A 56,397-nucleotide genomic window follows, 5' to 3' on the forward strand; every position below is an offset into this window, starting at 1 on the left:
CCCGTAGGCGCCGTAGCCGGTCGTGCCGAGCCCCGCCACGGCTGCGGCACCCCCCGCCCCCTCGCGCCGCCTCTTCGTCGCGCGGGCTGTCGGGGGTGCCGCAGCCGTGGCGGGGCTCGGCACGACCGGCTACGGCGCCTACGGGGTGCTCCGCGGCCCGCGCGTCAAGCGGGTCGCGGTCCCGCTGGCCCGGCTGCCCCGGTCCGCCCACGGCTTCCGGATCGCCGTCGTGAGCGACATCCACCTGGGCCCCATCCTGGGCCGCGCGCACACCCGGCGGATCGTGGACGCGGTCAACCGGACCCAGCCCGACCTGATCGCGGTCGTCGGGGACCTGGTCGACGGATCGGTCGAGAATCTGGGCCCGGCCGCCGAACCGCTCGCCGGGCTCCGCGCCCGGCGCGGCGCGTTCTTCGTGACCGGTAATCACGAGTACTACTCGGGCGCCGCCGAATGGGTGGACCACGTAAGGGAATTGGGCCTTCATCCGCTGGAGAACGCCCGGGTCGAGATCGACGGCTTCGATCTCGCCGGGGTCAATGACATCGCGGGCGAGAGCGAAGGACAGGGCCCGGATTTCGGCCGGGCGCTCGGCGACCGGGACCGTACCCGCGCCGCCGTTCTCATGGCCCATCAGCCCGTCGTCATCGACGAGGCCGTGGAGCACGGCGTGGACCTCCAGCTCTCCGGGCACACCCACGGCGGCCAGCTCTGGCCGGGCAACTACATCGCGGAGCTGTCCAATCCCACGGTCGCGGGGCTCGAACGCTACGGCGACACCCAGCTGTACGTCACGCGCGGCGCCGGCGCCTGGGGTCCGCCCGTGCGGGTCGGCGCCCCCTCCGACATCACCGTCGTCGAGCTCGCGTCCCGTCAGGCGTAATCACCGTCCGACGGCCCGGAATAGGCGATCGGGTGACCGGTCGTGAACCCTCTGTATTCGACGTATCGGCCCAAGGTTTCAACTAACGAACAAAAGCCTATGAGGCTCTGATTTCCTCTTCCAGATGTGAAAATCGTGTGATTGGCTGAGCGCGAACGTGCGGTGATCTGCGTATCTGAGCGCGACGCCGAGGTGGGGCTGGTAAGGGAGAGCACGGCAATGCGGTCGATCCGGCTACGGATTCTCGCGATTTTCGCGGTTTTGGTCATCGCAGGCGTGGTCGCCTGGCAGTTGCTTCCCTCGGACGAGGGGAACACTGATCCGATCACGGTCGGCACGACCGACGAGGTGACCTCACTGGACCCGGCGGGCGCGTACGACGCGGGTTCGTGGGCGATGTACAGCAACGTCTACCAGTCGCTCATGACGTTCAAGTCCGGGGCGATCGTCCCCGAGCCGGATGCCGCGGAGAGCTGCGGGTTCATCGGCGGGAAGCTGCAGACGTACCAGTGCAAGCTCCGTGACGACCTGACCTTCTCCGACGGCAAGGAGATCACCGCGGAGGACGTCAAGTACTCCTTCGACCGGATGATGGGGATCGCGACGGACGTCGGTCCGTCGGTCCTCTTCCCCAGCCTGAAGAACGTGGTGACCGAGGGCCGGACCATCACCTTCAACCTCTCCTCGCGTGACGCGACCTTCCCGCAGAAGCTCGCCACCGGAGCGGGTTCCATCGTCGAGAAGGACGCCTACGCCGAGCACAAGCTCCGCAACGACGGGCGGGTGACCGGTTCGGGGCCGTACGTACTGAAGTCGTACGAGGAGGGCGTCAGCGCCGAGCTCGTGCCGAACACGAAGTACAAGGGCGCGCTGAAGAACACCGGTGACCCGATCACCGTGCGCTACTACAAGCAGTCGGACGACCTGCTGGCGGCCTGGAAGTCCGGCCAGGTCGATGTCACGCACCGTCAGCTCCCGTCGTCCACGCTCGCCGAGCTGGACCCGGGCGCCGTCGACCAGCACGTGACGGAGGCCGACAGCGCCGAGATCCGTAACCTGGTCTTCAACGTCCGCGACGGCTCGCCGCTCGCCGACAGGAAGATCCGCCAGGCCATCGCGGCGCTCATCGACCGCGCGCCGCTGGTGACCGACATCTACAAGGGCACCGTCGAACCGCTCTACTCGCTGATCCCGCAGGGCTACATCGGGCACAGCACCCCCTTCTTCGACGCCTACCCGTCGCCGAGTGCCAAGCGGGCCAAGCAGCTGATGCAGGAGGCCGGCGTACAGCTGCCGCTGCCCGTCACCTTCGCCTACCGCGACGACGACGAGTACAAGAAGGAGACGGCGGAGATCAGCCGCCAGCTGGAGGCGGACGGGCTGTTCAAGGTCACGGTGAAGGCCGTCGAGTGGCAGACCTTCCAGAAGGAGTACGCGGCCGGTAAGTACGACATGTACACCGTCGGCTGGCTCCCCGACTACCCGGACCCCGACACCTTCAGCCAGCCGCTCGTCGGCCGCGAGAACAGCCTTCACAACGGCTACACCAGCAAGAAGATGGACCGGCTGATCAGCTCCACGCTGGAGTACAGCGACCGCAGCCGCACCTCGGCCGACTTCAAGGAACTGCAGAAGCTGGTCGGCGAGGACGTTCCGCTGGTGCCGCTGTGGCAGAAGAAGGACTACGTCCTCGCCAAGCCCGACATCTCCGGATCGCAGTACCTCTCCGACGGCACCGGCATCTGGCGGCTGTGGGAACTGGGCTGGATCTGATCCGGCGTCACAGCGCGGGTGTCACCGCGCGACAACGACAACGAGCGGCCGCCCCGGGAAGGATCCCGGGACGGCCGCTCGGCCGTTCCCGCGCTACTTGGCCGGCGTCCGGCCCGTCGCTCCCGGCAGGAACTCCTCCAGCACCTCGTAGACCTGGCGCACCAGCGGCCGCAGCACCCGGAACCGGGACAGGGCGATGGCCCGGGCGATGATCGGGGAGATGCGCTCGACGAGGCGGCGGCTGCGCTCGGCGTCGTCCGTGCGGTCGTACACCCAGTACAGCACCAGCCCCATCTGGTTCAGCCACATCAACTGAGGCAGCAGGTCGGCGAGTTCGGGGTCGACCTTGGTGCCGGAGCCCGCCAGGCAGCGCTCGTGGATGGAGATCGCCGCCTCCCGCGCGGAGACCGAGTCAGGCGAGAAGGGGCTGAGCGGGCTCTCGGGGTCGGCGGCGTTCTTGAAGAACTGGGCGGCGAAGCGGTGGTAGGGCTCCGCCACGTCCAGCCAGCAGAGCAGGACCCCGCGGATACGTTCCGCGAGGTCCTTGTCGCCGGCCAGCACCGGCTGCACCGCCGCCTCGTGCTCGGCGGCGATCCGGTCGTAGAAGCCCTGGACCAGGTGTTCCTTGGACGAGAAGTAGTAGTACGCGTTCCCTACGGAGACGCCGGCCTCCTGGGCGATGGCCCGCATCGTCGTCTTGTCGTATCCGCGTTCCTGGAAGAGCCGGAGCGCGGTCTCGAGGATGAGTGTGCGGGTCTGCTCGCTCTTGGGAGCCTTGACTTCCTTCACGTCCTTCTCTTCCTTCACCACGGTCCCGAGGGTATCCGGACCGGCTACGTCGCCGGGCCGGGCCCCTGGACCCGGCATGCGGCTGCGGTCGCTGTACTCCAGCGTGGAGCTGATCAGCCGGTCCATCTTCTTGCTGGTGTAGCCGTTGTGAAGGCTGTTCTCGCGGCCGACGAGCGGCTGGCTGAAGGTGTCGGGGTCCGGGTAGTCGGGGAGCCAGCCGACGGTGTACATGTCGTACTTACCGGCCGCGTACTCCTTCTGGAAGGTCTGCCACTCGACGGCCTTCACCGTGACCTTGAACAGCCCGTCCGCCTCCAGCTGGCGGCTGATCTCCGCTCGGTGACCGGGGACAGGTCTACCGCTCCACCTCCGCGTGGATCGTCTGTCTCTGGGCGCTGGCCGAGCACCGGCCGAAGGCCCACTGGCTGACCACCCCGTCCGCCCGGCACGGCTCGGCCGTCAGCGAGCGGTACTTCGCGGCGGCGAGGACGGTCGCCCGGGCGAACGGCCGGCCGGCCGGGGTGGTCAGCCAGTGGGCCTTCGGCCGGTGCTCGGCCAGCGCCCAGAGACAGACGATCCACGCGGAGGTGGAGCGGTAGACCTGTCCCCGGTCACCGATCACCGTGATCTCCTCCAGGGTTCCGGCGTGGTCGAGACCGGGGAAGCGGCGGTGTGCCTCGGCCGAGTCCGCCGGGACGAGGTCGAGCGGGACCAGCTGGCGCTGGTTCATCAGCCAGTGGCGCAGATGGACGCAGAGCGAGCACTGCGCGTCGTAGAGCACGGTGAGCCGTTCGACGGACCACCGCCCGCCATCCGTGCGCTGCCTCATGACCGGTCCTCACGCCCTGGGGGCGGGCGCGGCCCACGGGCCCGGTCCCGTCCAGCCCTGCGGCGCGACGGGCGGGGTCTGCTCGCGCTCCATCAGGCCCCGGCGACGGATCTTGTTGAGTACGTAGACGTTGCCGAGGTGCATGACCCCGAGGACGAGCAGGACGACGCCGACCTTGACCGACAGCGCCTCGAAGAGCTCCCGGGCGTCGGCGACACCGTCGGAGTTCTTCAGATAGAGCGTCACGAACCCGAGGTTGACCAGGTAGAAGCCCACGACCAGCAGGTGGTTGACCGCGTCGGCGAGCTTCTCGTTCCCGTGCAGCACATCGGCGAGGAACACCTTGCCGTTGCGGCTCAGCGTGCGGGCGACCCAGACGGTGAGCGCCACGCTGATGAGCAGGTAGATGACGTACGCGACAACAGTGAGGTCCATGCCCCACCCTCCCTTGAACGCGTTCAAATGCTGTTGTCATGGACTGTAGACCCCTCTTTGAACATGTTCAAGCCGGGGTTCCGGTGGTCCGCGTCACCGCCTCGGCGGGCGTGGCGGGCGTCTTGAAGCGCCGTACGCCCGGCACGGCCGCCGTGGCCAGACAGGCCGTGCCGACCAGCAATCCGGCGACGGCGAGCGGGACTTCGGGCCCCCACGCGGAAGCGGCGAGCGGGGCCAGTGCGTACCCGAGCGGCATCGCGCCGAGTGAGAGCAGCCAGTCGTACGAGGTCACCCGGGCGAGCACGTGCGCGGGAACGGCGGACTGGACGGCGGTCTCCCAGACCGGGTTGAGGAAGCCCAGCCCGGCCATGGCGGTCCCGTACGCGACGACGGCCACGCCGACGGGCGCGTGTGCGGCCAGCAGGCAGAGCGGGAGGGTGTACAGCGCGCCTCCCAGGTTGGCGGTCAGGACCGGGCGGCGGGGCAGGGCGCGGCCGGCCACCAGTGAGCCGATCAGCAGCCCCACGGCGCCGGTCTGGAGGAAGGCGAGCCAGACGCCCTGGCCGCCCAGGTGGCGGAGGAAGAGCGCCGGCCCCAGCGTCATCAGGACGGCGGCCGCCCCGTTCCAGGCGGCGTGGGCGATCAGGCTGGTCCAGTACCAGTCGCGGCTCCGGACCTCGCCCCAGCCCTCCCGGAGGTCGCCGATCAGGGAACGCCGCGGGATGGGGACGTGCCGTACCTCGATCGCGGCGAGCAGTGCTGCGCTCACCGCGAAGGTCGCGCCGTCCAGGACGAAGGCCCAGCCGGGCCCGGCGGTGAACACCAGCACTCCGGCGACGGCGGGGCCGCCGATCCGGGCCGCGCTGCTGACGACGGCCATCAGGGCGTTGGCGCGCAGCAGTCCGGACTCGGCCACGGTGCCGCGGATCAGCGGCGAGACGGTCGGCATGGAGAAGGCGCCGGCGGCTCCGCCGATCGCCTCGGCCGCCGCGATCTGCCACAACGCCGGTGTGCCGGAGAGCAGTTCGGCGCCGACGAACAGCTGGGTGACGCACCGTACGAGATCGGTGGTCAGCGCCACCGTGCGGGCGTTGAAGCGGTCGCCGACCACGCCGCCGAGGGGCAGCAGGAGCAGCTTGGGCACCATCGCGCAGGCGAGCACCAGGGCGAGGGCGCCGGTCGAGTCGGTCGCCAGGTACACGGCGAGGGTGAGCGCGGCGGGGATCGCGGCGTCACCGAGCAGGGAGAGGCTGCGTCCGACGAAGAGCAGGCGGAAGGAACGGGTGCGTAAGGGGTGAGGCATGGGCGGGAATCTATTTCGTCACCGAACTATTCGTCAACGAAATATATGCTTCCGAAGTATGTAGGTGCCCGGCGTAGGCTGTGGCCCATGCAGCAACGCGACTGGACCGACGGCCACGTGGAGCGGTGGAAGCCGGTACTTCCCGAACTCGACCCCGATGTCGAGGGCGCGGTGACCCGGATGAAGAAGCTCGGGGTCCACCTGCGCCGGGTACGGGAGCAGTCCCTGGTCGACTTCGACCTGGACCGGCAGGAGTTCGACACCCTGCACAAACTGGCCGGCCGCGGCGGCAAGGCGGCCCCCTCGGAGCTCGCCGCCGACCTCGACCTCGCGCCCGCCTCGGTCACCGGTCGGCTGGACGCGCTGGAGCGCCGCGGGTTCGTCCGCCGCAGGACCTCCACCACCGACCGGCGGCGCGTCGACGTGGAGCTGACCGAGGAGGGCCGCTCGACCTGGACCGGCGCGATGGAGTTCCTCGGTCACGAGGAGGAACGCCTGCTGGGCGTCCTGGCCAAGGACGAGCGCGCCCTGCTCAACGACATGCTGCGACGCATCATGGTGGTCGCGGAGCACAAGGGCGGCGCGGGCTGGGACTGAACCGCCCCGGGTACGGCAAGAGGCCCCGCCTCCCGCGGTGTTCCCGCGGGGGACGGGGCCTCTGGCGCGTTCGGGAGATCCCGGGGTCAGAAGCGACGCGTGATCAGCGCGCGCTTGACCTCCTGGATCGCCTTCGTGACCTCGATGCCACGCGGGCAGGCGTCCGTGCAGTTGAACGTGGTGCGGCAACGCCACACACCGTCACGGTCGTTGAGGATCTCCAGGCGCTGCTCGCCGCCCTCGTCGCGCGAGTCGAAGATGAAGCGGTGCGCGTTGACGATCGCCGCCGGGCCGAAGTACTGGCCGTCGTTCCAGAACACCGGGCACGAGGACGTGCACGCGGCGCACAGGATGCACTTGGTGGTGTCGTCGAAGCGCTCGCGGTCCTCGGGGGACTGCAGACGCTCGCGGGTCGGCTCGTTCCCCTTGGTGATGAGGAAGGGCATGACGTCGCGGTAGGCCTGGAAGAACGGGTCCATGTCGACCACGAGGTCCTTGAGGACCGTGAGGCCCTTGATGGCCTCGATCGTGATCGGCTTCTCCGGGCTCAGGTCCTTGATCAGCGTCTTGCAGGCGAGCCGGTTCTTGCCGTTGATCCGCATCGCGTCGGAACCGCAGATGCCGTGCGCGCACGAGCGGCGGAACGTCAGCGTGCCGTCGGTCTCCCACTTGATCTTGTGAAGGGCGTCGAGGACACGCTCCTTCGGGTCGATCTCGATCTGGAAGTCCTGCCACTGGGCCTCGTCGGAGACCTCGGGGTTGAACCGGCGGATCCGGAAGGTCGCCGTGATGTACGGCGAGTCGGCGAAACCGGCCTCGGGCTCGGGAGCCTTGTCGGCCTTTTCCAAGGTGGGGGTAGCCATCAGTACTTACGCTCCATCGGCTGGTAGCGGGTCTGGACGACCGGCTTGTAGTCCAGCCGGATCGACTCGGTGCCGTCGTCGGCGACCTCGCGGTACGCCATGGTGTGGCGCATGAAGTTGACGTCGTCGCGGGTCGGGTAGTCCTCGCGGTAGTGACCGCCGCGGGACTCCTTGCGCGCCAGCGCCGAAGTCGCCATGACCTCGGCGAGGTCGAGCAGGTTGCCCAGCTCGATGGCCTCCAGCAGGTCCGTGTTGAACCGCTTGCCCTTGTCCTGGATCGACACGTCGAGGTAGCGCTTGCGCAGCTCGGCGATCTTGTCGACCGCGGTCTTGATCGTCTGCTCGGTGCGGAACACCATCACGTTGGCGTCCATGCACTCCTGCAGCTCCAGGCGGATCGCCGAGACGCGCTCGGTGCCCGCGGAGTTGCGCAGCCGCTCGACCTGGTCGATGACCATCTGCGCCGGGTTCTCGGGAAGCTCGACGAGGTCGTTCTTCGCGGCGTACTCGGCGGCTGCGATGCCCGACCGGCGTCCGAAGACGTTGATGTCGAGCAGCGAGTTCGTACCGAGGCGGTTGGCGCCGTGCACGGAGACACACGCGACCTCGCCGGCGGCGTACAGGCCCGGGACGACGGTGGTGTTGTCGGCCAGCACCTCGCCCTCGACGTTGGTCGGGATGCCGCCCATGGCGTAGTGCGCGGTCGGCTGGATCGGGATCGGGTCCGTGTAGGGCTCGATGCCGAGGTACGTACGCGCGAACTCCGTGATGTCCGGGAGCTTGGCGTCCAGCTGCTCCGGCGGCAGGTGCGTGAGGTCGAGGTAGACGTGGTCGCCGGCCGGACCGCAGCCGCGGCCCTCGCGGATCTCCGTGTAGATGGAGCGCGAGACGACGTCGCGCGAGGCGAGGTCCTTCATGACGGGCGCGTACTTCTCCATGAAGCGCTCGCCGTCCTTGTTGCGGAGGATGCCGCCCTCACCGCGGGCGCCCTCCGTCAGCAGGATGCCCATGCGCCAGATGCCGGTCGGGTGGAACTGGAAGAACTCCATGTCCTCCAGCGGCAGACCCCGGCGGTAGCAGGCGGCCTGGCCGTCACCGGTCAGGGTGTGCGCGTTCGACGTGACCTTGAAGAACTTGCCGGTGCCGCCCGAGGCGTAGATGACCGACTTCGCCCGGAAGACGTGGATCTCGCCGGTGGCCAGCTCGTAGGCGACGACGCCGGCGGACTTCTTGACGCCGTCCTCCTCGACGACCAGCTGGTCGAGAACGTAGAACTCGTTGAAGAACTCCACGCCCTCCTTGACGCAGTTCTGGTACAGCGTCTGGAGGATCATGTGGCCGGTGCGGTCGCCCGAGTAGCAGGCGCGACGGACCGGGGCCTCACCGTGGTTGCGGGAGTGACCGCCGAAGCGGCGCTGGTCGATCTTGCCCTCGGGGGTACGGCCGAACGGCAGGCCCATCTTCTCGAGGTCGAGAACGGCGTCGATGGCCTCCTTCGCCAGGATCTCGGCGGCGTCCTGGTCGACCAGGTAGTCGCCGCCCTTGATCGTGTCGAAGGTGTGCCACTCCCAGTTGTCCTCCTCCACGTTGGCGAGCGCGGCGGCCATGCCGCCCTGCGCGGCGCCCGTGTGGGAGCGGGTGGGGTAGAGCTTGGTCAGCACGGCGGTGCGGCTGCGCTTGGTCGACTCGATGGCCGCGCGCATGCCGGCGCCGCCGGCGCCGACGATGACGGTGTCGTACGTGTGGATCTGCATGGTTTACCTCTGGTCCTTCGGGCCCGGCGCCTAGCGGATGTTCGGGTCGAAGGTGAAGATCACCAGCGTGCCCAGCAGGACGGTGAACACCGTGGCGGTGTACAGCAGCATCTTCAGCCAGAAGCGGGTGTTGTCCCGTTCGGCGTAGTCGTTGATGACCGTACGGAGTCCGTTGGCGCCGTGCAGCATGGCGAGCCACAGCATGGCCAGGTCCCACACCTGCCAGAACGGCGAGGCCCAGCGGCCCGCCACGAAGGCGAAGCCGATCTTGGAGACGCCGCCGTCCAGTACCAGCTGGATCAGCAGGTGGCCCAGGACCAGGACGACCAGCACGATGCCCGACAGGCGCATGAAGAGCCAGGCGTACATCTCGAAGTTGGTGCGCGAACCCTTGGGGGTCTTGCCGGTCCGCTTGCGCGGCGGCTCGATCACGGGCGCGGGGTTGTCGACGTCGTAGAGGGCCGCGCCCTCGACGTCGCCGATCGCGGAAGTCTCGGTGGACATTGGCCTCAGCTCCCGAATACTTCGCGTACGGCGTGGCCGAGGACGGGGTACAGGGCCCCGACCATCAGCACGATCCAGATACCCAGCACGGCCCAGAGCATCTGCTTCTGAACGCGCGGGCCCTTGGCCCAGAAGTCCACGGCGACGATGCGCAGACCGTTCAGCGCGTGGAAGAGAATCGCGGCCACCAGGCCGTATTCGAGGAGCGCGACGATCGGCGTCTTGTACGTGGACACGACGTCGTCGTATGCCTCGGGGGAGACGCGGACGAGGGCGGTGTCCAGGACATGTACGAACAGGAAGAAGAAAATGAGGACACCGGTGACTCGATGAGCCACCCAGGACCACATGCCTTCCCGGCCGCGGTACAGCGTTCCAGCCGGCACGGAAGAACCCTCCGGGAGCGGGGATTGGGGTCGGCCGGCTTGACTGTCGGTCTGACCCGGCCGGGTACGGTCCACCGGCCCCGGCCATCGTAGCGACGGTTTGTCGGTTCGATCGCGCGGGGGCCTCTGGTGTGATCAAAGTGGCAACGAATCAGGCACGGACGGCCTAGGTCGCGCCACAGGTGGGCCTGTTTGCCCGCCTGTGAGAGGGAATCCGCCCCTCTCGGCCCGCCGTCAACCCGTTACTGACTCGATACCAGCTCGATGATGCGGCCCCGGGCGAGTCGCCGCATCTCGTCCGCCGCGACCACTCGCTCCTGCTCGGGGTCGTGCCCCAGCCGGGCCCGGATGCCGGCCAGCACCTGATCGGGGTGCTCGGCGGGTCCGAAGTCGTCCAGGCAGATCACGAACACATGGCCGAACCTGCATTCGTACGCGGCGTGCGCGGCGGCCAGCGCGAGATGGGCGGTGCGCGGCGCGTCCGGGTGCAGTCCGGGGGCGACCTCGGCGGCCAGCGCCTCGGCGCGGTCGGTGGGGGAGAGGTCGTAGCAGGCCTCGTCGGCGGCGGCGAGCAGCGCGTCCAGATCCGGGTAGGGGCGGTGGTCCGCCAGCCGCTTGGCCCAGCGGCGGCTGCCGAAACACTCCAGCAGCGCGGCCTCGGCCGCGGCGGCTGACGCGGCGTTGAACCCCGCCAGGCCGCAGGGCCCGGACGGGACCCGGCCGGGCGCGGATCCGCAGCTCTGCACGGGTACGGCGGTCCGCCGGGCGGACGGGGGCGGCTGCGCGGGGAGGCCGGCGTGGGACTCGCTGGACCTGGACAGCGTGGACTCCTGGAATCAACGGCATCTGTGAACCTGGAGTGGGGAGGGACCGGAGAGACCAGGTGGATGCAGGGTGAAGGGAGAGACGAATGTGCCTCAAAGCTAGCGACGCGGGGCAACGGCCGTCCGACGGATGCGCGAATTTCACCCGGACGGGAGAGTTTCACGATGCCTGAGGGACGAATGAGCGAGGAGAATGCCCGGCTATCTCACCCATCTGCCACCTTTTCTCTCCCTTCTGCTCTCTTTCCCCCCGAAACCGGAGGTTTCTGAACGATGGCACCCTCACGCGGCGCCCTCATGGCCGTGACGGCGGTGGCGGCCGCGAGCATCACCGTCGCCGCCTGCGACAGCTCCGGCACCGAACAGCAGAACGGCTCCGCCACGTCCCCCTCCTCGTCGTCGCCGTCCGCGTCCTCCCCCACACCCTCCCCGACCCGGAGCTACCCGCTCTCGAAGACGCCCCGCACGATCCCCGCCGTACGGGAGCACACCCCGGCCCGCGGTCCCGGCTGGCGGCCGGGCAAGAGCAGCGGCGTGGTGATCGACCAGGGCGACAAGGGGCTGGCCGACGAAGGAAGGCTGCTCGCCGGTGAGCTGAGGATCCGCTACCGGGGCGAGGTCCCGGCCCGTGCGGGCGATGTGGAACTGGCCCTGGACCCGAAGGCCGGCGACGGGCCCGAGTCGTACACCCTGCGGACCCACGACGGACGCGTCACGATCAGCGGTCCCGCGCAGGCGGGGGTCTTCTACGGGACCCGCACCCTCAAGCAGTCCGTGCGCGCCGACGGCACCATGCCCGAGGGCGAGGTGCGCGACCGCCCCGACCGCCCGCAGCGCGGCCTCAACCTGGACATCGCGCGCAAGCACTACAGCGCCGGCTGGATCGAGGACCGGCTGCGCGACATGGCCGACCTCAAGCTCAACCAGCTCGGCCTGCACTTCTCCGACGACCAGGCCTTCCGCATCGAGTCCGACACCCACCCCGAGGTGGTGTCGCCCGAGCACCTGACCAAGGCCGAGGTGCGGCGCATCGTCGCCCTCGCCCGCGGTCTGCACATCGAGGTCGTCCCCGAGATCGACTCCCCGGGCCACCTCGGCGCGGTCCTGGCCGCCCACCCCGGCCTCCAGCTGCTCAACGTCTCGGGCGTGCCGTCGAAGGGATCGCTCGACATCTCGAAGCCGGGCGCGGCGAAGCTCGTCGACGAGCTCCTCGGCGAGTACACCGAACTGTTCGGCGGCGCCTATTGGCACCTGGGCGCCGACGAGTACCAGGCGCTCACGGTCAGCAGTCCCGCCGCCTCGTACCCGCAGCTCCAGCGCGCGGCCGTGAAGAAGTACGGGGCGCAGGCCGGCATCGAGGACCTCGCCACCGGCTGGCTCAACGACCGCGCTGCGGTGGTCCGGCCGCACGGCATGAAGCCCAAGGCGTGGAACGACGGCCTCTTCCGCGACAGCACCGTCAGGGCCGACAAGGACATCGAGATCGAGTACTGGACGGGCAAGGAGTACGGCGCCCGGCCGCCGGAGCAGTACCTCCGTGAGGGGTACAAGATGCTGAACCTCAACGACGAGTACCTCTATTACGTGCTCGGCCAGCCCAACGCCTTCGTCTACCCCACGGGCAAGCGCATCTACGAACAGTGGACGCCGCTCGTGCTGCGCGGCACGAGCCCCGTCCCGGCGACGTACTCGGACCAGATCCTCGGGGGCCGGTTCGCGGTCTGGGGCGACTTCCCGAACGCCCAGACCGCGGCGCAGGTGGCCGAGGGCATCCGGATGCCGCTGCGGGCCACCTCCCAGAAGCTCTGGGATCCGGGCAAACCGGAACTGAGCTGGGACGGGTTCAAGGCGCTGGCGAAGGAGATCGACCAGGGCTGAGGGCCTGACCTGCCAAAACCGTGGACAGTGAGGCAAGCGGGGGGCTACGTTCCGCTGGCCGCGTGGTCCGGGGAGGGACGCGCGCTCCATGCGTAGACGTCCGAATCCTGGGGGGTTCCCTTTCCATGCTCTGCTCACTCTGCGGTACGAGACCTGCCCACACGGCCGACGGGCGGTGCACGGTGTGCGCCGCCTTCCGCCGTTCCCGGGCGGGCGGACTGATGCCGACGCCGGAGGGGCCGGCAACCGGGAGGTCACTGCGGTCGCCGGTCGGGCTCGGCAAGGCGGTGTGCGTGCTGCTCGGGGCGGTGGCCGTGGCCGACCTGCTGGCGCTCGGCGCCGGCGCTTACGCGCGTCAGGTGTACGGCGACGGGATGGCCGACGACTTCCTGAGATTCGACGAGGCGCTCGCGGACCGCGCCGACACGCTGTACCAGGCCTCCGGATCACTGCAGGTGCTGACCTTCCTGGCCACCGCGGTCGTCTTCCTCGTCTGGTTCCGCAGGGTGCGGCTCAACGCGGAGGTGTTCGACGCGTACGCCCACTCGATGCGGCCCGGCTGGGCGATCGGCGGCTGGTTCGTCCCCGTCGGCAACCTCTGGCTGCCCCACCGCGTCGCGAGCGGCGTGTGGACCGCGAGCTCCCCGGGCGGCAGCAACCGCGCCCCGGCCCCGCGCGGGCTGCTGCACGCGTGGTGGGCGGTGCTGGTCTGTTCGGAACTCGTCTCCCGGTTCACCGGGTCCGCCGCGGACGCCGAGGAGGCGGACGAGGTCCTGCACGCCTTCGACCTGGGCATGGCCACCGACGCACTCGACATCGTCTCCGCCGTGCTCGCGATCCTGTTCGTGCGCCGGCTGACCGCGATGCAGGGCGAACGGGCGGCGGAGCGGGCCGCCACGGTCCCGCCGCTCACCCCGGAGCGCGCGGACCGGGGCCGGTCGCACTGAGGCGTCGGGTGCGGAGCGGCGGTATTCAGACGACATGAGTGACGCTTTTCGGCCATTCGGCGCTGTACGCGATAAGACGACGCGCTACGTCCCCGTGCGTCCGATCCGGGTACGGGGAGGCCGACGGGAGACGCCGATGAGCCTGCTCGAACTGATCGCCGCCGCTGACGCCCGAGGGCTCGCCGCGAGCGGGACCGCCTGCCTCGACCGGTGCCTGCCGCAGCCCGCCGGGGCGGCCGACCCGGATCCGCTGCGGCCGCTCTGGGCGGGCTGCGCCGACCCGCACGACTGGCCGGACCGGCTGGCCGAGGCGCGCACGGCGCTGGACGCCCTGCCCGATCCGCCGGAGAGCGTCCGGCGCATCGCGAAGCTCCTCGGCGAGGCCCCCGCGGACCGGACGGGCGAGGCGCTGCGCACCTGGGCGGACGCCTGCTCGGTGCTGGCCCTGGACCTCCACCGCGGGCACGACGCCGCCCGCGCCGACGCCACGGAGCTGGTGGCGCGCTGCCGGGCCGGCGACCCGGCCGGAGCGGGACCGCTGCTGTCGGGGGAGGCCGCCCGGCAGGCCCGGATCCTGGAGATGCTCGCGGAGATCGGCGACGGCGCCCCCACGGGAGCCGGGCTGCGCCAGGTGATGGACGTCTCGACGGAGGGCCAGCGGGTCCTGAGGGCGGCGGCCTCACGACGGGCCCGGGTGCGGGGCTGACCCGGCGCGATCCCGGGCCCCGAGCTCCGACCGCCGCCGCACGGACACACGGCTGGGCGCACGGCGGCGACAACCCCGCCGAGCCGTAACGACGGCCGGCGGAGAGCTGAGAAGAGGTTCGAGCGCCCCCGCATCGGGCGGCGCGCCGCCCTGATCCGAGCCGGATCAGGTGGACGGGGGGACGCGTGGGCCACGCGGTGGCCGCGTAACGGGCCCGCGAGCCGCGTTTTCCCGGGCCGGAGCGGGGCGATGGAACGACGACCGGGGCCGCCACCCCCCACAGGAGAGGCCCCGGTCGTCTTCCGCGGGGTCGCAGGACGACCCCGTACTCATCTCTGCGCCGCGACTGCGTTTTCTGTCACACCGCGCGGTGTCCGAAGAATGTTGCGGGTTGTACAAGTCATGGACGCGACGCCCGGAGAGGACGTAGCGTGCTGAGTCGCGCAGGGTGGCGCGGCAGTGGTGACCAGCTGCGATTCGGGACAGCAGGGCAGGTTGAGGGAGTGCTGGGGGACGACGCGGGGCTTACTGCCGCGGTGCTCGCGGCGCAGGACGGGGACGAGGACGCCTTCCGTACTGTGTACCGCGCTGTGCAGCCGCGGCTGCTGGGCTACATACGGACGCTCGTGGGGGACGCGGACGCCGAGGACGTGGCGTCCGAGGCGTGGCTGCAGATAGCCAGGGACCTCGACCGATTCAGCGGTGACGCCGACCGCTTCCGGGGCTGGGCGGCGCGGATAGCGCGCAACCGGGCCCTGGACCATCTGCGGATGCGGGGCAGGCGGCCCGCCATCGGCGGCGACGAGACGGAGCTGTCGGGGAAGCCGGCCGGGTCCGACACGGCCGACGAGGCGATCGAGGCGCTGGCCACCGGCCGCACCATGTCGCTCATCGCCCAGCTGCCGCAGGACCAGGCCGAGGCCGTGGTGCTGCGGGTGGTGGTCGGTCTCGACGCCAAGAGCGCGGCGCAGACGCTGGGCAAGCGGCCCGGCGCGGTCCGCACCGCCGCGCACCGCGGGCTGAAGCGGCTCGCCGAACTGCTGCGGGCGGACGACGCGGACCGCGCGGGCGGAGCGGGGCCTTCCAGCGGTGGGGCGGTCGGCGCGCCGGCCGCGTCACCGCCGGCGGAAGCGCACCCGGGCGGCGAAGGCCGTTCGCCTGCGGCCGGTCCTGCGGAGGGAAGCCGTCCGCGTGGCGACGGGGCGGCCGGCACGGTCGGCGCGCCCAGGGGGCCGGGCGGTGGCACGAACCCCGCGCAGTCCTCGCAGAACAACGGGGCGGGCCGGACGGTGGAACTCGGCGCCGTCCCCGCGCAGCGCCCCTCCCGCACCGGCCTGGTGGCGCCCGCCGGTGTGACGCATTCGCGTCTGTGGACGCAGAAGGACATGTGATGGCCGACGAGCAGCACGAATGGCTTGACAAGGAAGCGGCGGAGAAGATGCTCCGCCGCGCACCGGTCGACCCTTCCGACGGCCCGCCCCGGAACGAGGCCGAGAGGCTCGCGGCCGTCCTGGACGCCGTGGCCCGCACCGCCCGCCCCGCCACCGGTGAGCTGCCCGGCGAGGCCGCGGCCCTGACCGCCTTCCGCGCCGTCCGCCGTACCGCCGCCCGTACCTCGGGCGTCACCGCACCGGCGGATCCGGCCCGGACCGCGGGCGCGGACGACTCCGCCGAGTCCGGCATGCTCGCCCCCGTACACATACGCCCGGCCGGTTCCGGTACGGCGTCGGGGGCCGCGGGAATCCGTGGCCCCCGCCCCATGCGCTGGAGCCGGCCCATCCGGTTCGGTCTGGTCGCCTCCCTCGCGTGCTGCGCGATCGGCGGGGTGGCCGTGGCCGCCGGAACCGGGATGCTGCCCGGTCCCTTCGGCCGGCACGCGCCGACACCGGCCACCTCGGTGTCGGCCGCGGCGTCCCCCGAGGAACTGGGCTCCGACCTCACCACCGACGACGAGACATCGGCACCGCCGCCCGGATCGCCGGGCGAGGAAGCCGCGTCACCGGACGCGTCCACGACCGGCGGGCCCGAGAGCGGCCGCCCCGACGGTGGCGACCGCACCGCCGGCCCGGGCCGGGAGACCGACGGCGGCGACGGCGGCGGTGAAAGCCGGTCCGGCGGAGCCGGGAACAAGCCGTCGGGCGGCAGCGGCCCGACGCCGAGCCCCGGCGGCAAGGACGGTGACGGGGCCTCCGGCGACAGCGGCGACGAGGCGTCCTGGTACGCGAAGACGGTGAAGGCCTGCCGCGACTACCGCGGCGGCAAGCTCGAGGAGGAGCAGCGAAAGCGCCTCGAAGCGCTGGCCAAGGGGGCCCGTAATCTCGACCGGTTCTGCGACCGGATGCTCGACCAGACCGACGGCAAGAACGACGACGGTGCGGGTCAGGGCGACAACGGCGACGACGAACCGGCCGGGAGCGACGGCTCGTCCGGCGGCTCGGGCACCCTGCCGTCGATCGGCTTCTCCACCGCGTCCCCGGACCCCTCGACCACCGCCGAGTCCTCCGGCTCCGCGCGCTCCTCGTCGCCCTCGCCCGCGGCGCGCTGAGTCCACTCCGCCCGCCCCGGCACCACCGGGTGTGACGTTTTCCGGCCGATGGGCGCAGTAACAAGTGAGCCGACTGGTCATCGGCAGCGCCCGCAGCCGGGGTTCCCCCCGTACCTACGGCTCGGCGCAATGGCGCGGGCGGGACCGGGGGAACGTGTCTCCCCCGTCCCGCTCCGCCTCACTTGTAGACGACGACCTTGTCGCCGTTGCGGACCTGGGCGAACAGCGAGGCGATCTTCCCCTCGTCCCGGACGTTGACGCAGCCGTGCGAGGCGCCGTTGTAGCCGCGGGCCGCGAAGTCCGAGGAGTAGTGGACCGCCTGGCCGCCGCTGAAGAACATCGCGTACGGCATGGCCGTGTGGTAGATCGACGACACGTGGTGCCGGGACTTCCAGTAGACGGAGAAGGTGCCTTCGCGGGTCGGCGTGTACTGCGAGCCGAACCGCACGTCCATCGACGAGACGATCCTGCCGTCGATCATCCAGGAGAGCGACCGGCTGTTCTTGCTGATGCAGATGACCCGGCCCGTCAGACAGCGCTTGTCCGGTTTCGCGGCCGGCCGGGTGGTCGGCGGGGTCAGCTCCGCGGCCGTCGGCGCGTGCGTCATGCCGAGCAGCTTCCGCCAGGTGACGGTGTCCGTCCTCCCCGTGCGGGACAGTCCGCGCTTGCCCTGGAACGACTGCACGGCGGTGACCGTGACGGAGCCGTAGTAGCCCGTGGGGCTGCGGTCGAAGTGGCCGATCTGACGCAGCCGGGCCTGGAGCTCACGGACCTGCTTGCCCTGCGAGCCGGTCGCCATCAGCACCTCGGCCTGCGGATCGGCCGACGGCGTGGCTTCGGGGGTGGACTTCGGCGTGGCCTTGGGCTTCGCGCTCGGCTTCGCGCTCGTGGACGGCGTCGTCGACTCCGTCCCGTCCGTGCCGGGCTTGGCGTCCTCGGTGGGTGAGCTGCTCGCCGGCGGCGCCGACGGAGTGGCCGGCGCGCTGCCGGCGGGCTCGGCCTTGCACCCGGAGGTCACGGCGACCAGCGCCAGTACGGCGACGGCGGACGCCGCGCCCGCCCCCCGGCGTCCTTTGTGCGCGTGGCCGCGCCCGGTCCTGCTGCTGCGTATCATCCCGACCCCCTGAATCTGCGGTATCTCATGGGACGGATTCCCGCTCTGCCCGGTTGCCGAATCCTGCGCATGATGGGGAAAGCGGCATCGAGGACCGGAGGATGTCAGGCATCGGGGCTGTGAGCAAGGTCCCGGCCCGGCCCCCTCCACCGCTTCAGGACCCGCCGCTACAGTCCGTCCCGAAAGCCATGGGTACCAGTGAGCAGCATCAGCGGGAGGCACAGCAGATGACGCGCGAGTCGGAATCGGGACTGCCGATCGAGCCGGTCTACGGGCCGGACACGCTCGACGGATGGGACCCCGCCGCGAAGCTCGGCGAGCCGGGCGCCTACCCCTTCACCCGCGGCGTGTACCCGTCGATGTACACGGGACGCCCGTGGACGATGCGCCAGTACGCCGGCTTCGGCACGGCCACCGAGTCCAACGCCCGCTACAAGCAGCTCATCGCCAACGGCACGACGGGCCTCTCCGTCGCCTTCGACCTGCCCACCCAGATGGGCCACGACTCCGACGCGGACATCGCGTCCGGCGAGGTCGGCAAGGTCGGGGTGGCGATCGACTCGATCGACGACATGCGCGTGCTGTTCGGCGGCATTCCGCTGGGCGACGTCTCCACGTCCATGACGATCAACGCCCCGGCCGCGCTGTTGCTGCTGATGTACCAGCTCGTCGCCGAGGAGCAGGGCGTCCCGGCGCGGCAGCTCACGGGCACCATCCAGAACGACGTGCTCAAGGAGTACATCGCCCGGGGCACGTACATCTTCCCGCCGGGACCCTCCCTCCGGCTGACCGCCGACATCTTCAGGTACTGCCGGGCCGAGATCCCGAAGTGGAACACCATCTCGATCTCCGGCTACCACATGGCGGAGGCCGGGGCCTCGCCCGCGCAGGAGATCGCCTTCACGCTCGCGGACGGCATCGAGTACGTCCGCACCGCCGTCGCGGCCGGCATGGACGTCGACGACTTCGCCCCGCGGCTCTCCTTCTTCTTCGTCGCGCGTACGACGCTCCTGGAGGAGGTCGCCAAGTTCCGGGCCGCCCGGCGGATCTGGGCGAAGGTGATGAAGGAGGAGTTCGGCGCCAGGAACCCCAAGTCGATGATGCTCCGCTTCCACACCCAGACCGCCGGTGTGCAGCTCACCGCCCAGCAGCCCGAGGTCAATCTGGTACGCGTCGCGGTGCAGGGCCTGGCCGCGGTCCTGGGCGGCACCCAGTCCCTGCACACCAACTCCTTCGACGAGGCCATCGCGCTGCCCACCGACAAGTCCGCCCGCCTCGCCCTGCGCACGCAGCAGGTCCTCGCGTACGAGACGGACGTGACGGCCACCGTCGACCCGTTCGCGGGCAGTTACGTCGTCGAGAGCATGACCGACGACGTCGAGGCCGCGGCCGTGGAACTGATGCTCAGGATCGAGGACATGGGCGGCGCCGTCAGCGCGATCGAGCAGGGTTTCCAGAAGAACGAGATCGAGCGCAGCGCCTACCGCGTCGCCCTGGAGACGGACAGCGCCGAGCGGGTCGTCGTCGGCGTCAACCGCTTCCAGCTCGACGAGGAGGAGCCGTACGAGCCGCTCCGCGTCGACCCGGCGATCGAGGCCCAGCAGGCGGCCAGGCTGGCGCGGCTCCGCGCCGAACGCGACCAGGGCGCGGTGGACACGGCCCTGGTGGCTCTGCGCAGGGCGGCCGAGGGCACGGACAACGTGCTGTACCCGATGAAGGACGCGCTGCGGGCCCGCGCCACGGTGGGCGAGGTGTGCGGCGCGCTGCGGGAGGTGTGGGGGACGTACGTGCCGTCGGACGCGTTCTGAGACGCGTGGCGAGGTGGGGGCGGAGGGCAGCAACGCGCCTCCCCGTACCAACAGTTGTGAGGTGAGGACGCGGATGCCTGTCACGTGTCTGTGACACGGAACGGATGGGTCCGCTGTACGGCACACCTAGATTCGTTGATGCAGCCCGCCCCACCTCACGGCCCCACACTTCGAGGAAGCGGCATGCGACTCTCCCAGCCTTCCGAGCCCGCAAGGGCCATTCCTCACGGAGTCGATCATGTCTTTCCGTCCCTCGTACCGCCGTGTCTCCCTCCGCACCGCCGTCGCCGCGGCCGCACTGGGAGGCGCCGTCCTCGTCCCGGCCACCGCGGCCTTCGCCGACACCGTCCCGGCCACGCCGGCCGGTCAGGGACAGCAGGCCACCGACGACGGCACGCCGGTCCACACCGACGAGCTCGAGGGCGGACTGACCGCCAAGGTGTACAAGCACGGTGATCAGCACGTCTATTACACGGCTGAGGTGCTCGACGGTGCGAAGGTGCTGGGGGTTCTGACCGCGGGTGGCGGTTACGCCCCGGAGGAGAGCAGGGTCTTCGGTAACGGGATCAAGGTGACGCTGGACTTCACGGGTGCGGTGACGTCCGTCGTGGACGCGGGCAGCGACGGCCAGGGCCCCGTCACCCCGGCGGGCGTGCTGGTCCACACCGACGAGCTCGAGGGCGGTCTCACCGCCAAGGTGTACAAGCACGGTGATCAGCACGTCTATTACACGGCTGAGGTGCTCGACGGTGGGAAGGTGCTGGGGGTTCTGACCGCGGGTGGCGGTTACGCCCCGGAGGAGAGCAGGGTCTTCGGTAATGGGATCAAGGTGACGCTGGACTTCACGGGTGCGGTGACGTCCGTCGTGGACGCGGGCAGCGACGGCCAGGGCCCCGTCACCCCCGTCGAGTGCGTCGCCACGGTGACGAAGAGCATCGGGGCCGGCACCCTGGCCGAGTTGAGCATCAGCCCGTCGGGCCCGTCCGTCGTCTTCCAGGGCGACGACGGCAAGGTCCTCGGCCAGCTCTCCCGGCTCCACCCCGAGCTTCCGGCGAGTGCCGGCTTCCTCGGCGAGATCATCAACCCGAGCAGCGCCGCGCCGCAGCTGCGCACCAACATGGAGGGCGGCGGCCACCCGGCGTCCGTCACGGACTTCCCGAAGCTGCCCGAGGGGTGCAGCTTCATCTACGCCACGACCTCGGGCAACAGCACCTCGGGCACCGGCACCCAGACGCAGACCACGCAGACGTCCGTCGTCCCGAAGGGCAGCGTCGCCGCCGGTGCCGAGTTCGAGCAGAACGGCAGTCCGGTACTGATCGCCGTTGGCGGTGCGGCAGCGGTGGGCGCGGCGGGCCTCGGTTTCGTCCTCCTGCGGCGCCGCGCGGCGGTGTCCGGCCGCTGACCGGCCGGGCCGCTCGTCCCGTCGTCCCACGTCAGGGGAGGGGCCGTCGCACCGTGCGGCGGCCCCTCCCGGTTCCGCCTGCCGGGAGTCCCGTATGCGCATCCCCCTCGCCCGTCGCCTGCTGGCGGGCCCGCTCGTCGCCCTCCTCTCCGCCGCCGCACTGACCGGCTGCGCCTCGGGCGACGGTGCCCCTGCCACCCCGCCCGCGCACATCGCGGCCCCGCCCGGCGCGCCGGCCACACCCGCGCCGGCCACACCCGCGCCGGCCACGTCCGCCGCCCCGCTGCCCGCCTCCGAGCCGGTCCGGGTCCGTATCCCGTCGGCGGGCATCGACACCGGCCCCGTCCTGAAGCTGGGTCTGGCGTCCGACGGCACCGTCGAGGTCCCGTCCGTGGCGCAGGCGGACCGGATCGGCTGGTACACCAAGGGCGTCACCCCCGGAGAGACCGGGCCCGCCGTCCTCATCGGGCACTTCGACACCTCCGAGGGTCCCGCCGTCCTGAAGAACGTCTCGAAGATCGTCGCCGGTGACCGCATCACCGTCACCAGGGCGGACGGGTCCGATGCGGTGTTCGCCGTGCGACGGCTCCAGCAGGTCGACAAGGGCGCCTTCCCGACCGACGAGGTCTACGGCGACACCACCGGCCCCGAGCTGCGGCTGATCACCTGCGGCGGCGAGCTGAGAGGCGGCCACCGGCCGGACAACATCATCGTCTTCGCGGAGCTGGTGAGCTGAGACCCCGGGGCCCCGCGGCAAGCGGAACCCCCGCCTCCCGAGTGTCGTACGGCCGTGCGAGACTCCGTCCCATGCTGGGTGTCACCGACCTTCCGACCTATCTCGTCGGCCTCGTGCTCATCGTTCTGCTGCCGGGGCCGAATTCGCTGTACGTCCTGTCCGTCGCCGCCCGGCGCGGGGTACGGACCGGTTACGTGGCCGCGGCCGGGGTGTGGACCGGGGACACGGTACTGATGACGCTGTCCGCGCTCGGGGCGTCGTCCCTGTTGCAGACGACGCCCGTGCTCTTCACCCTCGTGAAATTCGCCGGTGCGGGCTATCTGACCTGGCTCGCGATCGGGATGCTGCGGGCCGCGGTGTCGATGTGGCGCGAGCGGCATCGCCGGGTGGCCGAGCTCACGGGCGAGGGCGGGGAGGAGGCCGGGGCGCCGGCCACGATGGAGCGGCCGTACCGGCGGGCGCTGGTGGTCAGCCTCTTCAACCCGAAGGCGATCCTGTTCCTGATCTCCTTCTTCGTGCAGTTCGTCGACCCGGGCTACGCCTATCCGGCGCTCTCCTTCCTGGTGCTGGGCACCCTGCTCCAGATCGCCAGCTTCCTGTACCTGTCGATGCTGATATTCGGCGGCACCCGGCTGTCCGCCGCGTTCCGCCGCCGCAAGCGGCTGTCGGCGGGGGCCACCTCGGCGGCGGGCGTGCTGTTCCTCGGCTTCGCGGCGAAGCTCTCGCTCAGCAGCGTCTGACCTTCAGCCGGCCTCGAGGGCGAGGCCCAGCCGTGCGGCGTAGGCGGCGAGCCCGGCCGTGTCCTCGCCCGCCCAGCCGACGTAGCCGTCCGGCCGCACCAGGAACAGCCCCTTGCCGTACGCCTCGTAGGCGTCCATGCGGTGCACCCTGACCTGTGAGCCGGCGAACTCCGGCAGTTCCGCGTCGGTGCCGACCGCCAGCAGCGTGAAGTGCGGGCCCCGGAAGACGTCGAACAGCCGGCGCTCGCCCGTCGGCCCGTCGGGGGCACGGTCGCCCGCCTCCAGCACGCCCGCGCGGCCCACCGACAGCGGCCCCTCCCGGTAGCCGAGGCCCAGCTGCTGCGCGGCCGCGCCCCGTTCCTGCTCACCGCGGTGGATCCGGGTGGACAGGCCGAGCATCTCCGCGGCGACCGGGCGACGCTCCTCCTCGTAGCTGTCGAGCAGGGCTGCGGGCGCCCCGTGGCCCAGCACCTGGCCGAGCTTCCAGCCCAGGTTGTACGCGTCCTGCACGCTGGTGTTGAGCCCCTGGCCGCCCGGGCGGGCACCACCGCGTACTCCTACACGATGGGCTTCGTCAGCGAGGAACAGGGCGCCCGCCCGATGCCGGACCAGCAGCGCGAAGGCTTCGACATCGGTGAACGCGCGGAACGCGTGGCCCGCTACCCGCTGGCCGCCGCGGCCGGTGCGGAGATCTTCGCCCACTACGACGAACGGTTCGAGGACGGCCTGCGGCTCATCATCGCGGGCATCGAGTCGCGGTACGGGGGACGGGCGTGACGGGGCGGGTGTGAACGCGGAGGCGTGAGAGGGCAGTCGCGAAGGGGCGGAACCTCACTCCGCCCGCAGGTACGCCGACGTCGAGACCCGCCCCAGCATCCGCAGCCGCGATGAGCCGTCCGCCAGGTGCTTGTCCAGGGCCTCCTGGACGCCCGGCCACGACGCGTCGCCGTAGTCGTCCAGCACCACGACGCCGCCCGGGGCGACGATCTCCTCGACCCACTCCAGGTCGGCGGCCACCCCCTCCATGGAGTGGTCGCCGTCCACGACGATCACCCCGTACTCCCGGTCGGCGACCTCGGTGCGCACCTCCGGATCGGACGAGAAGCCCTGCCGGATGCGGGGGTGATGCGTCGAACCCGCCCCGGTCAGCGCCAGGTTGGCCCGTACGACGTCCTCGCGCACGGGCGTCCCCGTCGGGTCGGCGGGCTGGGACGTGCCCGGCTGGAGCTGCGACCCGGCCAGCGGGTCGACGATGGTCAGGTCCGGCTGGATGCCCGCCCGGTGCACCATCCGGGTCAGCGCGGCGGCGAACAGCCCGTACAGCGTGCCGATTTCGAGAATGGCGCCGTTCGGCGGAGCGAGCAGCGGCACCGTCGCCAGCTTGCCGCACACATTGGACGTGGAACCGGCCAGCCGCCCCACACCGAGAGACTCCAGCGCCACCACGGTCCGGTAGGCGGTGACGACGCTGCGCCGGGCCGCTCCCTCGTCCCCGTTCAACGCGCCGATCTGGCAGACCAGTTGGTCGATCTCCCGGGCGGGCGGGATCCGGTGCGCGCCCCTCCCCGTACCGTCGAGCAGCAGTCCCAGCGCGTACTGGCCCCGCCGCATCTCCTCGGCCTCCTGCCGTAGTGCGGCGAGCTCGCTGCGCAGCGGTTCGGCGGCACGTTCCGTCCGCAGCCGGATGCGGCGGTCGACCAGGGTGAGGGCGGGGCGCAGGGCGCGTTTCGTCAGACGGTTCTTCAGGAGGGAGGGCATGGGTGGGAACGTACGCGCGCGGAGTGGCTCCTTCCCACCACGCGCAGATGAAGTCTCGGTGTCGTCGCGGCTACCGGGGCAACCGAACGGCCCGCCCGCGCATCCGCGCCCGGGGGACCAGGACCGTCGCCAGCAGCGCCACCAGGGCTCCCGCCCCGGCGAGGCTCCCGGCCCGCAGCCCCGGCGGCCGGAACGTGCAGTCCACCGTCGTCCGGTCGCCGTTCACCGGCACGGCGACCAGGCCGAGGTATGAGCCGGCCGGACGCCCGTCGCAGCTCCAGCCCGCGATCCGCGGCGCGGCCAGGACGGCCAACCCGCGAGCCTTCCGCGGGAGTTCGGCCCGCACCCCGCTGCCGGTGACATCGACGCGCGTCGCGCCGGTCCGCTTCAGCCCGGCCACGGCGGCGTCCAGGCGCCCCCGGTCCAGGCAGCCGAGCGCCTCGTGCGGAACGGTTCCGGCCCTGGCCACCCGCAGCGGGACCGCGAGCCGGCCGCCGCCCGTTCCCAGCATCCGCATCCCGGCCCGGCGTCCCGGCAACTCACCCCGGAAGTCGGTCTGTTCGCCCGAAATCCCGAGCCGGGCCCGGCCGAACAGGTCCGGGGCCCACAGATACACCTCGCTGTTGGCGGGACAGCTCGCGGTCAGGCTGTACGCACCCGGCCGTACCCGGTAGTCGTACGCACCCTCATCCGTGGCGGGCCTGCCGTCCGCGGCGCGCAGCGTGGTCGCGGGCACCGTGTACACGGACGCGCCCAGCAGCTTCTCCTGGTTGCGGAACGGTGAACGGCCCAGCCGCGCACCGGCGTCGGCGGCCGGGCGCAGTGTCACCAGCGGGGGAGCGTCCTGCCGGGTGACGGTGACCGGGCGGCCGTCCGGGCGGTTCCAGCCCTGGTGCGGATCGCGTGGCATGCGGACCCGGGCGCCGACCGAGAACACCGCGTCGGTCACCGGGTTGTCCAGGCTGTGCAGGGCGCGGCCGTTCGACGTCCAGCCGGCGCCCAGCGCGAGGAACGTGCGGGTCAGCACATCCGGTGTGTGACTGCTGTAGTAGGCACCGCCCTGCCCGCCGACCAGCAGCGGGTCGTTGGCGGTGGACTGCTCCAGTCCCGGGTCGGTGCGGTAACGCGGCCAGCCGTCGGCGCCGGCCACCGCGGCGGCCTGGAGGCTCTGGCGCTCACCCCAGGGGGCGTAGTCGTCGAGCCGGTTCAGCCGCTGCCGGTCGGCGTACGCGGTCGTCGCGGCGGCCTGACCGGCCTGCGCCCCGATGAGCAGCAGGGCCGCGAACACGGCGAACCTGCCGCTGCGCGCCAGGGCGAGCGCCCCGGTCACGGCCAGCAGGCCCGCCGCGAACAGCGGATACGTCCAGCCGGTGATCAGGGCGCTGGACGCGGCGCCGGCCGCGATCAGCACCAGGACCGCCGCGCCGCCCAGCAGGGTCCGCCGGTCCGGCCAGGCGGTGGCGACCGCGAACCAGGCGGCGATCACGACGAGCCCGGACAGGACGAACGTCTGCCGGAACGGGCTCCCGTTCGGTGTCGCGAAGGCATGCCACAGCAGATGCGTGGGCTCCCACTGCAACGACAGCGCGACCGCGGCCACCAGCCCCGCCCACACGAAGCGTTCGGTACGCGGCACGGCACGGTGGAAGGCCAGCGCACAGGCCAGCAGCAGGGCGCCGGTCCCGAGGAACAGCGCAGGGCTGAAGAAGCTGTACGTGGCCGGCAGCAGCCTCGCGGCGACATCGGGCCAGGCGGCCGGGGCGAACGCGCGGTTCCAGCCCGGGTAGGCGTGCCGGGTGCCGAGGAACACCGGCACCAGGACCGGTGCGGCCAGTCCGATGCCGATGAGCACCGTGCGCACCGCCCGCACCAGGCCCCGGACCCGTTCCCGCGACGTCCCGTCCTCCAGCAGCAGCCGCACCACCAGCACCAGGGCGGCCCCGAGCGTGGCCATGTAAGCGGTGTAGAAGTTCGACACCCAGGCCAGCGTCACCAGCAGCGTGCCGAGCACCGGACGCCGCCCGGTCCGCGCCCACTCACCGGCCAGGCACAGCAGCGGGAACGCGATCAGCCCGTCCAGCCACATCGGGTTGTAGGCGGCCTCCACGACCGACCAGCCGCACAGGGCGTACGAGGCGCCGAGCACGGCCGCCGCCCACTCCCGGCCGCGGCCCCGGCGCAACGCGGTGAGCAGCCAGGTCATGGCCGCCGCCGCCACGCCCGTCTTCACCAGCGTGACCGCGTACACCGCCAGGTCGATCCGGTCCCGAGGGAAGACCCCGACAAGCAGGGCGAACGGGCTGCTCAGATACGTACCGAAGTCCGGCAGGAAGCTGCTTCCGAAGCCGGACTGCCAGTTCAGCAGCAGCCCGCCGTCCGCCCGCCCGTGCAGCAGGTCCCAGAGCCGGGTGTGGAACGGGACGAACTGATTGCCCAGGTCGTTCACGCTGCGGGTGTGCGGGCCGAACGGGTAGCTGCGGGCCACCGCGTCCCCGGCACAGACGGTCGCGACGGTGAGCAGGGCGGCCAGGGCGGCGCCCCGGCCGCGCGGCGATCGGATAATCGACGGAGTCCTCATGATGAGTCGAATATGTCATCGAACATCGTGAAATCCCGGGCGGAGAAAGGCGGTTCACCTGATGGACGGCCAGGCTTCACGCAGTCGTCCCCGACCGGACCAGCGCCGCCCCGGACGAGCGCCGCCCCGGACGGGTCAGCCCGCCGCCGCCCGCTTCAGGGTGCGGGCCTTGCGGGCGAGGCGGCGGACCGTCGCGTTGCGCGGGATGAACGCCAGCTGTGCGGGGACGGCCCCCGGCAGCCCGAGCGCGGTCAGCCGGCGCCGTTTGAAGTACCGCCAGAGGGTGTCGCGGTGCCGGTCCAGGTAGCGCTCGGCCTCGGGGCGCAGCGCGGCCTGGATCTGCGGCTGCATCGCGTATCCGACCGCGGCGAGCAGGCCGGTCGGCTCGCCCCGGACCTGCTCGGCGGAGGGCAGCGACCAGCCGGTGACCGCGGACGGGTCCTCCAGATCGGGCAGCAGCGCGTCGACGATCGTCAGAGGGACCCGGTTGCTGTTCTGGTACGGGGTGAGCTGTTCCAGCAGGGGACCGGTGCCGACGCGGGCGACCGGGAGCCCGTAGAACGAGGCGGCGGTCAGCAGCGCGGTGGAGAAGCAGCCGACGACCAGGGCGGGACGCATCGTGTCGAACAGCGTCTCCGCGAGGACCGGGCTGTCGAGCACGGTGAGGTCCGCGCCGAGCCGCTCCGCCTCCTGCTCCAGCGCGCGGGCCCAGTGGGCCGGGGCGCTGGGGTGCGGCTTGAAGACGATCCGGGTGTGGCCGAGCGCGACGGCACCGCGGAGCATCCGGGCGTGCTGCTCCTCCTCCTGCTGGGGCGTGAGGATGCCCAGAGTGGCGAGGTACTGACCGAGCAGCAGCGCCGGGCCGGGGCCCCCGTCGTCGTCGGGCAGGTCGGCAGGGCCCGGCAGTTCGCCCAGCACCTTCAGGAAGACGTCCGTCGGCACGATCTCCGGCTCCACGCCGAACTCGGTGAGCAGCAGCGGCCGCAGGCCCGGCACCAGGTCGAGGTGGAGCAGCCGGCGGATGCGGGTGCCGACCAGCTGGTCGAGTCTGCTGCGGGTCGGGCCGTAGCTCATCAGCCCGTCGGCGTAGATGTGCACCGGACTGTCGCCGAAGATCACGGTGAGGGCCTGGGCCGGATTGGCCTGGATGGACTCGCAGGCGATCTCGACCGGACCGTCGCCGATGTCCCAGGCCGCCCGCACGGCCCGTTCCCACAGCGAGGCGTCCTGGTCCCTGGGCGACCAGCCCGCCGGATGGAACGGCCGGATGAAGTCGTTCCAGGACCGCACGGCGTCGAACTCGACCGCCAGCGCCTCGAATCCGGGCCGCTGATGAAGCGGCGTACCGAGCTCGGGGGAGGGTGAGGTGTCGCTCACGACGAGGATGCGCCGGTGCTCGGAGCGCGGGCCGAACTGGCCCGCGCGCAGGGCGGCGACCAGGGTGGCGGCGGCGTACTGCGTGCACGCCGAGAAGATCTGGGTGGTGGACCGGCCGACCGGCGCGGTGTACGTGCCGGGCATCAGGCCGCGACCTCCCGGGAGACGGAGCGGCGGCGGACCCGTCGCAGCTGGCCCGCCCGGCGGTCGCCCAGCGAATTCAGTGTTTCGGCGAGAACTTCCTGAGGCATGCGCCGCAGGGAAGCCGCGCTCATGGAGCGCAATTTCCTTGCCACTGCCGGTTCGAACCTTTCGATGGATTCCAGATGATGCGCCATGACCGCGCAATAGGTACGCACGGCCTTCGGCAGGAGCCGGTCCGCCTCCGGATCCCGGGACGTTTCCTCGAGAACCTGATCGAAGGCCCGGATGAAGTCGAGTTGGCGTACATCACCGATCTGGGTGAGCGAGGAAGCGACTCCGCGCCGGTAGAAGACGCCCGGCAGCCCGACCACCGCGAACGACTCCGCCTCACGGTGCAGCCGCCAGATCCAGGGCCGGTCCTCGGCGGTGCGCAGCCCGTCCCGGAACCGGAGCAGCCCCGAGTCCGCGAGCCGCCGGTGATAGGCGCCGGCCCAGGCATACGCGTAGTCCACCGGCGTCGACCGGTCGGAGGGCAGGATCACGTCGCGCGGACGCAGGACGGTGTCGCGCAGACCGTGCGGGACCCGGTGCACGGTGCGCACCCGGTCCGTGAACTGCACATGGTCCGTACGGACGAAGTCGCACCCCAGCCCCGAGATGGCGGCCAGCAGCCGCTCGTAGTGGCCGGGGACGACCCAGTCGTCGCCGTCGAGGAACGTGAGGTACTCGCCGCGCGCCGCGTCGATACCCGTGTTGCGTGCGGTGGCCAGGCCCCCGTTCTTCTCGTGCTCGACCAGGACGGCACCCGGGATCTCGCGCTCGGCGCGCCGGAGGATCTCCAGAGTCCCATCGGTCGAACAGTCGTCGACGAAAATGAATTCGAAATCGTCACGGGCATTGGCCCGGAGACTTCGCAAGGTATCGGGGGCATAGGCCCGTACGTTGTAGAACGGCACGATGACGGAGAGCTTAACCACGCGTCACACGCTAGGCGGAGGTCCGGCATTTACCCTGGCCCTGATGGGGACAGTAGGTGAACGACGAATGTCGAAGTGATGAACCAGGTCCATTCATCGCCATGCGTGGGGCATTTGTGAGGGTGATTCGCCAAGCGTCGGCAGGCTGTTAACCCGCTGTTGCCGCCACGTTGGGCTGCGAATCGAAATGCCTTCCTAAGTTTTGGGACGTGCCCCCACGTACCGAAAAGACGAGCGCCCTCCGGGTCGCCGTCCTCGCCGACTCCGACACCCGATGGAAGTGGGGCGCGCTCACCGCGCGCCGGCTGACCACGGGTGACGAAGGCGCGCCCACGCCCCCCGCGCAGATCAGCGGACTGCTGCTCCGCGGCCGGGCGACGCCGACACCCCGCCAGCTCGCCGAGGTCGGCGACGTCGGCATCGACACCGACCGGGTGCGCGAGGTGACGGCCGTCGAGTTCCTGCACACCGTGCGCGACGAGGGATACGACCTCGTCGTCCTCGCCCTCGTCGGCGGCGCGGTCCAGGCGATGCTGCACGGCCTCGCCGCGCTCAGGGCCCGGCCCGTCGTCGTCACCGGCTACGTCGGCGTCGTCTACGAGAAGCTCGCCGACGGGCTGCTCCTGCGGCACGGCGCCGATGTCGTCCTCGCCAACTCCCGCCACGACGCGGAGCGTTTCCGCGCGGTGTACGAAGGAGTGGGCGCCGATGCCTCGGCCGTCACGGAGGCCGCCCTGCCGTTCCTCGGCGGCGCCCCGTACGCCCCCGAACAGGGCCGCGACACCGTCGTGTTCGCCGCGCAGCCCTCCGTACCGGACTCCCGAGCCGACCGTACGTACCTGCTGCGCCGGCTCGTCGAGCACGCCAGGCTGCACCCGCGGCGCGAGGTCCTCCTCAAGCTGCGCTCCAGGCCCGGCGAGCACACCACGCACATCGAGGAACTCCCGTACCAGCGCCTCGCCGAGAGGCTGCCCGGCGGACTCCCGCCCAACTTCCGTCTGGTGTACGGGCACATGGGCGAGGTCCTGGACCGCACCGACCTGCTGGTCACGGTCTCCTCGACCGCCGCCCTGGAGTCCCTGCACCGGCGCATCCCCACCGCCGTCCTCACCGACCTCGGGGTCCGCGAGACGCTCGGCAACCACCACTTCATCGGCTCCGGCCTGCTCACCTCCTGGGACCACCTCGACGGCGGCGCCCACCCGGAGCCCGACGAGGAGTGGCTGGCCGGCCAGGGCGTCGCCGCCGACGGCACCTACGCCACGGCCTACGACACCGCCCGGGCCAGGGTCACCGCCCTGCTCGCGCAGGACCGGCTGCCGGACCTCGCGCCCTACTACACCCCCGCCACCGCACCCGGCTACCTCCCCGGCATCCTCGCCCGCCACCACCTCGCCCCCGACGGCCACCCGCTCCCGGGCGCCGCCGAACCCCGGGAGACCGGCCGGGTCAGGGGAGCGGTGCGCGAGGCGGTCCGCGACGCGGCCCGGGGCGCGTACCGCCACGGCGTCCAGCGGGTCGCCCCCGTCATCCGGCGGATGGGCGAGCTGTGAACACCACCACCAAGTCACTCACTGGAGCAGCGATGACGCAGCCCACCGTGCTCGCCGTGATCCCCGCCCGCGGCGGATCCAAGGGCGTACCCGCCAAGAACCTCGCCCAGGTCGGCGGCGTCCCGCTCGTCGTCCGCGCGGTCCGCGCCTGCCTCGCGTCGAGCGAGGTGACGGCGGTCGTCGTGACGACCGACGCACCCGCCGTCGCCGAAGCCGCCCGGGCCGCCGGTGACTCCCTCGGCGCATCGGCCCGGCTGCACTGCGTCCAGCGCCCCGAAGCCATCGCCGGCGACACCGCGACCAGCGAGGCCGCCGTCCTGCACGCCCTGGACACGTACGAGGCGGAGCACGGCAAGGCCGTGGACGTGGTGCTGCTCGTCCAGTGCACCAGCCCCTTCGTCGCCCGCGAGGACATCGACGGCGTCGCCGCCGCGGTCGCCCGGGAAGGCGCCGACACGGCCGTCACCGTCGCCCCGTTCCACGGCTTCCTCTGGCGCGACGGCAGCGCGGTCGAGGACCACAACTACGGCGTCAACCACGACAAGAAGGTCCGCCCCCGCCGCCAGGACCGCCCCGAGGACCTCCTCGAGACGGGCGCCGCCTACGCGATGGACGCGGCCGGATTCCGTACCCACCGCCACCGCTTCTTCGGCCACACCGCGCTGGTGCGCACCGACCCCGCCCGCGTCCTGGAGATCGACGACCCGCACGACCTGGCCCGCGCCCGCGCGCTCGCCCCGCTCCTGGACCCGGCCCCGCTGCCCACCCGCGACGACGTCGACGCGGTCGTCCTCGACTTCGACGGCACCCAGACCGACGACCGGGTCCTCATCGACGCCGACGGCCGCGAGACCGTCGCCGTCCACCGTGGCGACGGACTCGGCATCGCCGCCCTGCGCAAGGCCGGACTGCCGCTGCTGATCCTCTCCACGGAACAGAACCCGGTCGTCGCCGCCCGCGCCCACAAGCTCCGCGTCCCCGTCCTGCACGGCATCGACCGCAAGGACCTCGCGCTCAAGCAGTGGTGCGACGAGCAGGCCATCGCCCCCGAACGCGTCCTGTACGTCGGCAACGACGTCAACGACCTCCCCTGCTTCGCACTCGCCGGCTGGCCCGTGGCCGTCGCGAGCGCGCACGACTCGGTACGCGCCGCGGCGCGCGCCGTGACGACCACCCCCGGCGGCTTCGGCGCCATCCGCGAGATCGCGGCCTGGCTCCTCGGCCCCACCCTCACCACCTCAGTCCCCACCAAGTAAGGAACACCCTCATGAGCACCTCCCGACTGCGCACCCTCGGCAACCGCACCGCGGGCCCCGGCCACCCCGTCTACGTCACCGGCGAGATCGGCATCAACCACAACGGCGACCTCGACAACGCCCTCAAGCTCATCGACGTGGCCGCCGAAGCCGGCTGCGACGCCGTCAAGTTCCAGAAGCGCACCCCGGAGATCTGCACCCCGCGCGACCAGTGGGACATCGAGCGCGACACCCCCTGGGGCCGCATGACGTACATCGACTACCGCCACCGCGTCGAGTTCGGCGAGACCGAGTACCGGGCCATCTCCGAGCACTGCGCCGAGCGCGGCATCGACTGGTTCGCCTCCCCGTGGGACACCGAGGCCGTCGCCTTCCTGGAGAAGTTCGACGTCCCCGCCCACAAGGTCGCCTCCGCCTCCCTCACCGACGACGAGCTGCTGCGCTCCCTGCGCGCCACCGGCCGCACGGTGATCCTCTCCACCGGCATGTCGACCCCGCGCCAGATCCGCCACGCGGTCGAGGTACTCGGCTCGGACAACATCCTGCTCTGCCACGCCACGTCGACGTACCCGGCGAAGGCCGAGGAGCTGAACCTCCGCGTCATCAACACCCTCCAGCAGGAGTACCCCAACGTCCCGATCGGCTACAGCGGCCACGAGACCGGGCTCCAGACCACCCTCGCCGCCGTCGCGCTCGGCGCCGCGTTCGTCGAGCGCCACATCACCCTCGACCGCGCCATGTGGGGCTCCGACCAGGCCGCGTCCGTCGAGCCGCAGGGCCTGACCCGCCTGGTCCGCGACATCCGCACCATCGAGGCGTCCCTCGGTGACGGCGTCAAGAAGGTGTACGAGTCGGAGCTCGGCCCGATGAAGAAGCTCCGCCGGGTCCCGGGCGTCGTGGCGGAGAGCGGCGAGACGGCCCAGGCCGCCGAGCCGGTCGCGGTCTGACGGGCAGACCGGTGAACCTCGCCTTCGTCGAGAGCCCGGTCCAGCTCCTGAACGTCCTGGAGTGGGCCTACACAGAGGGAGGCGGCGGACGGGTCGTCGCGGACGTCACCGTCGTCGTCCTCCCTCCGGTCGACCCGATGTCGCGCGGTCAGCTGCGCCGGATGGCGGAGCTGGCCCGCGACGAGGGCATCACCGTGCGCTGGCAGGAGGCGCGCGGCGACTCGGGGACGCCCCTGAAGTCGCTGCGCGCCCTGACCCGCCTCGTACGCAACGCCGACCACATCGTCATCGGGGACCCGTTCTCCCGCTACGTCCAGCTCCTGCTCTCCCTGGTCCGGCCCCGCCGGCTCACCGTGGTCGACGACGGCACCGCCACCATGGAGTTCGTCGCCCTGCTGACCCGCGGCGAGCGCCTGGTGCGCTGGCACCGCCGCGGCGGCTCCGGCCCGCGCGACCTGGCCCTGGCCCCGGTCTCCGCGACCGCCCGCCGCCGGTTCACCCCGTCCGCCGTGCGCGAGGTCGAGCTCTTCACCGCGATGCCGGTGATCCCGCCGCCCGGCATCACCCTCATCCCCAACACCTTCTCCTGGACCCGCTCCCGCTTCGGGCCGCCGCTGCTCACCAAGGGCGCGGACCTGGTCGGCACCTCCCTGGTCGAGACCGGCGTGGTGGACCGCGAACCGTACCTGGAGGCGGTCGCGGCCCTGGCCCGTACGCACGGCGCCACCCGCTACTTCGCCCACCGCCGCGAGTCCACCGAGAAGCTCCACGCCCTGGAGGCGGTCACCGGCCTGGAGATCGTCCGCCCCGACCTCCCCCTGGAACTCATCGCCCGCCGCGGCCCCATCGGCCGCACGGTCCTGAGCTTCCCCTCCACGGTGGTCCACACCCTCCCGCTGGCCCTGGCCGGCACCGAGGTGAAGGTCGCGGTCTGCGACATCGCGCCGGAATGGCTCCGCGAAACGGCGTCCCCGAGGGCGCAGGGCTTCCTGGCCGGGGTCACGGAGACGGCCCGGGACGTCCAGCGGCTGGCGCCCTGGCGGGCTACGGCGGTGACTTCGGAGGCGTGAACCGGCCGGGGAGGCCCGTCACGGTCAGACGGGCATGACCTGCACGTCGTAGGAGGGAATCCACTTGTCCCGGGTCAGGACGGTCATCCCCTCGGTCTGGGCCTGAGCGATCAGTATCCGGTCGAAGGGATCCCGGTGGTGCCCGGGAAGCCGACCCGCGCGTACGCCGTGTCCGGCGGTGATGGGCAGCGAGAGGAACTGGCTGTCCCGTACCCGTTCCGCCAGGTCAGCCGGCCCTTCCAGCTTTCCGAGGGACTGCTTGATCGCGATCTCCCAAGGTGTCACCGCGCTGACGAAGACCGACGGTTCCGTGTCCAGCAGGTGTTTGACCTCGTCGTTGAGCTCGGTGGAGTCGTCGAGCCACCACAGGACGACGTGGGTGTCGAGCAGTAGCTTCATCAGCGCATCCCGAAGGCGTCGGCGATGTCGTCCGGCAGTTCGTCGAAGTCATCGTTGATGCGGATCTGCCCCTGCAGCGAGCCGCGCCCGGTCCGCTTCACGCGGGCGCGCAGCGGCACTACCTTGGCCACCGGCTCTCCTGCCTTGGAGATCACTACCTCCTCACCGGTGGCCACCTGCTCCAGGATGCGCGAGAGGTGGGTCTTGGCCTCATGCACGTTGTACTGACGAGCTGCTTCCACGGCTGCCTCACAGGGAGCGGGTACGGGAGTGGACTAACCACTGGACTAAGCGTACTCCGCGACTCGCCGCCCCGCTCGACTCCCACGTCAGCGGCTGGTGCGGACACCGCCGGAGGGGCAGCCGCACCCTGGCAGGTCTCCCCTTCCGCCCCCGGGTTTCGCGGGGGCCGCGTCAGGGATGCCCCAGGGGCATCCCCGATAGCCGCCGATGGCGTCGGGAATCGATCATCGAGGCATGCAGACACGGGAATTGACCAAGAATCAGCACAGCACCTCCGCCACGACGGCGTTCCTCGCGGGCCCGGCCCTGATGGCCGGATACGGCGTGGTGCGGCTGATCGGACGGGCGGCCGGTGACTACGGGCCCGGGGTGTGGTGGTCGTTGGCGCACGTGCTGTTCCTGGCCGGAGTGCTCGCCTTCGTTCCGGTGTTCCTGAGCCTGCGGACGCCGGCCGGGGTGCGGGGCGGCAGACGGGCCGGCGTCCGGCTGGCCGCGGGAGCCGGACTGCTGGGGGCGGCCGCGGTGGCGGTGCAGGCGGTGATCGACCTGGTGGTCGGGTTCCTCGCGGCGGACGAGGACGCCATGAGTGACCTGTTCGAGAAGGTGCAGGACGTGCCCGGTGTGATGCCCGCCGTCTACACGGTGGTGCCGATGCTGTTCTGGGTCGGGCTGCTGGCCCTCGTCACGCTGCTCGCGCTGTTCCGCCGGGGTCGGGTCCCGGGCTGGTCCCCGCTGCTGGTGCTCTCAGGGACCGTCATGATGGCCATGAGCCTGGACCTGCTGGCGGCCGGAGCCGTGTGCGTCGGGCTGGCGCTGTACCCGATGCGCCGGGGCTGGGGAGCTGACGGAACGGTGGAGCTTACCCACCGTGTCACAGCCTCACACGCCGTGACCCAGTCATTTATTCGTCTATGTGGCTGAACTTTTCTTGTTTCATGGTCAGTTGGAGAGGGAAGGGCCTTACCCTTCACCAGTGAACCACTCGACGCCCCGCGATTGTGAAGCCCGGCCGCTCACGGCAGAGGCCCTGCCCGGCACGCTGCCCGAAGCGCTGCGCGCCGAGCTCGTCGCCTTCCGCCGCGATCTGCACATGCACCCCGAGCTCGGCAACCAGGAGTTCCGCACCACCGCGGCCATCAAGGCCCGGCTGGAGCAGGCGGGCCTCCGGCCGCAGGTGCTCGCCTCCGGGACGGGCCTCCTGTGCGACGTCGGGACGCGGAGCGAGGCGACGCGGCCCATGCTGGCGCTGCGGGCCGACATCGACGGGCTGCCGATCCCGGACACCAAGGCGGGCGTCCCGTACCGCTCCACCGTGCCCGACCGGGCGCACGCCTGCGGGCACGACGTGCACACCACCACCGTCCTCGGCGCCGGACTCGTGCTCGCCGAGCTCGACCGGCAGGGGCTGCTGCCCAACCCGGTGCGGCTGATCTTCCAGCCGGCCGAGGAGGTGCTGCCCGGCGGAGCGCCCGACGCGATCGAGTCGGGCGTGCTGGAGGGCGTCGGCCGGATCATCGGGGTGCACTGCGACCCGAAGGTCGACGTGGGCCGGATCGGGCTGCGGGTCGGGGCCATCACCTCCGCCTGCGACCGCCTGGAGCTGTCCCTGGACGGCCCCGGCGGCCACACCGCCCGCCCGCACCTGACCACGGACCTGGTCACCGCCGCCGCCAAGGTCGCCACCGAGGTGCCCGCGCTGCTGGCCCGCCGGGCCGACGCCCGGGCCGGGCTCGCCGTGACCTGGGGACGGCTGGAGACCGGTCACGCGTGCAACGTGATCCCGCAACACGCCGAGATGTCCGGCACGGTTCGCTGCCTGGACCTGGCGGCCTGGCGCGACGCACCGGACCTGGTGCACGCGGCCATCGACGAGGTGGCCGGAATGTACGGCGCCAAGACGGTGATCAACTACATCCGGGGCGTCCCGCCCGTGGTCAACGACGCGGCCGCGATCGATCTGCTCGGCAGCGCGATGACCGCCCGCCGCGGTTCGTATGCAATCGAGGACACCGAACAGAGCCTGGGCGGGGAGGACTTCTCCTGGTACCTGGAACACGTCCCGGGAGCGATGGCGCGCCTCGGAGTGCGTACGCCCGGCGACACGCGCGGGCTCGACCTGCACCGGGGCAACTTCGACGCGGACGAGGAGGCGATCACCGTCGGGGTGGAGCTCTTCACCGCTTCGGCGCTGCTCCACGGCAACCATCCGTAGCCGTACAGGCCGCCCCCGGTTCACGACGATCCGATAACGGCTGCCGTACAGGTCATTATCTGACATCTACGCGCGTTACGATCGCGGCGAAACCAGCGCCGGAAGAGGCGCTTCGGTCAGGTTTGAAGGAGCCTTCCCTTGCGCCGGATCACTAGGATTGCCGCTGTGGGCGTCATGTCCGCGGCACTCGCACTCAGCGTTACCGCGTGTGGTGACTCGTCCTCCTCGTCGGGCAGCGGCTCGGACTCGAAGGACAAGAAGACCGCCCTCGCGTACGACATCGGCGGCCGCGGCGACCAGTCGTTCAACGACGCCGCGTACGCGGGTCTGGCCAAGGCGGAGAAGGACCTCGGGGTCAAGGGCACCGAGGCCGAGCCCTCCGACGGCGAGTCGGACGCGGACAAGGTCCAGCGCCTCACGTCCCTGGCCCGTGCCGGGAACAACCCGGTCATCGGTGTCGGCTTCGCCTACGCGCCCGCCATCAAGAAGGTCGCGCCGAAGTTCCCGAAGGTCACCTTCGGCATCATCGACGACGCCTCGGTGACCGGCCCCAACATCGCCAACATCGTCTTCAACGAGGAGCAGGGCTCCTACCTCGCGGGTGTCGCCGCCGCCAAGGTCACCAAGACCAAGACGGTCGGCTTCATCGGTGGTGTCGAGACCCCGCTGATCAAGAAGTTCGAGGCCGGCTTCACCCAGGGCGTCAAGGACACCAACTCCGCGGTCAAGGTGATCCCCCAGTACCTGACCCAGCCCCCGAACTTCGACGGCTTCTCCAAGCCCGACCTCGGCAAGGCCGCGGCCCAGGGCCAGCTCGACAAGGGCGCCGACGTGGTCTACTCGGCGGCCGGTCTGGCCGGTTCCGGTGCGATCGAGGCCGTCTCCAAGGCCGGCAAGTGGAACATCGGCGTCGACTCCGACCAGTACAACCAGAAGGGTCTCGCCGCCTACAAGGAGTCCATCCTGACCTCGGTCACGAAGGACGTCGAGGACTCGGTCTTCAACCTGATCAAGTCCGTCGTGGACGGCAAGCCCGAGACCGGTGAGATCCGCTACGGCCTCGACAAGGACGGCGTCGGCCTGGCCATGTCGAACCCGAAGTTCACCGCGATGACCGACGTCATCGCCGCCGTGGACAAGGCCAAGAAGGAAATCATCGACGGCAAGATCACCGTCAAGACCGCCCCGTAACGACCCCGGTCGTACGGCTGGATTCCCGTGGGCCCGGAGCACGCAGCATCGCTGCTCCGGGCCCACGGGGTACTCCCCGAAGTGGTTCCGCCCGTTGCAGTGCTCTCCCGGACAGGCCCAGGGCCTGTCCCGGAACTCCGGCGTTCCGGCCGCGCTGCGCGCATGCGTTTGACGATTCGGCAACGCTACGCGTGTAGACAGCCCTCAGGCGCGATAACTTCACCCCGCCCCCCAGGGGCTGTCCGACCATCCCGCGTGGGCGACCGCCCACTGGTCCACGTGGAACAGTCAGTCATCCCCTGCCCCTCCGCCTCCCGCTCCTGTCCGGCCAAGGAGAGTGCGTCATCAACGCGTCCAGCAGCCCCCCTGCCGTAGAACTGCACGGCATCACCAAGCGTTTCCCCGGCGTCGTCGCCAACCACGACATCGGCATCACCGTCCGCAAGGGCACGGTCCACGCCCTCGTCGGCGAGAACGGTGCCGGCAAGTCCACCCTGATGAAGATCCTCTACGGCATGCAGAAGCCGGACGAGGGCACCATCGCGGTGGACGGCGAGCAGGTCTCGTTCGGCAATCCAGGTGACGCCATCGCGCGCGGCATCGGCATGGTGCACCAGCACTTCATGCTCGCCGACAACTTCACCGTCCTGGAGAACGTCGTCCTCGGCGGCGAGAAGCTGCACGGCATCGGCTCCGCCGCACGCAGGAAGATCCAGGAGATCTCCGACGCGTACGGTCTGGGAGTCCGGCCCGACGCGCTCGTCGAGAACCTCGGGGTCGCCGACCGGCAGCGTGTGGAGATCCTCAAGGTCCTCTACCGCGGCGCCCGCATCCTCATCCTGGACGAGCCGACGGCGGTGCTCGTCCCGCAGGAGGTGGACGCGCTCTTCGCGAACCTCCGCGAGCTCAAGGCCGAGGGCCTCACCGTCATCTTCATCTCGCACAAGCTCGGCGAGGTCCTGTCGGTCGCCGACGACATCACGGTGATCCGGCGCGGTACGACGGTGGGCACCGCCGACCCGGCCCACACCACGACCAAGCAGCTCGCCGAGCTCATGGTCGGCAGCGAACTGCCGTCGCCCGAGACCCGCGAGTCCACGGTGACGGACGAGCCGATGCTGCGCGTCGAGGGGCTGTCCCTCACCATGACGGACCCGGACGGAGTCGTCCGCGACGTCCTGTCCGACGTCGGCTTCACCATCCACAAGGGCGAGATCCTCGGCATCGCGGGTGTCGAGGGCAACGGCCAGACCGAGCTGATCGACGCGCTGATCGGGATGAAGTCCGCGGACAGCGGAGTGATCACCCTGGGCGACGAGGACATCTCCCGCGTGCCCACCCGCAAGCGGCGCGAGAGCGGCATCGGCTACATCCCGGAGGACCGGCACCGGCACGGAGTCCTGCTGGACGCCCCGCTCTGGGAGAACCGCATCCTCGGCCACGTCACCGAGAAGCCCAACAGCCGCGGCTTCCTGCTGGACCCGAAGGCGGCCCGCCAGGACACCGTGCGGATCGTGCGCGAGTACGACGTCCGCACCCCCGGCATCGAGGTCACGGCCGCCTCCCTCTCCGGCGGCAACCAGCAGAAGCTGATCGTCGGCCGCGAGATGAGCCACGCGCCGAAGCTCCTGATCGCCGCCCACCCCACCCGCGGCGTGGACGTCGGCGCGCAGGCGCAGATCTGGGACCAGATCCGCGACGCCCGCCGCGAAGGACTCGCCGTCCTGCTCATCTCGGCGGACCTGGACGAGCTCATCGGGCTCTCCGACACCCTGCGCGTCATGTACCGCGGACAGCTCGTCGCGGACGCCGACCCCGCGACCATCACCCCCGAGGAACTGGGCTCGGCCATGACCGGTGCCGCCGCAGGTCACCTCGAAGCAGCACCGGAGGACGAGGCCTGATGAAGAAACTCGACAAGGACCGGCTGATCCTCGGCTTCGCCGGGCCGGCACTCGCCCTGGTCGTCGCCTTCGCGCTCAGCACCCTGGTGCTGTTCGTGTCGAACCGCGACCCCTTCGAGCTGTACCGGCTGCTGTTCGAGCAGGCGTCGTACTCCGACGTACAGGTACTGATCATCAACCAGGCCGGTACGTACTACCTCGCCGCTCTCGCGGTCGCGGTCGGCTTCCGGATGAACCTCTTCAACATCGGCGTGGACGGCCAGTACCGCCTCGCGGCGATGATGGCCGCCCTCGTCGGCGCGAGCGTCGACCTTCCCGGACCGTTCCAGATCGCCCTGATCGTCATCGTGGCGATGCTGGTGGGCGCGTTCTGGGCAGGCATCGCGGGCATCCTCAAGACGACCCGGGGAGTGAGCGAGGTCGTCTCGACGATCATGCTCAACTCCATCGCGACCTCCCTGATCGCCTGGCTGATCCTGCCGAAGAACTTCGGCGACCAGGCTGCGGGATCCAACAACCTCACGACGGGCGACATCGCCGAGTCCGGCTGGTTCCCGGGACTGTCGCTCGGCCCCGAGTCCGGAGAGATCTACGGCTTCACCTTCGTCGCCGCCGGCTGCGGCCTCGTGTACTGGTTCGTCCTCAACCGCACCCGCTTCGGCTTCGACCTGCGGGCCACCGGCGCCAGCGAGAGCGCCGCCCAGGCCTCCGGTGTGGACGCCAAGAAGATGATCCTCACCTCCATGCTGATCTCCGGCGCGGTCGCCGGTCTGGCGGGCATGCCGACGCTGCTCGGCGACACCCACACGTACAGCCTCGACTTCCCGGTCGGCATCGGCTTCACCGGCATCACCATCGCCCTGCTCGGCCGCAACCACCCCGTGGGCATCGCGCTCAGCGCCCTGCTGATCGCGTTCCTCGACAAGGCGTCCTCCCCGCTCGACCAGTTCGGGTTCGAGAAGGAGATCGCCACGATCATGCAGGGCCTGATCGTGATCTCCGTCGTCATCAGCTACGAGCTGGTCCGTCGTTACGGGACCCGCCGTCAGCAGCAGAAGGTCGGCGAAGAGCTCGCCGCCGGCCACGCCCTCACGACCGAGAAGGAGGCGGCCCTGTGAGCACCAGCAAAGTCTCCGCCGCACGCGTGGCCCCCAAGAAGGGCGGCGGCCGCAAGCTCTCCCTGCCCGTCGTCCTGCTGATCATCGCCGGCGCGCTCGCCCTGGTCTCGCTGGTCCGCCTCATCAGCGGCGCCAACGACATCACCTCCGTGGGCCAGGTCGCCGGCGCCCTCGAACTGGCCGTGCCCATCGGCCTCGCCGGTCTCGGCGGTCTGTGGGCCGAGCGGGCCGGCGTCGTCAACATCGGGCTCGAGGGCATGATGATCCTCGGCACCTGGTTCGGCGCCTGGGCCGGCTTCCAGTGGGGCCCCTGGGTGGGCGTCCTGTTCGGCATCATCGGCGGCGCGCTCGGCGGTCTGCTGCACGCGGTCATGACGGTCACCTTCGGCGTGAACCACATCGTCTCCGGTGTGGCGATCAACATCCTCGCCGTCGGCGTCACCCGCTACCTCTCCAACTTCACCTTCGCCGACGAGCCGGGCGGCTCCTCCAAGCAGTCACCCCGCCTGGAGGAGATCGACAAGATCACCATCCCAGGGCTCTCCGACTGGCTGCAGGACCTCCAGCAACACCACTGGTTCTTCGTCTCCGACCTCGCCGGCATCATCGGCGGGCTCGTGACCGGACTGTCCCTGCTGACCGTCGTCGCCCTGCTGCTGATCCCCGTCACCTGGTGGGTGCTGTGGCGCACGGCCTTCGGCCTGCGGCTCCGCTCCTGCGGCGAGAGCCCGGTGGCCGCCGAGACCCTCGGCGTCAACGTCTACAAGTACAAGTACATCGCCGTCGCCATCTCCGGCGGACTGGCCGGACTCGGCGGCGCGTTCCTCTCCATCGTCGCCACCAGCATCTACCAGGAGGGCCAGACCGGCGGCCGCGGCTACATCGGTCTCGCCGCGATGATCTTCGGTAACTGGATGCCCGGCGGGATGGCCCTGGGTGCCGGACTCTTCGGCTTCACCGACAGCCTCAAGCTGCGCGGCGGTGCGGAGAACGTGCACGCGATGCTGCTGCTCCTGGCGATCCTGCTGGTGATCGCCGCCTTCTGGCAGCTGTACCGCAAGAAGTACGTGGCCGCGGTGATCTCGGCCGCCTGCTCCGCGCTGCTGTTCACCTGGTACGCGCTGGTGGATCAGGTCCCGAGCCAGTTCGTCGACGCCGCCCCGTACGTCACCACGCTGCTGGTGCTCGCCCTGTCGTCCCAGCGGCTGCGGATGCCCAAGGCGGACGGCGTGCCCTACCGCAAGGGCGAGGGCAAGTGACCACCGGCGTCATGACTCCGGCCGGCTGGGAAGCCCTGCGTACGGCCGCCCGGGACGCGATGTCCCGGGCGTACGCCCCGTATTCGGGCTACCCGGTCGGCGTCGCCGCCCGGGTCGACGACGGCCGCACCATCGTCGGCTGCAACGTCGAGAACGCCTCGTACGGGATCGGGCTGTGCGCCGAGTGCGGACTGGTCTCCCAGCTGCACGCCACCGGCGGCGGCCGGCTGACCCACTTCACCTGCGTGGACGGCTCGGGCGAGATCCTGGTGCCGTGCGGCAGGTGCCGGCAGCTGCTGTACGAGTTCGGCGGACCGGAACTCGTCCTGGAGACCCCCGACGGCCTCCGCACGCTCGACGAGATGCTGCCGCAGGCGTTCGGCCCCGCGCACCTCGGCTAGCGAATCCGCCGGACGGGCCCGCCACGTGCGGGCCCGTCCGGCCTCTCTCTTCTCCTCTATGCGCGTAGAGTCAACGGGACTCATGCGTACGCACACGTACCGGCCGGAAGGACTCCAGACCATGGACGCCATCTCCGTCATCCGCACCAAGCGGGACCGAGGCGAGCTGACCCCCGAGCAGATCGACTGGGTCATCGACGCGTACACCCGCGGCGAGGTCGCCGACGAGCAGATGTCCGCACTGGCCATGGCGATCCTCCTGAACGGCATGAACCGCACGGAGATCGCCCGCTGGACCGCCGCCATGATCGCCTCCGGCGAGCGGATGAACTTCGACGCGCTCTCCCGCCCCACCACCGACAAGCACTCCACCGGCGGCGTCGGCGACAAGATCACCCTGCCGCTCGCCCCGCTGGTCGCCGCCTGCGGCGCCGCCGTTCCGCAGCTCAGCGGCCGCGGCCTCGGCCACACCGGCGGCACGCTCGACAAGCTGGAGTCCATCCCCGGCTGGCGCGCCCACCTCTCGAACGCCGAGATGCTGAACGTCCTCGACACCACGGGCGCCGTCATCTGTGCGGCGGGCGACGGACTCGCCCCCGCCGACAAGAAGTTGTACGCGCTCCGCGACGTCACCGGCACCGTCGAAGCGATCCCGCTCATCGCCAGCTCGATCATGTCCAAGAAGATCGCCGAAGGCACCGGCGCACTCGTCCTGGACGTCAAGGTCGGCTCCGGCGCCTTCATGAAGACCATCGAGGACGCGCGCGAACTGGCCTCCACCATGGTCGCGCTGGGCACCGACAGCGGAGTGCGCACGGTCGCCCTCCTCACCGACATGTCCACCCCCCTCGGCCTCACCGCGGGCAACGCCCTGGAGGTCCGCGAATCGGTGGACGTCCTGGCCGGCGGCGGCCCGCAGGACGTCATCGACCTCACCCTGGCCCTCGCCCGCGAGATGCTGGACGCGGCCGGACTCAAGGACGCCGACCCGGAGAAGGCCCTCGCGGACGGCTCCGCGATGGACGTCTGGCGCCGGATGATCTCCGCCCAGGGCGGCGACCCGGACGCCGCGCTCCCGGTCGCCCGCGAACAGCACGTCGTCAGGGCCCTGTCCTCCGGCATCCTGACCCGCCTCGACGCCTACGACATCGGCGTCGCCGCATGGCGCCTCGGAGCGGGCCGCGCCCGCAAGGAGGACCCGGTCCAGGCCGGCGCCGGCATCGAACTGCACGCCAAGCCGGGCGACGAGGTGACGGCCGGACAGCCGCTGCTGACGCTGCACACGGACACCCCGGAGAAGTTCGAGTACGCGCTGAAGGCGCTGCCGGACTCGTACGACATCGCCCCGGTGGGCACGCCGTTCGCCGCCACCCCGGTGGTGCGGGAACGTATCGCCTGACCTGCGGCTTTCCGTGCGGCTTCCGCGTACGGGTGAACGGGACCGGTGGACTGCCGCCGGTCCCGTTCGGCATGCTGGACTCGGTGACGCACCGATAGGGCGACGTATCGCGCGACCCTGTGCGCCCCGGCACGAACGGCCCGCCGGAACGGTGAGAACCGTCCTGACGGGCCGCTGCCGTGCGGGGCCGGTGCGGGCCGCCTTCGGCCTGTCACCGGCTGCCCGGGCTACTTGCCGAAGTAGGCGTTGTAGATCGCCACCGACGACTTGTTGCCCTTCTTGTCCGTGACACCGGCCTTGAAGGAGACCGACTTCTTCCTGGCCGGGTTCTTCACCGAGATCCTGCCCTTCTTGACCGCGGTCTTCTTCCAGGTCTTCCCGGTGTCATAACTGACGTACACCGTGAGTGACTTGAGGTTCTTCCCGGCAGCCGCTCCCAGCACCGTCACCGGCACGGACACGGACTTCCCGGCCTTCGCGGTACCGTCCAGCGCGACCGCGGGTGCGAAGCGCACCATGGAGACCGGCAGCGCGACGAGATCCTTGGTCCGGCCGGACCGGAAGGTCCAGCTCGCGTCGACCCGGGTCGAGACCGAAGCGACGTCGGCGGCGCGCCGCACCGACGTGGTCAGCCGGTAGTCGGCGGCCGCGGCGGGCACGGTGATGGGTGTCCCGCCCGCCAGCGGGTCGGCGTTCCTGGTGAAGACCTTGCCGTTGCGGTAGAGCACGGTCTTCACCGAGCTGTACACGGAACCGCCGATGTTCCGGTTGCCGTCGGCGACCAGCGGCAGCGCCCCGATCAGCGCGTCGCCCTCGCGGAAGACCCCGAATTCGGCGTTGACGTAAGGCCCGAACACCGCGGTGTTCACGGTCTTCGTGTATGCCTTGCCCGCCTTGAGGACCTGCGGGTCACCGAGGGAGTACGAGGCCTCGGTCTGCGGGAAGCCGTCCTCGTCGGGCGCACCGTTCTGGCCGAAGTCGAAGCCCCACCGCACCTTGTCGGCGGTGGAGACAAAGGCGGTGGTGGCGGACGGAAGCTTCTGGGTGGTTGCGATCGACCAGCCGCCGTACGCGCCGGGCAGCTCGCTCCACGCGGAGATGTCGCCGGTCTTGCCCGTGACGGACGAACCGGCGCGGACCGTGACCCTGGCCAGCTGCCCGCTGCCGAACGCGCGGTGGTAGCCGGTCGCCACCCGGCTCACCGGGCCGCCGACCGCGATGTCGTACCGGGTCTTCGCCCCCTTGGTCCAGGTGCCGTACCAGTGCTGGGAGAGCTGGACGCCGGTCGCCTTCGGGCCGATGTGCGCGGTGCGCAGCTGCTTGTACGAGTCGAGCAGCAGGCCGGAGGAGATGCCGGTGTCCTCGTTCTCGACCTGGAGGTCGGGGGAGGCGAGCACGGGCTTCAAGCCGGTGGCCGGAAGCGTGATGTCCACCGGCTTGGCCAGGCGCGCGTCGAAGGTCACCGTGGTGTTCCTGGTGAGGCTCAGCGAGGGCTGAGCGATCCAGTCGACGCCCTTCCTCGCGTCCTCCGGGTCGACGAACACGGTCGAGTTGAGCACGTACCCGCCCTTGGGGACGCGGAGCTTCGCCGTGCCGTTGACGACCTCGGGGGACTCCCACACGCCGTTCGCGGCGCCGCTCATGCCGTAGACGTCGCCCGTGGTGTACCGGGCCGGCTTGCCGTCGCGCCCGATGGTCTTGAGCGTGAGATCGTACGACTCGCGCTCGCGATCGACCGCGGCCGCGGTGCGGACGGTCTGCCCGGCGCCGCTGGCGACGACGTAGGCGGAGTAGCCGCCGTCGGCCGTGCCGCCGAGCTTGGTGTTCACGGTCAGCGGCACCTCGGCGGTGCCGCCCGCCGGGACGGTCACACCGGTGGCGCCGAGCGTGAAGAATCCGGCTGGGGCGGGCTTGCCCGTCGGACCGGTGCCCTGGACGGTGAGCGCGAGCGTGACATCGCTCGTGCCGAGGTTGCGGTACGACACCTTCTTGGTGACCGGCACGTCATCGGTGTGCGGCCACTGCTGGACGCCGAAGCTCATCGAGACCGGCTCGGCGACGACGGACTGGGTGATCGCCCGGTCGACGGCGATCCGGCCGGAGCCCTGCTGGAAGGGGGTGTACTTCCCCGGTTTCGTGGAGGCCGTGAGCGCACCCTTGAGCTCGGTGTACTTCCACGTGGGGTGCTGTTGCTTGAGGAGTGCCGCGGCGCCCGCCACATGCGGGGTCGCCATCGACGTGCCGGAGATCGTCAGATAGCCCGCCGGGCTCTGACCGACCTCCTTGTCGATGACGGAGCCGGGCGATGCGGCTGCCGTGATGTCCACGCCGGGAGCGGTGACATCGGGCTTGATCGCGCCGTCGCCGACCCGGGGACCCCGGCTGGAGAAGTCCGCCAGCACGTCCTTGTCGTCGACCGCGCCGACGGTCAGCGCGGAGTCCGCGCTGCCGGGGGAGCCGACGGTGCCTGCCCCGTCGCCCTCGTTGCCCGCCGCGATGGCGAAGAGCACGCCGCTGTCGGCGGAGAGTTTGTCGACCGCCGCCTCCAGCGGGTCGATCCCCGGGGTGTCGGTGCCGCCGAGGCTCAGGTTGATGACGTCGGCGCCCTGCGCGACCGCCCACTCCATGCCGGCCAGGATGCCGGAGTCGTCGCCGAAGCCGTTGTCGTCGAGCACCTTGCCCTCAAGGAGCTTGGCGTCCGGGGCCACGCCCTTGAACTTCCCGCCCGACTTCGCGCCCGTACCGGCCGCGATCGAGGAGACATGGGTGCCGTGGCCGAAGTGGTCCTTCGTGTCGGGTGACCCGGAGAAGTCCTTCGATGCGAGGATCTGGCCCTTGAGGTCCGGGTGGGTGGCGTCCGCACCGGTGTCCAGGACGGCGATCTTGACGCCCTTGCCGGTGTAGCCGGCCTTCCAGGCGGTCGGGGCGCCGATCTGCGGGACGCTCTTGTCGAGGCTCGCCCGGCGCACGCCGTCCAGCCACACCCGGTCGATGCCGGCGGCCGTGGTCCGCTGGGCGCTGCCCGACGGCTTACGGGTGAGCGCCTGCCAGACGGACCGGGCGTCTTCCTGCGGGGTTGCCACGGCCTGGGCGTTCAGCGACCTCAGCACGGGTCCGACTCGGGTGGCACCCGCGTCGCGTACCTCGGCCCTGGCGGCCGTGGCCGCGGCGCCCCGGTACGAGACGATCAGCTTCAGGGCCGACTTCTGCGCCCTGCGGTTCTCCTCCCGGCTCAGCTCCGTGACGTCGAACAGCCGGCGGTCCAGCTTTCCGGAACTGATCAGCCGGTGAGCGTCGGCCGGGACGAGCAGGGTGTGCCCGTTCGACGTCTGGCGCTGCACGGGTATGTGCTCGCGCCCCGCCGCGGGACGGAAGCCCACGACCCGGCCCTTGGCGTCCACCGTGACGCGGTCGCCGGTGATGAGCGTCAGCTGATGCCGTGCGCCGGACGAGCTGTCGGCCGGCTGCGACGGGCTGGTGTCGCGGGCCATGGCCGGGGTGGTCAACCCGGCTGCGAGCGCCACGGCCGCCGCTGTGGCGACGGTTGAAACACACGCTCTTCTCACGTGTCTGCGCAACTCTCCCCCTGGAGAATCAGGCGGCCCCCGAGGGGGCCGGCAGGCGGTCGGCGCCGATGCGTGCACCGGCGCGGCCGTTTCACCTGTCTAGAGAGGGATTTGATCGAATGGGTTCACAGCAGGCACATAGATGGCCGGAGTTGGCGGATCGCCATCGGCTGTCGGTCGGCTGCGATTCGTCCGGCGGCCGGTCCTGCGCGACGGGGGAGCGGCCCGCTACGAAGGCGGCCGGAGAGGCCCATGGGCAGCTCGTGGGCGCGGGGCACCCCCCGACGGGCCGGACATGAGAGCACGCGCGTCGGCAGGAGGCGGGGAGCGGCGGGGCGATGAGTTTCGGCCGTAGGACCGGTCTCCCTGGTATGGATCCCCTGTCGCCAGCCGTACTCGTCCTCTCCGGACGTGTCACCCGGGCCGGTACGCCCCGCCTCTGCGCGGACCTTGAGGCGATACTGGCCACGTCGGACGCTGCCGTGGTGGACTGCGACGTGGGCGGCATCGTCGAGCCGGGCCTGGCCTCCGTCGAGGCGATCGCCCGTCTGTCCGTGGTCGCGCGCAGGGCGGGCGGCAGGCGGCTGCGGCTGCTCCATGTGCCGTCGGAGCTGGGGAGCCTGATCGACTTCGTGGGCCTGACCGACGTGGTGGGACTGGACGACGGGGCGCCGGCCGAGGCGCCGGGCCGGGCGTCCGGCCCCTGACGGGGCGGGCGCCGCGGCGCCTCACGGGCTCTCGTACACCGCGTAGTCGCAGAGCACCGAAGTCACACGGGTCTGCACGCCGTCTCTCCCGATCGGGCCTTTCGTCGGCGCGCCGGTGGCCGACGGCTCGGGCGAGGCCGGGATCGGCACCGGGCGCGCCCCAGGAGCCGATGACGGGTGGCCCGGCGCCGTGGCCGCCGGCTCCGGCATCCCGTCCCGCGACCGATCCGCACCCCGCGCGGCCGCTGCCGCGCAGTCGGACTCCGGCTGCGGGCCCGGCTCCGCGCCGGAGGCCGGCGGGACGACGCGGGCCGGCCCCGACGTCGCCGCCGGCTCACCGGCCCAACGCGTGAGCCCCCATCCCGCGACGGCCAGCACCACCCACCCGGCCACCAGCCCCCGCACCAGCCGCGGCCTCACGCGGCATCGGCCTCCAGGTGATCCGGCAGCCCGAACAGCGGGAACCAGCGCGGGGTGTCGAGGAAGCAGTGCATGCCCGTGATCGCCCCGTCCTGGATGTCGATGACCTGCACGGCCCACGGCACGAACCCGGGACCGTCCGGGTTCGGCTTGTAGTGCGCGAACGCCGGGGTGCCGTTCGCCGACGTGGCGACCAGCCGGGAGCCCTCGCAGGACGCGCCGATCGACGTCATGAACCCCGCGATGTCGTCGTGCCCCTGCAGCCAGAGGTCGAACGGCGGCATCGTCATCACGGCGTCTTCGTGGAGGAGCGCGGTCAGGGCCTTCATGTCGTAGCCCTCGAAGGCCGCGACATACCGCTCCAGGAGCTTGCGCTGCTCCTCGTCGAGCGGGTCCGCCGCATCAGCCGTGGCGGCGTCGCCCTGGTGGTCGGTGAGCGTGGCCCGCGCCCGCTGGAGGGCGCTGTTGACCGAGGCGACCGTGGTGTCGAGCAGCTCGGCGACCTCGCTGGCCTTCCACGCGAGCACCTCGCGCAGGATCAGCACCGCCCGCTGCTTCGGCGGCAGGTGCTGGAGCGCGGCGACGAACGCGAGACGTACCGACTCCCGCGCGACGGCGGCCTCCGCCGGATCCGCGACCGTCGGCAGGATCCGCCCGTCCGGCATCGGCTCCAGCCAGGTGTTCTCCGGCAGCGGATTGAGCGCCGCCTGCGCGAGCGGCGTCGGGCCGGACAGATCGACGGGCCTGGCCCGCTTGTTGCCCGCGTTCAGCATGTCGAGGCACACGTTCGTCGCGATGCGGTAGAGCCAGGACCGCAGCGAGGACCGGCCCTCGAACTTCTCGATGTTGCGCCACGCGCGCACCAGCGTGTCCTGGACCGCGTCCTCCGCCTCGAAGGCCGAGCCGAGCATCCGGTAGCAGTACCCGGTCAGCTCGACCCGGTGTCCCTCCAGACGACTGTCGATGTCGGTCGTCGTCGTCGCCGTCAGATCAGTCATCGCTTTCGCTCACCCCTGTTGCGCTGTGACACCGCTCACTTCAGCACTTCGGAAGCTACCGCAGGGCACTGACAACGGGGGCGGGAAGAGCAGAAGCGGTCACGTTCCGGGCTTGCGCCCGTACACGTACACGTCGTCGCCGTTCTTCAACAGGTTCCAGTATGACTTCGCGTCGGCGGTGCGCATGTTGACGCAGCCGTGCGACCCCGGCGGGTTCCACATCTTCACGCCGACCGCGTGGAACGCCTGCCCGCCGTCGAAGAACTGCGAGTACGGCATCGAGACGTGGTAGATCGACGAGACGTGGTTCTTGTGCTTCCAGTAGATCTTCTTCGCGCCGGTCCGGGTCTCGTACCCGTCCCGCCCGGTCCGCACCGGCACCGGCCCGAACTTCAGCTTGCTGCCGTCCTGGATCCAGGTGATCTGCCGGGTCAGGTCCACGCACGCGATGCGCCCCTTGTTCGTGGGGCACTTCTTGGCCTTGTTCGGGGTCTTCCCGGCCGCCTTCTGGGCGGCGAGCGTCTGCATGGTGCGCCAGGTGACGGGCCCCGCGTAACCGATCGTCGGCGTGACCCCGTACGTGCTCTGGAACGACCGGATCGCCTTGCAGTCGGCGGCCGACTGCTTGCCGTCCACCTTCAGGTGCAGGTACTTCTCGACCTGCTTCTGGTACGGCCCCCGGGACGTCGTGCACGACGCCGCCTGGGCCGTGCCGCCGGTACCGAGCACGAACGCCGGTACGGCGGTCAGCGCCGCGACGGCCAGCGCGACCCCGCGCCGCGTCCGTACGCCCTTTATGTTCCGTATTTTCCCTGCGACTCCCATAACCGCCAACTCCCCTTCGCGCACAGTGCGGTGATTCCGCCTGCTAGACGCGCGTCGGGGAGTGGATGGTTGTGCGCCGAATGTCTCAGTTCTGTACGGACACGAGCGCGGCCGGCCGCATCCGCTCGGCGCGCGCCGCCCGCGTCCCGTACAGCGTGATCGAGACGACCCCGAGCACCGCGGCCAGTCCCAGCCCGACCGTGCCCGCCCAGCCCGCGGCGTGGAAGGCGACCGCGCCGAGCGTGCCGCCCGCGCTGGAGCCCAGGTAGTACGCGGACTGGTACAGCGCCGACGCCTGGGCGCGGCCCGTGGTGGCCGTGCGGCTCACCGAGGACGAGGCGACCGCGTGCCCGGCGAAGAAGCCGGCCGTGATCAGGACCAGGCCGAGGAGTACGGCGGCCAGCTGGTCGGCCAGCGACAGCAGCAGACCGGCGGCCGTGGTGGAGACGGCCAGGTAGAGCGCGCCCCGGCGCCCCAGCCGGGCGACCAGCTTCCCCGCGGCCGCGGAGGAGACCGTACCGACCAGATAGACGAGGAAGATCGACCCGACCACACCCTGCGGCAGGCTGAACGGCGCCTCGACGAGCCGGTAACCGATCACCGTGTAGACCGCGCCGAACACCGTCATGAACAGCGCGCCGATCGCGTACAGCCGGCGCAGCAGCGGATCGGCGAGGTGCCCGCCGACGGTCTTGGCCAGTGCCTTCGGGTTCAGTGAACCAGGGGTGAAGTGCCGGGCCTTGGGGATCATGAAGTGGAAGACGACGGCGCAGGCCATGGCCAGCAGCCCGACCGCGCCGAGCGCCGCCCGCCAGCCCCACGCCTGGGCGACCCAGCCCGTGAGGATCCGGCCGCTCATCCCGCCGATGCTGTTGCCGGCCACGAACAGCCCGATCGCGGCGACGAGCGCCTTCGGCCGGACCTCCTCCGCCAGATACGCCATCGCGGAAGCGGGCAGACCGGCGAGCGCGGCGCCCTGCACGGCACGCAGCGCGATCAGCCAGCCCAGCGAGGGCGCGAACGGCACGAACAGCCCCACGGTCACGGCGACCACCAGCGAGGCCGTCATCATCTGCCGCCGCCCGAACCGCTCGGACAGCGCGCTCATCGGCAGCACACACAGCGCCAGCGCGCCCGTCGCGGCGGACACCGTCCAGCTCGCCTGCCCGGCCGTGGCGCCGAAGGACGCGGAGACGGCGGGCAGGAGGGCCTGGGTGGAGTAGAGGAGCGCGAAGGTCGCGACACCGGCGGCGAAGAGCGCGAAGCTCATCCGGCGATAGCCGGGACGACCGGGCTCGAGCCGCTCCGGAGCGACGGGAACGGTTGCGGCGACGGGGGACGACTGGGTCGAGGCGGCCACGATGAGGGTGGACGCCCCGGTACTGGCAGGAGGCATGCCACGAACGTATGCCGCCGCCTTTCATGCGTCCAATGCACAAACACGCGATAATCAATCCCATGGCGCATCAGCACAGCTCACAGCCTCGGCTGTCACCAAGCAGTTACGAAGAAGACATCCGCGCAGTCCTCGCCCCGCGCCTGGCGTACTTCGAGGCCGTGGCCCGCCACGAGCACGTGACCCGCGCCGCGCACGAACTCGGAGTCCCGCAGTCCACGCTCTCGCGGGCCATGGTCCGTCTGGAACAGGACCTGGGCGTGGCCCTGTTCGCCCGCAAGGGCCGCACGGTCTCCCTGACCCCCGCGGGCCGCACCTTCCTCGGCTCGGCGGAACGGGCACTCGCGGAGGTGGAGAAGGCCGCCGACTCCGTACGCGCCGACGCCGACCCCACCGCCGGCAAGGTCGCCTTCGGCTTCCTCCACACGATGGGCTCGGAAACCGTCCCCGCCCTGATCCGCGCCTTCCGCGTCGACCATCCCCGGGTCCGCTTCCAGCTCGTCCAGAACTACGGCGAAGCCATGCTCGAACGCCTCCGCGCGGGCGGCCTCGACCTCTGCCTCACCTCACCCGTCCCGGACGCCCCGGACCTCGTGGCCCGCCGCCTGGACGAACAGCGCCTGCGCCTGGTCGTCCCCGAGGACCACCGCCTGGCCACCCGCCGCCGCGTCCGCCTGGCGGAGGCCGCCGACGAAACCTTCGTCACCCTGGAACCCGGCTACGGCCTGCGGCGCATCACGGACGACCTCTGCACGGAGGCGGGCTTCGTCCCGCGCGTCGCGTTCGAGGGCGAGGAGGCGGAAACCCTGCGCGGCCTGGTCGCGGCCGGCCTGGGCGTGGCGCTGCTCCCGCCCCCGGCGGTGGCCCGCCCGGGGGTCGTGGAACTGACGGTGACGGCACCGCGGGCCGCCCGGGAGATCGGCGTGGCCTGGCTGGACGGTCACCCGGACACCCCGCCGGTGGCGGCGTTCAAGAAGTTCCTGCTGTCGCGACGGGGGAATTTGTTGCCGGACTGAGGGAGCGCGGCAGTCGGCGGTGTCGTCCGCCGCACGTGCTCAGTAAGGAGCCATCACGAGGTCGCCGATCACCTGCAGTCCCACCTGCGCGGCCAGCCAGGGAGCGCGTTCGGCCTCGATCTGCTTCACGTGGACGAAGACGGTGTGATCGGTGGCGGGCTCTTCGAGGTCGAGGTCGCGGACGTTGACGCACAGGGTCACGAAGGCGCCCCTTGTGCCTCCGCAGTCCAAGCCGACCTCGGGGGCGGCGGGCCAGCCCCGGAAATCCCACCGCACCGTGGCCGGCGTGTCATGCAGAGCTTCGAGGAACGCCGGCACGGTCTCCGGCTCTGCCGCCCAGGCCCTGAAGCGAAGGGGTAGATGCGCCGACGGATCGTCACCGGCCTTTGACGGCGCGTCCCCGTCGCCTTCGGTGTACCAACCCGCATGCGGCAACAAATCAAACAGGGGCGTCAGGGTTCGTGTGGAGGAGACATGAGCCGCGTAGTCGATTTCGAGCTCACGAAGGTCAGCGATCGCAAGCAACCGCTCGACAACACGCAGCCCTTCGGAGAGATCGGTCGTTCTGAGAATGGGTTGCGCATACGAGTTGGACATGCGCGGTGATTCTGCCGAGCTGACTGGGGCGGCGCGACCGAGTTTCGAACGCTGAACGACTGCTCGGCCCCGATCAGGACGCGACGGTGGACGCGTACGCGGTGAAGTCCGACCACGCCGTCGTGGAGACGGTGAACGGGCGGCGGGCGGTGTCCTTGGAGTCGCGGACGTGGACGGCGTGGGGGCGCAGGGCTACCTCTACGCAGTTGTCGCCGCCGCTGCCGCTGTAACTGCTCTTGAACCAGGCCAGTTCGGTACTCATAGCGCTCCTAGCATCTGCTTCAGCAGGGCCGCCGAGGCCTCGTGGCTCAGCGCCTGTGAGCGCATCTTGCCATAGCGCTGGAGCATGGCACTGACCACTTTCGGGTCAGTGAGGAGGGTGCTGCTGTCATGGCCTTCGACGTAACCGAACCAGCTGTGCGAGGGAGTCTCGGCGAGGTACATCTGCCCGTCGATGCCGGAGTGATCCGGCTGCCTGAGAGGCGTGACGAGCACCTCCACATTGCGGCGCCCGCCCTGCGTCAGAAGGTTCTCGATGAGCGTGGACGTCACCTGTGTACCCCCTAACCGGCGCTCAAGGACGGCCTGTTCGATGAGGAAAGAGAACGATGTGTTGGGGCGTCCGGGCAGAAGGTCCTGCCGCGCCAGACGCGCGGCCACCTGTTGCTGGAACGCGTCCTCCGCGAGCGGCGGGAGGCGCCGGTCGAAGACCGCCCGGATGTATCCCTCGGTCTGGAGCAGTCCAGGTACACCCCGGCACTCGTACGCGTACAGCGCGACCGCTTCCTCCTCGATCCCCGCCCACTGCTGGAACCAGGAGGCGAGCCCGGCCCTCCTGCGCAGACTCCGCGCGGCGGCTCCGAGGACCTTCCCCGCCACGGCCCCCAGGGCATCCGCCGCCCGCTCCGGCAGGTTCTCCGGAGGGAACCGCTTGCCCTGCTCGATCTTGGCGACGTAGGCGGGCGAGTACTGCACGTGGGGCGCGAATTCCTCCTGCGTGAGGCCGGCGGCCTCACGCAGGGCCTTCAGTACGGCCCCGAACGTCCGCAGGCTGTCCGACAGTTCGGGCTCGCCGCCCGACGCGGTGCCTTCGTGATCTGTAGCCATCGCCGCCCTGTCTTCCACGCGTGGATCAACGCGGCAATGATCACGGACGGTGACCCACCCCGTCCAGAGCGTCAACCCATACAGGTGGAACTGTATGGGCGTCGTTCCTGCTGGAAGCAAGGGGCGAGGCGGAACGCTTGGCGCATGACAGCACTGCAAGCCCAACCGCACGTAACCGTAAGCGTGTTCGTCCAACGCTGCTCCGCCACCCGTCTGGGCGCCACGCTCGCGCGCCGCCTGGCCGTCTGGAAACTCGACGTCTGGGGAATCCCGTACGGCACGCAACTCTCCGACACCGTGGCCCTGCTCGTCGCCGAGCTCGCGGCGAACTCGGTCCTGCACGGGCGCGTACCGGGGCGCGACTTCGAACTACGGCTCGCGTACGCACACGGGACCGGCGTCGTACGGGTCGAGATCTCCGACACCCACGAGGCCCGCCCCGACCCCGCCGCCGTGCCCACGGCCGACCCGGAGGCCGACGGGGGCAGGGGCCTCCTCATCGTGGAGGCCCTCGCCGCCCGCTGGGGCGTGAGTGACCGGCTCGGACCGGGCAAGACCGTGTGGGCGGAGGCGGGGCCGGCTGCCCGGTGAGGGCCGAACGCGGGCCGGGGTCCGTCAGAAGGAGAGCGGCTCGTGGTTGGCCCAGACGACCTTGTACGGGTAGCGGGACTGCCAGCGCGTGATGACGTCCTCAAGGCCCGGGGCCGCGAACGAGCCGTTGAGCGCTTCGAGGTCGGCCAGGGAGATCTGCACGATCGCGGTGGCCTTGGGCGCGGGGCTGTGGTCCTCGGCGGGTACACGGACGTGGCGTGCGGTGGCGAACGTCTGGATCTGCCCCGAGTCGCGCATCACCTGTTCGATGTCCTTGAGGAACTGATCCAGCTCGGCATCAGGAAGGGATTCGGCGAAGGAGACGATCATTGTGTGGTGAATCATGGCTCAATCGAACCGCGCCCCACGAGCGAAGTCCAAGACCGATCGGATCTCCATTGATAACCTGGAGGCATGGTTGAACTGGAGACGCGTGAGCTCGAGTACTTCGTCGCAGTCGCCGAGGAACTGCACTTCGGGCATGCCGCCGCGCGTCTCGCCATCGCTCAGCCGGCGCTGTCGAAGGCGATCCAGCGGGTCGAATCCCGGCTCGGCGTTCAGCTGCTCGTACG

Annotated in this window: 52 protein-coding genes and 3 pseudogenes (1 of these 55 running past the window's edge); 29 read left to right on the plus strand and 26 right to left on the minus strand. The window is 70.9% G+C overall.

Annotated elements, in window-relative coordinates; translation table 11 throughout:
• Positions 1-37 precede the first annotated feature (37 nt).
• Positions 38-883: pseudogene (locus EAO72_RS30545) on the plus strand (metallophosphoesterase); the annotation flags it as partial.
• A gap of 219 nt (positions 884-1,102) precedes the next feature.
• Positions 1,103-2,656 (plus strand): ABC transporter substrate-binding protein, encoded by a 1,554-nt coding sequence (locus tag EAO72_RS30550; RefSeq protein ID WP_148022130.1) that lies wholly within the window; start codon positions 1,103-1,105, stop codon positions 2,654-2,656.
• Between the two features lie 93 nt (positions 2,657-2,749).
• On the opposite strand, the gene EAO72_RS30555 is transcribed toward EAO72_RS30550, so the two are convergent.
• The 5 genes and pseudogenes from EAO72_RS30555 to EAO72_RS30570 form a co-directional block, all read right to left on the minus strand.
• Positions 2,750-3,466 carry a TetR/AcrR family transcriptional regulator gene (locus tag EAO72_RS30555; RefSeq protein ID WP_222724158.1) on the minus strand — a complete coding sequence of 239 codons (717 nt, stop codon included), beginning with the start codon at positions 3,464-3,466 and terminating at the stop codon, positions 2,750-2,752.
• Positions 3,467-3,616: 150 nt separating this feature from the next.
• Positions 3,617-3,775 (minus strand): annotated as a pseudogene (locus EAO72_RS44180) (ABC transporter substrate-binding protein); the annotation flags it as partial.
• A gap of 25 nt (positions 3,776-3,800) precedes the next feature.
• Entirely contained in the window at positions 3,801-4,274 is a 474-nt protein-coding gene (locus EAO72_RS30560) for a thiol-disulfide oxidoreductase DCC family protein (RefSeq protein ID WP_261991673.1), read from the minus strand.
• 9 nt (positions 4,275-4,283) lie between these two features.
• The gene (locus tag EAO72_RS30565; RefSeq protein WP_148020325.1) at positions 4,284-4,709 is read right to left on the minus strand and encodes a hypothetical protein; all 426 of its coding nucleotides are present in this window, start codon (positions 4,707-4,709) and stop codon (positions 4,284-4,286) included.
• Between the two features lie 67 nt (positions 4,710-4,776).
• On the minus strand, positions 4,777-6,012 hold the full coding sequence (locus tag EAO72_RS30570) for an MFS transporter (protein ID WP_148020326.1): 1,236 nt from the start codon (positions 6,010-6,012) through the stop codon (positions 4,777-4,779).
• Positions 6,013-6,099: 87 nt separating this feature from the next.
• Here EAO72_RS30570 and EAO72_RS30575 point away from each other — a divergent pair, with 87 nt between their 5' ends.
• Positions 6,100-6,609, plus strand: a complete 510-nt coding sequence (locus EAO72_RS30575; protein WP_148020327.1) for a MarR family winged helix-turn-helix transcriptional regulator — start codon at positions 6,100-6,102, stop codon at positions 6,607-6,609.
• An 86-nt stretch (positions 6,610-6,695) separates the two neighbouring features.
• Here EAO72_RS30575 and EAO72_RS30580 read toward each other — a convergent pair whose 3' ends face one another.
• The 5 genes from EAO72_RS30580 to EAO72_RS30600 all read right to left on the minus strand — a co-directional run bounded on the left by EAO72_RS30580 (position 6,696) and on the right by EAO72_RS30600 (position 10,862).
• Entirely contained in the window at positions 6,696-7,472 is a 777-nt protein-coding gene (locus EAO72_RS30580; RefSeq protein ID WP_148020328.1) for a succinate dehydrogenase iron-sulfur subunit, read from the minus strand.
• Positions 7,472-9,226, minus strand: a complete 1,755-nt coding sequence (gene sdhA / locus EAO72_RS30585) for a succinate dehydrogenase flavoprotein subunit (RefSeq protein ID WP_148020329.1) — start codon at positions 9,224-9,226, stop codon at positions 7,472-7,474. The genes EAO72_RS30580 and sdhA overlap by 1 nt, the downstream gene beginning before the upstream one ends.
• 30 nt (positions 9,227-9,256) lie before the next feature.
• A complete protein-coding gene (locus EAO72_RS30590; RefSeq protein ID WP_148020330.1) occupies positions 9,257-9,730 on the minus strand; it encodes a succinate dehydrogenase hydrophobic membrane anchor subunit in 474 nt (157 codons plus the stop codon).
• A 5-nt stretch (positions 9,731-9,735) separates the two neighbouring features.
• Entirely contained in the window at positions 9,736-10,116 is a 381-nt protein-coding gene (gene sdhC / locus EAO72_RS30595) for a succinate dehydrogenase, cytochrome b556 subunit (RefSeq protein ID WP_026249405.1), read from the minus strand.
• A gap of 242 nt (positions 10,117-10,358) precedes the next feature.
• A complete protein-coding gene (locus tag EAO72_RS30600; protein ID WP_148020331.1) occupies positions 10,359-10,862 on the minus strand; it encodes a 2-oxo-4-hydroxy-4-carboxy-5-ureidoimidazoline decarboxylase in 504 nt (167 codons plus the stop codon).
• A gap of 351 nt (positions 10,863-11,213) precedes the next feature.
• Here EAO72_RS30600 and EAO72_RS30605 point away from each other — a divergent pair, with 351 nt between their 5' ends.
• The 5 genes from EAO72_RS30605 (at position 11,214) to EAO72_RS30625 (ending at position 17,016) form a co-directional block, all read left to right on the plus strand.
• Positions 11,214-12,818, plus strand: a complete 1,605-nt coding sequence (locus EAO72_RS30605) for a beta-N-acetylhexosaminidase (protein WP_148020332.1) — start codon at positions 11,214-11,216, stop codon at positions 12,816-12,818.
• 221 nt (positions 12,819-13,039) lie between these two features.
• On the plus strand, positions 13,040-13,765 hold the full coding sequence (locus EAO72_RS30610) for a DUF4328 domain-containing protein (protein WP_148020333.1): 726 nt from the start codon (positions 13,040-13,042) through the stop codon (positions 13,763-13,765).
• Between the two features lie 136 nt (positions 13,766-13,901).
• Positions 13,902-14,471 carry a hypothetical protein gene (locus EAO72_RS30615; protein WP_148020334.1) on the plus strand — a complete coding sequence of 190 codons (570 nt, stop codon included), beginning with the start codon at positions 13,902-13,904 and terminating at the stop codon, positions 14,469-14,471.
• 503 nt (positions 14,472-14,974) lie between these two features.
• Positions 14,975-15,862: an RNA polymerase sigma factor gene (locus tag EAO72_RS30620; protein ID WP_148022131.1), complete on the plus strand. Its 888-nt coding sequence runs from the start codon at positions 14,975-14,977 to the stop codon at positions 15,860-15,862.
• Positions 15,862-17,016: a hypothetical protein gene (locus EAO72_RS30625; protein WP_187285285.1), complete on the plus strand. Its 1,155-nt coding sequence runs from the start codon at positions 15,862-15,864 to the stop codon at positions 17,014-17,016. The genes EAO72_RS30620 and EAO72_RS30625 overlap by 1 nt, the downstream gene beginning before the upstream one ends.
• Positions 17,017-17,194: 178 nt before the next feature.
• On the opposite strand, the gene EAO72_RS30630 is transcribed toward EAO72_RS30625, so the two are convergent.
• The gene (locus tag EAO72_RS30630; protein ID WP_148020336.1) at positions 17,195-18,130 is read right to left on the minus strand and encodes a L,D-transpeptidase family protein; all 936 of its coding nucleotides are present in this window, start codon (positions 18,128-18,130) and stop codon (positions 17,195-17,197) included.
• Positions 18,131-18,357: 227 nt separating this feature from the next.
• On the opposite strand from EAO72_RS30630, the gene EAO72_RS30635 reads away from it, so the two are divergent.
• The 4 genes from EAO72_RS30635 to leuE all read left to right on the plus strand — a co-directional run bounded on the left by EAO72_RS30635 (position 18,358) and on the right by leuE (position 22,816).
• A complete protein-coding gene (locus tag EAO72_RS30635; protein WP_148022132.1) occupies positions 18,358-19,938 on the plus strand; it encodes an acyl-CoA mutase large subunit family protein in 1,581 nt (526 codons plus the stop codon).
• 238 nt (positions 19,939-20,176) lie between these two features.
• A complete protein-coding gene (locus EAO72_RS30640) occupies positions 20,177-21,340 on the plus strand; it encodes a hypothetical protein (protein WP_148020337.1) in 1,164 nt (387 codons plus the stop codon).
• A gap of 94 nt (positions 21,341-21,434) precedes the next feature.
• Positions 21,435-22,076 (plus strand): class F sortase, encoded by a 642-nt coding sequence (locus EAO72_RS30645; protein WP_148020338.1) that lies wholly within the window; start codon positions 21,435-21,437, stop codon positions 22,074-22,076.
• Positions 22,077-22,147: 71 nt separating this feature from the next.
• Positions 22,148-22,816, plus strand: a complete 669-nt coding sequence (gene leuE / locus EAO72_RS30650; protein ID WP_148020339.1) for a leucine efflux protein LeuE — start codon at positions 22,148-22,150, stop codon at positions 22,814-22,816.
• A 3-nt stretch (positions 22,817-22,819) separates the two neighbouring features.
• Here leuE and EAO72_RS30655 read toward each other — a convergent pair.
• Positions 22,820-23,434: pseudogene (locus tag EAO72_RS30655) on the minus strand (FAD-dependent monooxygenase); the annotation flags it as partial.
• Here EAO72_RS30655 and EAO72_RS43425 point away from each other — a divergent pair.
• The gene (locus tag EAO72_RS43425) at positions 23,381-23,593 is read left to right on the plus strand and encodes a TetR/AcrR family transcriptional regulator C-terminal domain-containing protein (protein WP_261991674.1); all 213 of its coding nucleotides are present in this window, start codon (positions 23,381-23,383) and stop codon (positions 23,591-23,593) included. The pseudogene EAO72_RS30655 and the gene EAO72_RS43425 sit on opposite strands and share 54 nt — an antisense overlap.
• Positions 23,594-23,647: 54 nt before the next feature.
• On the opposite strand, the gene EAO72_RS30665 is transcribed toward EAO72_RS43425, so the two are convergent.
• From EAO72_RS30665 to EAO72_RS30680, 4 genes are all read right to left on the minus strand, one after another.
• Positions 23,648-24,574, minus strand: a complete 927-nt coding sequence (locus EAO72_RS30665) for a class I SAM-dependent methyltransferase (protein ID WP_148020340.1) — start codon at positions 24,572-24,574, stop codon at positions 23,648-23,650.
• A gap of 70 nt (positions 24,575-24,644) precedes the next feature.
• Positions 24,645-27,152: a YfhO family protein gene (locus EAO72_RS30670; protein ID WP_148020341.1), complete on the minus strand. Its 2,508-nt coding sequence runs from the start codon at positions 27,150-27,152 to the stop codon at positions 24,645-24,647.
• 135 nt (positions 27,153-27,287) lie between these two features.
• Positions 27,288-28,673 (minus strand): polysialyltransferase family glycosyltransferase, encoded by a 1,386-nt coding sequence (locus EAO72_RS30675; protein WP_148020342.1) that lies wholly within the window; start codon positions 28,671-28,673, stop codon positions 27,288-27,290.
• On the minus strand, positions 28,673-29,650 hold the full coding sequence (locus EAO72_RS30680) for a glycosyltransferase family 2 protein (protein WP_148020343.1): 978 nt from the start codon (positions 29,648-29,650) through the stop codon (positions 28,673-28,675). Before EAO72_RS30680 ends, EAO72_RS30675 begins: the two co-directional genes overlap by 1 nt.
• 209 nt (positions 29,651-29,859) lie before the next feature.
• Here EAO72_RS30680 and EAO72_RS30685 point away from each other — a divergent pair, with 209 nt between their 5' ends.
• The 4 genes from EAO72_RS30685 to EAO72_RS30700 are packed head-to-tail and all read left to right on the plus strand — an operon-like array spanning position 29,860 to position 34,476.
• Positions 29,860-31,203 carry a DUF6716 putative glycosyltransferase gene (locus EAO72_RS30685; protein WP_148020344.1) on the plus strand — a complete coding sequence of 448 codons (1,344 nt, stop codon included), beginning with the start codon at positions 29,860-29,862 and terminating at the stop codon, positions 31,201-31,203.
• 32 nt (positions 31,204-31,235) lie between these two features.
• Positions 31,236-32,459 carry an acylneuraminate cytidylyltransferase gene (locus EAO72_RS30690; protein WP_148020345.1) on the plus strand — a complete coding sequence of 408 codons (1,224 nt, stop codon included), beginning with the start codon at positions 31,236-31,238 and terminating at the stop codon, positions 32,457-32,459.
• 11 nt (positions 32,460-32,470) lie between these two features.
• Positions 32,471-33,406 (plus strand): N-acetylneuraminate synthase family protein, encoded by a 936-nt coding sequence (locus tag EAO72_RS30695; protein ID WP_148020346.1) that lies wholly within the window; start codon positions 32,471-32,473, stop codon positions 33,404-33,406.
• A gap of 11 nt (positions 33,407-33,417) precedes the next feature.
• A complete protein-coding gene (locus tag EAO72_RS30700; protein ID WP_148020347.1) occupies positions 33,418-34,476 on the plus strand; it encodes a hypothetical protein in 1,059 nt (352 codons plus the stop codon).
• Between the two features lie 24 nt (positions 34,477-34,500).
• Here EAO72_RS30700 and EAO72_RS30705 read toward each other — a convergent pair whose 3' ends face one another.
• Together EAO72_RS30705 and EAO72_RS30710 are read right to left on the minus strand one after the other, a co-directional pair.
• On the minus strand, positions 34,501-34,875 hold the full coding sequence (locus EAO72_RS30705) for a type II toxin-antitoxin system VapC family toxin (protein WP_148020348.1): 375 nt from the start codon (positions 34,873-34,875) through the stop codon (positions 34,501-34,503).
• The gene (locus EAO72_RS30710) at positions 34,875-35,117 is read right to left on the minus strand and encodes a type II toxin-antitoxin system Phd/YefM family antitoxin (protein WP_148020349.1); all 243 of its coding nucleotides are present in this window, start codon (positions 35,115-35,117) and stop codon (positions 34,875-34,877) included. The genes EAO72_RS30705 and EAO72_RS30710 overlap by 1 nt, the downstream gene beginning before the upstream one ends.
• A gap of 235 nt (positions 35,118-35,352) precedes the next feature.
• On the opposite strand from EAO72_RS30710, the gene EAO72_RS30715 reads away from it, so the two are divergent.
• The 8 genes from EAO72_RS30715 to EAO72_RS30750 all read left to right on the plus strand — a co-directional run bounded on the left by EAO72_RS30715 (position 35,353) and on the right by EAO72_RS30750 (position 44,602).
• Positions 35,353-36,039 (plus strand): hypothetical protein, encoded by a 687-nt coding sequence (locus EAO72_RS30715; protein WP_148020350.1) that lies wholly within the window; start codon positions 35,353-35,355, stop codon positions 36,037-36,039.
• 52 nt (positions 36,040-36,091) lie between these two features.
• Positions 36,092-37,330 carry an amidohydrolase gene (locus EAO72_RS30720; protein ID WP_148020351.1) on the plus strand — a complete coding sequence of 413 codons (1,239 nt, stop codon included), beginning with the start codon at positions 36,092-36,094 and terminating at the stop codon, positions 37,328-37,330.
• Positions 37,331-37,468: 138 nt separating this feature from the next.
• Positions 37,469-38,521, plus strand: a complete 1,053-nt coding sequence (locus tag EAO72_RS30725) for a BMP family lipoprotein (protein WP_148020352.1) — start codon at positions 37,469-37,471, stop codon at positions 38,519-38,521.
• A gap of 320 nt (positions 38,522-38,841) precedes the next feature.
• Positions 38,842-40,425, plus strand: coding sequence for an ABC transporter ATP-binding protein (locus tag EAO72_RS30730; protein ID WP_148020353.1), 1,584 nt, complete (start codon positions 38,842-38,844; stop codon positions 40,423-40,425).
• Positions 40,425-41,543 (plus strand): ABC transporter permease, encoded by a 1,119-nt coding sequence (locus EAO72_RS30735; RefSeq protein ID WP_148020354.1) that lies wholly within the window; start codon positions 40,425-40,427, stop codon positions 41,541-41,543. The genes EAO72_RS30730 and EAO72_RS30735 overlap by 1 nt, the downstream gene beginning before the upstream one ends.
• The gene (locus tag EAO72_RS30740) at positions 41,540-42,802 is read left to right on the plus strand and encodes an ABC transporter permease (protein WP_148020355.1); all 1,263 of its coding nucleotides are present in this window, start codon (positions 41,540-41,542) and stop codon (positions 42,800-42,802) included. Before EAO72_RS30735 ends, EAO72_RS30740 begins: the two co-directional genes overlap by 4 nt.
• An 11-nt stretch (positions 42,803-42,813) precedes the next feature.
• On the plus strand, positions 42,814-43,203 hold the full coding sequence (locus EAO72_RS30745; RefSeq protein WP_148022134.1) for a cytidine deaminase: 390 nt from the start codon (positions 42,814-42,816) through the stop codon (positions 43,201-43,203).
• Positions 43,204-43,324: 121 nt separating this feature from the next.
• Positions 43,325-44,602, plus strand: a complete 1,278-nt coding sequence (locus EAO72_RS30750) for a thymidine phosphorylase (protein ID WP_148020356.1) — start codon at positions 43,325-43,327, stop codon at positions 44,600-44,602.
• 227 nt (positions 44,603-44,829) lie between these two features.
• On the opposite strand, the gene EAO72_RS30755 is transcribed toward EAO72_RS30750, so the two are convergent.
• Positions 44,830-48,126: a S8 family peptidase gene (locus EAO72_RS30755; RefSeq protein WP_410090516.1), complete on the minus strand. Its 3,297-nt coding sequence runs from the start codon at positions 48,124-48,126 to the stop codon at positions 44,830-44,832.
• Between the two features lie 413 nt (positions 48,127-48,539).
• On the opposite strand from EAO72_RS30755, the gene EAO72_RS30760 reads away from it, so the two are divergent.
• Complete coding sequence (locus EAO72_RS30760; protein ID WP_261991675.1) at positions 48,540-48,875, plus strand: STAS domain-containing protein; 336 nt, start codon at positions 48,540-48,542, stop codon at positions 48,873-48,875.
• Positions 48,876-49,291: 416 nt separating this feature from the next.
• Here the strand turns inward: EAO72_RS30760 and EAO72_RS30765 are convergent, their stop codons facing one another.
• From EAO72_RS30765 to EAO72_RS30775, 3 genes are all read right to left on the minus strand, one after another.
• On the minus strand, positions 49,292-50,293 hold the full coding sequence (locus EAO72_RS30765; RefSeq protein WP_148020358.1) for a sigma-70 family RNA polymerase sigma factor: 1,002 nt from the start codon (positions 50,291-50,293) through the stop codon (positions 49,292-49,294).
• 99 nt (positions 50,294-50,392) lie between these two features.
• Positions 50,393-51,118 carry a L,D-transpeptidase family protein gene (locus EAO72_RS30770; RefSeq protein WP_148020359.1) on the minus strand — a complete coding sequence of 242 codons (726 nt, stop codon included), beginning with the start codon at positions 51,116-51,118 and terminating at the stop codon, positions 50,393-50,395.
• Between the two features lie 85 nt (positions 51,119-51,203).
• Positions 51,204-52,514: an MFS transporter gene (locus EAO72_RS30775; RefSeq protein ID WP_148020360.1), complete on the minus strand. Its 1,311-nt coding sequence runs from the start codon at positions 52,512-52,514 to the stop codon at positions 51,204-51,206.
• 62 nt (positions 52,515-52,576) lie between these two features.
• On the opposite strand from EAO72_RS30775, the gene EAO72_RS30780 reads away from it, so the two are divergent.
• Entirely contained in the window at positions 52,577-53,530 is a 954-nt protein-coding gene (locus EAO72_RS30780) for a LysR family transcriptional regulator (protein WP_148020361.1), read from the plus strand.
• 39 nt (positions 53,531-53,569) lie between these two features.
• Here EAO72_RS30780 and EAO72_RS30785 read toward each other — a convergent pair whose 3' ends face one another.
• The 3 genes from EAO72_RS30785 to EAO72_RS30795 all read right to left on the minus strand — a co-directional run bounded on the left by EAO72_RS30785 (position 53,570) and on the right by EAO72_RS30795 (position 55,234).
• On the minus strand, positions 53,570-54,127 hold the full coding sequence (locus EAO72_RS30785; protein WP_148020362.1) for a hypothetical protein: 558 nt from the start codon (positions 54,125-54,127) through the stop codon (positions 53,570-53,572).
• A 73-nt stretch (positions 54,128-54,200) separates the two neighbouring features.
• Positions 54,201-54,389 (minus strand): DUF397 domain-containing protein, encoded by a 189-nt coding sequence (locus tag EAO72_RS30790; protein ID WP_148020363.1) that lies wholly within the window; start codon positions 54,387-54,389, stop codon positions 54,201-54,203.
• Positions 54,386-55,234: a helix-turn-helix domain-containing protein gene (locus EAO72_RS30795; RefSeq protein ID WP_148020364.1), complete on the minus strand. Its 849-nt coding sequence runs from the start codon at positions 55,232-55,234 to the stop codon at positions 54,386-54,388. Before EAO72_RS30795 ends, EAO72_RS30790 begins: the two co-directional genes overlap by 4 nt.
• A gap of 144 nt (positions 55,235-55,378) precedes the next feature.
• Between EAO72_RS30795 and EAO72_RS30800 the strand changes: the two genes are divergently transcribed.
• On the plus strand, positions 55,379-55,825 hold the full coding sequence (locus EAO72_RS30800) for an ATP-binding protein (protein ID WP_187285286.1): 447 nt from the start codon (positions 55,379-55,381) through the stop codon (positions 55,823-55,825).
• A 24-nt stretch (positions 55,826-55,849) separates the two neighbouring features.
• Here EAO72_RS30800 and EAO72_RS30805 read toward each other — a convergent pair whose 3' ends face one another.
• Entirely contained in the window at positions 55,850-56,170 is a 321-nt protein-coding gene (locus tag EAO72_RS30805) for a hypothetical protein (protein WP_148020365.1), read from the minus strand.
• Between the two features lie 69 nt (positions 56,171-56,239).
• Here EAO72_RS30805 and EAO72_RS30810 point away from each other — a divergent pair, with 69 nt between their 5' ends.
• Positions 56,240-56,397, plus strand: the 5' portion of a protein-coding gene (locus EAO72_RS30810) for a LysR family transcriptional regulator (protein ID WP_148020366.1). Its footprint extends 739 nt past the window's final position; only the first 158 of its 897 coding nucleotides appear in the window; the start codon lies at positions 56,240-56,242; its stop codon lies beyond the right edge, outside the window.

The organism is Streptomyces sp. OR43, from assembly GCF_008042275.1.
Lineage (GTDB): Bacteria > Actinomycetota > Actinomycetes > Streptomycetales > Streptomycetaceae > Streptomyces.

Coding starts and splice junctions, on each gene's coding strand:
- EAO72_RS30550 (WP_148022130.1), top strand. CDS start 1,103: ATGCGGTCGATCCGGCTACGGATTCTCGCGATTTTCGCGGTTTTGGTC.
- EAO72_RS30560 (WP_261991673.1), bottom strand. CDS start 4,274: ATGAGGCAGCGCACGGATGGCGGGCGGTGGTCCGTCGAACGGCTCACC.
- EAO72_RS30565 (WP_148020325.1), bottom strand. CDS start 4,709: ATGGACCTCACTGTTGTCGCGTACGTCATCTACCTGCTCATCAGCGTG.
- EAO72_RS30570 (WP_148020326.1), bottom strand. CDS start 6,012: ATGCCTCACCCCTTACGCACCCGTTCCTTCCGCCTGCTCTTCGTCGGA.
- EAO72_RS30575 (WP_148020327.1), top strand. CDS start 6,100: ATGCAGCAACGCGACTGGACCGACGGCCACGTGGAGCGGTGGAAGCCG.
- EAO72_RS30580 (WP_148020328.1), bottom strand. CDS start 7,472: ATGGCTACCCCCACCTTGGAAAAGGCCGACAAGGCTCCCGAGCCCGAG.
- sdhA (WP_148020329.1), bottom strand. CDS start 9,226: ATGCAGATCCACACGTACGACACCGTCATCGTCGGCGCCGGCGGCGCC.
- EAO72_RS30590 (WP_148020330.1), bottom strand. CDS start 9,730: ATGTCCACCGAGACTTCCGCGATCGGCGACGTCGAGGGCGCGGCCCTC.
- EAO72_RS30605 (WP_148020332.1), top strand. CDS start 11,214: ATGGCACCCTCACGCGGCGCCCTCATGGCCGTGACGGCGGTGGCGGCC.
- EAO72_RS30610 (WP_148020333.1), top strand. CDS start 13,040: ATGCCGACGCCGGAGGGGCCGGCAACCGGGAGGTCACTGCGGTCGCCG.
- EAO72_RS30615 (WP_148020334.1), top strand. CDS start 13,902: ATGAGCCTGCTCGAACTGATCGCCGCCGCTGACGCCCGAGGGCTCGCC.
- EAO72_RS30625 (WP_187285285.1), top strand. CDS start 15,862: ATGGCCGACGAGCAGCACGAATGGCTTGACAAGGAAGCGGCGGAGAAG.
- EAO72_RS30630 (WP_148020336.1), bottom strand. CDS start 18,130: ATGATACGCAGCAGCAGGACCGGGCGCGGCCACGCGCACAAAGGACGC.
- EAO72_RS30635 (WP_148022132.1), top strand. CDS start 18,358: ATGACGCGCGAGTCGGAATCGGGACTGCCGATCGAGCCGGTCTACGGG.
- EAO72_RS30640 (WP_148020337.1), top strand. CDS start 20,177: ATGTCTTTCCGTCCCTCGTACCGCCGTGTCTCCCTCCGCACCGCCGTC.
- EAO72_RS30645 (WP_148020338.1), top strand. CDS start 21,435: ATGCGCATCCCCCTCGCCCGTCGCCTGCTGGCGGGCCCGCTCGTCGCC.
- leuE (WP_148020339.1), top strand. CDS start 22,148: ATGCTGGGTGTCACCGACCTTCCGACCTATCTCGTCGGCCTCGTGCTC.
- EAO72_RS43425 (WP_261991674.1), top strand. CDS start 23,381: ATGGGCTTCGTCAGCGAGGAACAGGGCGCCCGCCCGATGCCGGACCAG.
- EAO72_RS30665 (WP_148020340.1), bottom strand. CDS start 24,574: ATGCCCTCCCTCCTGAAGAACCGTCTGACGAAACGCGCCCTGCGCCCC.
- EAO72_RS30670 (WP_148020341.1), bottom strand. CDS start 27,152: ATGAGGACTCCGTCGATTATCCGATCGCCGCGCGGCCGGGGCGCCGCC.
- EAO72_RS30675 (WP_148020342.1), bottom strand. CDS start 28,673: ATGCCCGGCACGTACACCGCGCCGGTCGGCCGGTCCACCACCCAGATC.
- EAO72_RS30690 (WP_148020345.1), top strand. CDS start 31,236: ATGACGCAGCCCACCGTGCTCGCCGTGATCCCCGCCCGCGGCGGATCC.
- EAO72_RS30695 (WP_148020346.1), top strand. CDS start 32,471: ATGAGCACCTCCCGACTGCGCACCCTCGGCAACCGCACCGCGGGCCCC.
- EAO72_RS30705 (WP_148020348.1), bottom strand. CDS start 34,875: ATGAAGCTACTGCTCGACACCCACGTCGTCCTGTGGTGGCTCGACGAC.
- EAO72_RS30715 (WP_148020350.1), top strand. CDS start 35,353: ATGCAGACACGGGAATTGACCAAGAATCAGCACAGCACCTCCGCCACG.
- EAO72_RS30735 (WP_148020354.1), top strand. CDS start 40,425: ATGAAGAAACTCGACAAGGACCGGCTGATCCTCGGCTTCGCCGGGCCG.
- EAO72_RS30745 (WP_148022134.1), top strand. CDS start 42,814: ATGACTCCGGCCGGCTGGGAAGCCCTGCGTACGGCCGCCCGGGACGCG.
- EAO72_RS30750 (WP_148020356.1), top strand. CDS start 43,325: ATGGACGCCATCTCCGTCATCCGCACCAAGCGGGACCGAGGCGAGCTG.
- EAO72_RS30760 (WP_261991675.1), top strand. CDS start 48,540: ATGGATCCCCTGTCGCCAGCCGTACTCGTCCTCTCCGGACGTGTCACC.
- EAO72_RS30765 (WP_148020358.1), bottom strand. CDS start 50,293: ATGACTGATCTGACGGCGACGACGACGACCGACATCGACAGTCGTCTG.
- EAO72_RS30770 (WP_148020359.1), bottom strand. CDS start 51,118: ATGGGAGTCGCAGGGAAAATACGGAACATAAAGGGCGTACGGACGCGG.
- EAO72_RS30775 (WP_148020360.1), bottom strand. CDS start 52,514: ATGCCTCCTGCCAGTACCGGGGCGTCCACCCTCATCGTGGCCGCCTCG.
- EAO72_RS30780 (WP_148020361.1), top strand. CDS start 52,577: ATGGCGCATCAGCACAGCTCACAGCCTCGGCTGTCACCAAGCAGTTAC.
- EAO72_RS30785 (WP_148020362.1), bottom strand. CDS start 54,127: ATGTCCAACTCGTATGCGCAACCCATTCTCAGAACGACCGATCTCTCC.
- EAO72_RS30790 (WP_148020363.1), bottom strand. CDS start 54,389: ATGAGTACCGAACTGGCCTGGTTCAAGAGCAGTTACAGCGGCAGCGGC.
- EAO72_RS30795 (WP_148020364.1), bottom strand. CDS start 55,234: ATGGCTACAGATCACGAAGGCACCGCGTCGGGCGGCGAGCCCGAACTG.
- EAO72_RS30800 (WP_187285286.1), top strand. CDS start 55,379: ATGACAGCACTGCAAGCCCAACCGCACGTAACCGTAAGCGTGTTCGTC.
- EAO72_RS30805 (WP_148020365.1), bottom strand. CDS start 56,170: ATGATTCACCACACAATGATCGTCTCCTTCGCCGAATCCCTTCCTGAT.